This window comes from Kitasatospora sp. NPDC059146, from assembly GCF_042786665.1.
GTDB lineage: Bacteria > Actinomycetota > Actinomycetes > Streptomycetales > Streptomycetaceae > Kitasatospora.
The window spans coordinates 1-44,287 of record NZ_JBHZCY010000017.1 but is presented as its reverse complement, the minus strand read 5'-3'; the positions used below and the strand labels follow the sequence as shown (position 1 = coordinate 44,287).

At 73.4% G+C, this 44,287-nt stretch carries 25 protein-coding genes; 16 read left to right on the top strand and 9 right to left on the bottom strand.

What is annotated here, in order from left to right; genetic code table 11:
* Positions 1-278: 278 nt before the first annotated feature.
* Positions 279-647, top strand: a complete 369-nt coding sequence (locus ACFXPX_RS10400; RefSeq protein ID WP_380525383.1) for a hypothetical protein — start codon at positions 279-281, stop codon at positions 645-647.
* A 377-nt stretch (positions 648-1,024) separates the two neighbouring features.
* A complete protein-coding gene (locus ACFXPX_RS10395) occupies positions 1,025-2,008 on the top strand; it encodes a serine/threonine dehydratase (protein WP_380589074.1) in 984 nt (327 codons plus the stop codon).
* On the opposite strand, the gene ACFXPX_RS10390 is transcribed toward ACFXPX_RS10395, so the two are convergent.
* Both ACFXPX_RS10390 and ACFXPX_RS10385 read right to left on the bottom strand, forming a co-directional pair.
* The gene (locus ACFXPX_RS10390; RefSeq protein ID WP_380526387.1) at positions 1,897-2,643 is read right to left on the bottom strand and encodes a LuxR C-terminal-related transcriptional regulator; all 747 of its coding nucleotides are present in this window, start codon (positions 2,641-2,643) and stop codon (positions 1,897-1,899) included. The two genes, ACFXPX_RS10395 and ACFXPX_RS10390, sit on opposite strands and share 112 nt — an antisense overlap.
* Positions 2,631-3,953: a sensor histidine kinase gene (locus ACFXPX_RS10385; RefSeq protein ID WP_380640514.1), complete on the bottom strand. Its 1,323-nt coding sequence runs from the start codon at positions 3,951-3,953 to the stop codon at positions 2,631-2,633. Before ACFXPX_RS10385 ends, ACFXPX_RS10390 begins: the two co-directional genes overlap by 13 nt.
* 111 nt (positions 3,954-4,064) lie before the next feature.
* Between ACFXPX_RS10385 and ACFXPX_RS10380 the strand changes: the two genes are divergently transcribed.
* Both ACFXPX_RS10380 and ACFXPX_RS10375 read left to right on the top strand, forming a co-directional pair.
* A complete protein-coding gene (locus tag ACFXPX_RS10380; RefSeq protein ID WP_380640512.1) occupies positions 4,065-4,946 on the top strand; it encodes a CPBP family intramembrane glutamic endopeptidase in 882 nt (293 codons plus the stop codon).
* A 155-nt stretch (positions 4,947-5,101) separates the two neighbouring features.
* Positions 5,102-5,884 (top strand): alpha/beta fold hydrolase, encoded by a 783-nt coding sequence (locus tag ACFXPX_RS10375; protein WP_380640510.1) that lies wholly within the window; start codon positions 5,102-5,104, stop codon positions 5,882-5,884.
* On the opposite strand, the gene ACFXPX_RS10370 is transcribed toward ACFXPX_RS10375, so the two are convergent.
* On the bottom strand, positions 5,874-6,986 hold the full coding sequence (locus ACFXPX_RS10370) for a GlxA family transcriptional regulator (RefSeq protein ID WP_380640508.1): 1,113 nt from the start codon (positions 6,984-6,986) through the stop codon (positions 5,874-5,876). The two genes, ACFXPX_RS10375 and ACFXPX_RS10370, sit on opposite strands and share 11 nt — an antisense overlap.
* Positions 6,987-7,038: 52 nt before the next feature.
* On the opposite strand from ACFXPX_RS10370, the gene ACFXPX_RS10365 reads away from it, so the two are divergent.
* The 5 genes from ACFXPX_RS10365 to ACFXPX_RS10345 all read left to right on the top strand — a co-directional run bounded on the left by ACFXPX_RS10365 (position 7,039) and on the right by ACFXPX_RS10345 (position 16,607).
* Positions 7,039-7,434 (top strand): cupin domain-containing protein, encoded by a 396-nt coding sequence (locus tag ACFXPX_RS10365; protein ID WP_380526381.1) that lies wholly within the window; start codon positions 7,039-7,041, stop codon positions 7,432-7,434.
* A gap of 45 nt (positions 7,435-7,479) precedes the next feature.
* A complete protein-coding gene (locus ACFXPX_RS10360; RefSeq protein ID WP_380640506.1) occupies positions 7,480-8,094 on the top strand; it encodes a hypothetical protein in 615 nt (204 codons plus the stop codon).
* A 157-nt stretch (positions 8,095-8,251) separates the two neighbouring features.
* Positions 8,252-8,686 carry an SSI family serine proteinase inhibitor gene (locus ACFXPX_RS10355; RefSeq protein ID WP_380529269.1) on the top strand — a complete coding sequence of 145 codons (435 nt, stop codon included), beginning with the start codon at positions 8,252-8,254 and terminating at the stop codon, positions 8,684-8,686.
* 480 nt (positions 8,687-9,166) lie between these two features.
* Positions 9,167-16,156 carry an RHS repeat-associated core domain-containing protein gene (locus ACFXPX_RS10350; RefSeq protein WP_380640504.1) on the top strand — a complete coding sequence of 2,330 codons (6,990 nt, stop codon included), beginning with the start codon at positions 9,167-9,169 and terminating at the stop codon, positions 16,154-16,156.
* A gap of 112 nt (positions 16,157-16,268) precedes the next feature.
* Positions 16,269-16,607, top strand: coding sequence for a hypothetical protein (locus tag ACFXPX_RS10345; protein ID WP_380640502.1), 339 nt, complete (start codon positions 16,269-16,271; stop codon positions 16,605-16,607).
* A 91-nt stretch (positions 16,608-16,698) separates the two neighbouring features.
* Here ACFXPX_RS10345 and ACFXPX_RS10340 read toward each other — a convergent pair whose 3' ends face one another.
* The 4 genes from ACFXPX_RS10340 to ACFXPX_RS10325 form a co-directional block, all read right to left on the bottom strand.
* Positions 16,699-18,186: an alpha/beta fold hydrolase gene (locus ACFXPX_RS10340; protein ID WP_380640500.1), complete on the bottom strand. Its 1,488-nt coding sequence runs from the start codon at positions 18,184-18,186 to the stop codon at positions 16,699-16,701.
* 126 nt (positions 18,187-18,312) lie between these two features.
* Positions 18,313-19,557, bottom strand: a complete 1,245-nt coding sequence (locus tag ACFXPX_RS10335) for a cytochrome P450 (protein WP_380640576.1) — start codon at positions 19,555-19,557, stop codon at positions 18,313-18,315.
* Between the two features lie 111 nt (positions 19,558-19,668).
* Positions 19,669-20,634, bottom strand: a complete 966-nt coding sequence (locus tag ACFXPX_RS10330; protein WP_380529273.1) for an ankyrin repeat domain-containing protein — start codon at positions 20,632-20,634, stop codon at positions 19,669-19,671.
* 256 nt (positions 20,635-20,890) lie between these two features.
* Complete coding sequence (locus ACFXPX_RS10325; RefSeq protein WP_380640498.1) at positions 20,891-24,097, bottom strand: M28 family peptidase; 3,207 nt, start codon at positions 24,095-24,097, stop codon at positions 20,891-20,893.
* 330 nt (positions 24,098-24,427) lie between these two features.
* Between ACFXPX_RS10325 and ACFXPX_RS10320 the strand changes: the two genes are divergently transcribed.
* The 6 genes from ACFXPX_RS10320 to ACFXPX_RS10295 all read left to right on the top strand — a co-directional run bounded on the left by ACFXPX_RS10320 (position 24,428) and on the right by ACFXPX_RS10295 (position 41,005).
* A complete protein-coding gene (locus ACFXPX_RS10320; protein ID WP_380529277.1) occupies positions 24,428-25,870 on the top strand; it encodes a helix-turn-helix domain-containing protein in 1,443 nt (480 codons plus the stop codon).
* A 337-nt stretch (positions 25,871-26,207) separates the two neighbouring features.
* Positions 26,208-27,065 carry a sterol desaturase family protein gene (locus ACFXPX_RS10315; RefSeq protein WP_380640496.1) on the top strand — a complete coding sequence of 286 codons (858 nt, stop codon included), beginning with the start codon at positions 26,208-26,210 and terminating at the stop codon, positions 27,063-27,065.
* Positions 27,066-27,224: 159 nt separating this feature from the next.
* Positions 27,225-36,533, top strand: a complete 9,309-nt coding sequence (locus ACFXPX_RS10310; protein WP_380640495.1) for an amino acid adenylation domain-containing protein — start codon at positions 27,225-27,227, stop codon at positions 36,531-36,533.
* A complete protein-coding gene (locus ACFXPX_RS10305; RefSeq protein WP_380640493.1) occupies positions 36,520-38,214 on the top strand; it encodes a phytoene desaturase family protein in 1,695 nt (564 codons plus the stop codon). The genes ACFXPX_RS10310 and ACFXPX_RS10305 overlap by 14 nt, the downstream gene beginning before the upstream one ends.
* Positions 38,211-39,893: a phytoene desaturase family protein gene (locus ACFXPX_RS10300; RefSeq protein WP_380640491.1), complete on the top strand. Its 1,683-nt coding sequence runs from the start codon at positions 38,211-38,213 to the stop codon at positions 39,891-39,893. Before ACFXPX_RS10305 ends, ACFXPX_RS10300 begins: the two co-directional genes overlap by 4 nt.
* Positions 39,894-39,949: 56 nt before the next feature.
* A complete protein-coding gene (locus ACFXPX_RS10295; RefSeq protein ID WP_375894453.1) occupies positions 39,950-41,005 on the top strand; it encodes a zinc-binding dehydrogenase in 1,056 nt (351 codons plus the stop codon).
* 90 nt (positions 41,006-41,095) lie between these two features.
* On the opposite strand, the gene ACFXPX_RS10290 is transcribed toward ACFXPX_RS10295, so the two are convergent.
* Both ACFXPX_RS10290 and ACFXPX_RS10285 read right to left on the bottom strand, forming a co-directional pair.
* On the bottom strand, positions 41,096-42,481 hold the full coding sequence (locus ACFXPX_RS10290) for a hypothetical protein (RefSeq protein ID WP_380640489.1): 1,386 nt from the start codon (positions 42,479-42,481) through the stop codon (positions 41,096-41,098).
* A gap of 151 nt (positions 42,482-42,632) precedes the next feature.
* On the bottom strand, positions 42,633-43,850 hold the full coding sequence (locus tag ACFXPX_RS10285) for a pyridoxal-phosphate dependent enzyme (RefSeq protein ID WP_380640487.1): 1,218 nt from the start codon (positions 43,848-43,850) through the stop codon (positions 42,633-42,635).
* A 125-nt stretch (positions 43,851-43,975) separates the two neighbouring features.
* Between ACFXPX_RS10285 and ACFXPX_RS10280 the strand changes: the two genes are divergently transcribed.
* Positions 43,976-44,278: a hypothetical protein gene (locus tag ACFXPX_RS10280; RefSeq protein WP_380529286.1), complete on the top strand. Its 303-nt coding sequence runs from the start codon at positions 43,976-43,978 to the stop codon at positions 44,276-44,278.
* Positions 44,279-44,287: the final 9 nt, after the last annotated feature.

The window sequence follows — 44,287 nt, the reverse complement described above, 5'->3', positions numbered from 1 at the left end:
CCTACTCTGGCCACCCCCCCGGCCCCCCCCCCCACCCCCCAACCCCCCCCCCCCCCGGCGCGCCCCCGGGGGCCCCCCCCCCCGCCCCCCGCCCCGGGCGGCCACGACGGCGTCGAGGAGTTGTCGGAGAGGCTCAAAGGCGGGTGAGTCAGGCTTTCGGCGGAGGTCTGCGCGGTGGATCTTTAGGCCGGAAAGTCGCTATCCGAAACCGATGATCAAACCATAGGAATAGCTCCACGGCCTGACCGGCCACCCCCGATCAGAAGGAGCCACCGCCCATGATTCGCCTCCGTACCACCTGTATGGCCATCGCCGGCACCGCGGCGATGTTGGCCCTGGCCGCGGCGCCCGCCCAGGCCGCCCCCGGTGACGTCACGACCATGTGCGGAAGCACTCTCACCCCGGCCGGCTCCGTCGATGTGAGTTGGGGTTACAGCAGCAGTTGCGGTACGCAGAGCTTCAGCCCGAACATCAAGCAGGTGAAGCAGCTCACCGGACTGCCCGTCGGCACCGTGGTCCAGGCCTGCAGCACCACCTACCCGCCGGCGGGCTGGGTCCAGACCGGCTCGTACTACACCAGCAGCTGTGTCGCCTGGTCGAACCCGAGCTTCAACAACAACGCCTGGCAGCTGAAGCGCGTCTCCTGACCCGGCGACTCCGGCTGCGCGATGCGGAGGGCCCCGGCCGATCGCCGGGGCCCTCCGTCGTTCACGATCCACCTCGACGGGGGACGGGCCGGCCCGGGGGTTGTTGATCTAGGGTGTGTCTGACCATTCGCGTCGGATCAGCGCGCGGCGTTGGGGTGCGTGCATCGCAAGGCGGAGGAGGGAGCCCAATGCAGCGCATTGGCGACCGACGACAACGCGGCGAGGTGCGTGCCCCGGCGTCGCGCGCCCGGCGGGAATGGTCAGACACACCCTAGGGTGGGCCGGTGCCGGGTGCTAGTCGTGCGTCGCGACGCAGGGCGTCGAGGGCGGTCGACGTGGCGGTCGGTGTGGCGGTCGAACGACAAGGGAGCAGGGACATGCGCGAACTCACCTATGGCGACATCGAAGCCGCCGGGGAGCGGATCGCCGGGCACGTTCGCCCGGTCGCCCTGGCGGCGGTCGAGGAGCGTACGGAGCCCGGTGAGCTGTGGCTGGCGCTGGAGTTCATGCAGCACACCGGGTCGTTCAAGGCCCGTGGTGCGCAGAACTTCCTCCGGGCCCACGGGGAGGCCGGCACCCTGCCCGACGCGGGGGTGACCATCGCCTCCGGCGGGAACGCCGGGCTGGCGTGTGCCTGGGCGGCCCGGCAGCTGGGCGTGCGGGCGACGGTGTTCGTGCCGGCCACGGCGCCGGCGGTGAAGGTGTCCAAGCTGCGCGGCTACGGCGCCGACGTGCGGCTGGTGGGTTCGGAGTACGCGGAGGCCCAGGCCGCCTGCGCGGAGTTCGCGGCGGTCGGCGGTGCGCTCGCGGCGCACGCCTACGACCACCCGCTGATCGCGGCCGGGGCGGGCACGCTGCTGGAGGAGATCCGGGACCGGATCCCGGGCCTGGACACCGTGGTGGTCGCGGTCGGCGGCGGCGGGCTGTTCGCGGGGGTCGCCACCGCCGCACGGGAGCACGGCGTGCGGACGGTCGCGGTGGAGCCGGGGAACTCCCGGGCGCTGAACGCCGCGCTGGCGGCGGGCCGTCCGGTCGACGTGCCGGTGGACTCGGTCGCCGCGGACTCGCTCGGGGCCCGGCGGGTCTCGGCCACGGCGTTGGGTGTCGCCCAACTGGGCGGCGTCCGGAGTGTGTTGGTGCCGGACGAGGAGATCGTCGGCGCGCGCCGTGCCCTGTGGGACGACCGCCGGGTGGCCGTCGAGCACGGCGCCGCCACCGCCCTCGCGGCGCTGGGCGGCCAGGCGGGCGGCTACCGGCCCGAGCCCGGCGAGAAGGTCTGCGTGGTGCTGTGCGGGGCCAACACCGATCCGTCGGACCTGGTCACGACCCCGGACGCCGGGCCCGGTGCTGAGGGTCGCTGAGGGGCTCCGAGGTGGGTGAGGACGGCGAGGACGCGCCGGTCGCCGCTGTCCTCGGGCGGGAGGTCGAGTTTCAGGAAGATGTTCCCGACGTGCTTGTGCACGGCCCGCTCGGTGACCACGAGGCGAGCGGCGATCTCGGAGTTGCCGTACCCCTGGGCCATCAGCGCGAGGACCTCGCGTTCGCGCTCGGTGAGCCGGGACAGCGGGTCGGTGGGTGTCGCGAGCAGCTGCCGGACCACGTCCGGGTCCAGCGCCGTGCCGCCGGCCGCGACCCGGTGGAGCGCGTCGAGGAAGTCGTCGACGCGGGCGACCCGGTCCTTGAGCAGGTAGCCGACGCCGGTGCCGTCGGCGAGTAGCTCCCGGGCGTAGGTGTCCTCGACGTACTGGGAGAGCACGAGGATCGGCAGCCCGGGGACGCGCTCCCGGGCGTGCAGCGCGGCCCTGATGCCCTCGTCGGTGAAGGAGGGCGGGAGCCGGACGTCCACCACGGCCACGTCCGGCCGGTGGGTGACGGCGGCCGTCAGGAAGGACGCGGCGTCCCCGGTGGTGGCGAGCACCTGGTTCCCCAGGGCCTCCAGCAGCGCGGTGAGTCCCTGCGCGAGCAGCGCGTTGTCCTCGGCGATCACGATGCGCACGGGCACTCCACGGTGATCACGGTGGGGCCGCCGGCCGGGCTCCGGACCAGCAGGACGCCGTCGACGGCCTCGACGCGCTGCCGGATGCCGCGCAGTCCGGTTCCGCGTGGTCCGGCGGTGCGTGGTCCGGTGCCGTGCGGTCCTGCTCCGCGCGGCCCGGTGCCGTCGTCGGGCCCGTCCTCGGCCGCGCCGCCCCGGCCGTCGTCGGTGATCTCCGCCCGCAGGGTGACGCCCGTCCTGGCCAGGGTGACGGTCACGGCGCCGGCGTCGGCGTGCTTGGCCGCGTTGGTGAGCGCCTCGGTGACGGCGAAGTACACGGCGACCTCGATCTGGGCCGGTACGGCGCCGAGTTCACCGACCTCCACGGTGGCGGGCACCGGGCAGCGGGCGACGACCGCCGAGACCGCGCCGGCCAGGCCCCGGTCGGCGAGGACCGGCGGGTAGACGGACCGCAGCACGTCGCGCAGTTCGGCCATCGCCTCCTCGGCGCCCTCCCGGGCCCGGGTCAGCAGCGGGCCCACCGCGGCGGGGTCGGAGCCGAGCGTCCGTTCGGCGAGCCCGAGTTGCATGGCGAGGGTGACCAGCCGGGCCTGGGTGCCGTCGTGCAGGTCCCGCTCGATGCGGCGCAGCTCGTCGCCGTGCGCGGCGATCGCGCCGGTACGGGTCCGGTCCAGCGTGGACACGCGCTCGGCGAGGACCGCGGCGGCCGAGGGGGCGAGCAGCCACCGGCTCAGCGCGGCCGCCGTCCTGGCGAGCAGGGGCGGGCCGAACAGGGCGAGCAGCGCGCTCAGCAGGAACTGGGGGACCCCGGCGTAGAGCGCGGACCCCCAGCTGTCGACCGGGACGTTCAGGAGCGGCCTGATCGGATCGTCGGCCGGGAACAGCCACCACAGGCCGACGAGCGCGAGCACGGCGGCCGGGAACAGGAACAGCGCCGTGCCGAGCAGCCCGAGCGCGGTGCCGACGACCGCCATGACGGCCGCCCAGCGCAGGTCGCGGCCGGTCGCCGGATCGGAGAGGACCGCCCCCAGGCGCCTGCGCGGGTGCGGTCCGGCCGGTGCCGGAGGGTTCGCCGTCCACCGCCCCAGGAGGGCGCGTTCGCCGTCGGCGAGCCACCGCAGCAGCCGGAGTTCGGGCGGCAGGACGAGCAGGCCCACGCCGACCAGGCAGAGCGCCGCCGAGTACAGGAGGACGGGCATTAGTACGAGCAGGGCCAGCCCCCGGGCGAACACGGCAGCGCAGTACCCGGCGGCACGGGCCGAGCGCGCCGCGCCCGCCCGCGACGCCCGCGTCATCGAAGTGTCGTTCACGGCGGCCAGTCTCCCCTCCTCGGGCTCCCGGCGCAGTGGAGCGTGCTACACCATCGGTCGACGCGCCTGCACGATCGTCCCGGCCCCCTGGCGGTTCGTAGCGTCACGGCCATGAAACGAACGAACACCTCGGACGGCTCGCGCTCCGAGCTGGTGCTGTTCCTGACGATCAGTTTCGTCGGTGCCTGGATCACCATGGTCCCGCTCTGGCTGGACGGCCTTCGCCGGACGAGCGCCGCGCAGGGGACGCCACGGCTGGCGGCGGTGTGCATGGTCCTGATGATGCTGGTGCCGGCCCTGACCGCCTTCGGCCTCACCGTGCGCGGCCGGGGCCCGCGCCAGGCCCTGCGGCTGCTCGGGCTCGCCCGGTCCACTCCCTGGCGGCACGAACTCCGTTCCGTGGCCGTCGCGTTGACGATCCCGCTCGGCCTCACCGCGGCCGGGCTGACCGTCGCCACGCTCACCGGCTGGTACGCCCCCGCGCACCTGCCCGGGCCCGGCACGGTCGTGCCGCTGGTGCTGAGCGCGCTGGTGTCCGTACCGCTGTACTTCGGCGAGGAACTCGGCTGGCAGGGCTACCTGTTGCCCCGGTTGCTGCCGTACGGCCGGGCCCGCGGCCTGCTGGTCGGCGGCGCGATCTGGGGAGCCTGGCACGTCCCGATGACGGCGCTCGGCGGGAGCTACCCCGGCCATTCGGTGCTGCTGGGCATACCCGTCGCCGTGGTGACGGCCATGCTGCTGGGTACGGTCATCGCCGCCATCCGCTTGTCCACCGGGTCGGTGTGGGCGGCCGTCGCGGCGCACCTGTCGCTCAACGAGTTCACGCTGCCGCTGACCCGCGAGGTCTCGGGCCGCATCGTCGACCCGCTGCTGGCCGGCCCGTTGAGCATTTCGACCTGGCCGGTGACCGGCCTCGTGGTGCTGGTCGGCTGGCTGGTCCACCGGCGGAGTGCCGGCCGGGGCCCGGTGCTGCGGAACGGGCAACTCCGTTGATCGGCACGGTGCGTTGCGACATGATCGGGGTCCGCCCGATTCCCCGGAGGTACGACGACGTGACACCGACCGACGAGGCAGGGACCGGCGTGGCACGGACCGGCGAGGCAGGGACGGGCGTGGCGCGGCCCGACGTGGGATGGTCCGAGCGGCTGGTGTCGCATGACGGTGTCCGGCTCGTCTGCCGGGACTGGGCCGGGCCGGGCCGGCCCGTCGTGCTGCTGCACGGGCTGGCCGGGCACGCGGGTGAATGGGACGCGGTGGCAGCGGAGTTGAGCACCCGCCACCGGGTCGTCGCGGTCGACCAGCGCGGACACGGCGCGAGCGAGCGCCGCCCGCCGGAGGTCTCCCGTGCCGCCTACGTCGCCGATGTGGTGGCCGTCGTCGAGCAGTTGGGGCTGCGACGGCCGGTCCTGGCCGGGCAGTCGCTCGGCGGGCACACGGCCATGCTGACCGCCGCCGCGCACCCCGGACTCGTCGGCGGGCTGGTACTCGTCGAGGCCGGCCCGGGCGGGCCCGACCCGGACGTGGCCGGGGAGGTCGGCGACTGGCTCGACTCCTGGCCGACGCCCTTCCCCGCCCGCGAGGCGGCCGTCGAGTTCCTCGGCGGCGGGCCGGTCGGCGCGGGCTGGGCGGCCGGGCTGGAGGAACGCGACGGCGGCTGGTGGCCGCGCTTCGACCGGGACGTGATGGTGGACTCGCTGACGGAGCTCACCCAGCGGTCCTTCCTGGCGGAGTGGGCGCGGATCGCCTGCCCCACGCTGGTCGTCCTGGGCCAGTCCGGGTTCGTCCCGGCGGCGGAGGCCGATGAGATGCTCCGGCAGGGCCCCGCCACCATGGCCGTCAGCATCCCCGGCACCGGGCACGACCTGCACCTGGAGCGGCCGGAGGCGCTGCACGCCGCACTCGCGGCCTTCCTCGCCGGGATCACCGACTGAGCGGGTCGGTGCCCGCTGGCCCGGTGCCCGCCGTCCCGGGCGGTGGCGTCCCGGGGGGTGGTGTCCGGGCCGGAGCGGGCTCCGCCCGCGGGGACGCCTCCGGCCCGAACCGGTGCCGGTAGGCCGACGGCGAGATGCCTGTCTCCCGGCGCACCAGCACCCGCAGGTTGGCGGCCGTGCCCAGTCCGCTGCGGCGCGCGACCACCTCCATCCGGGACTCGCCCCGCTCGATCAGCCGGCAGGCCAGGGCCACCCGTTCCCCGGTGAGCCAGGCCAGCGGCGTGGTGCCCAACTGGGCGCGGAACCGGCGGTGCAGCGTGGCCGGGCTGACCGCCGCGCGCACCGCCAGGTCGGCGACGGTGAGCGGTGCGTCCAGCCGTTCCTGCGCCCAGGCCAGCAGCGGCGCCAGCGACTCGTCCGTCCGCTCGGGCACCGGCCGTTCCACGAACTGCCGCTGCCCGCCGTCGCGGTGGGCCGCGAAGACCAGCCGACGGCTCACCGCGTTGGCGATCTCGGCACCGTGGTCGCGGCGCACCACGTGCAGGCCCAGGTCGAGCGCGGCCGCGCTGCCCGCGGCCGTCAGGATGTCGCCGTCGTCCACGAACAGCACGTCCGGTTCGAGCCGGACGGACGGGAAGCGGGCCCGGAAGTCGTCCGCCCACTGCCAGTGCGCGGTGGCCCGCCGCCCGTCCAGGACCCCGGCCTCGGCCATCGTGAAGGCGCCGCTGCAGAACCCGACCAGCCGCGCGCCCCGCGCGTGCGCCCGCCGGACGGCCTCCAGTACGGCGGGGCGGCGCGGCACCTCGACGTCGGGCCGGTTCGGGACGATCAGGGTGTCCGCCGTGTCGGCCGCCTCCAGGCCGGCGACCCCGGTGAGGGTGAAGAACCCGTCCCGCATCAGGGTGCTGGGCTCGGGGGAGCAGAGCCGGAAGTCGTACAGCTCGCGGCCGACCTCCGGCCTGCGCAGACCGAACACCTCGGTGGCGCAGCCGAGTTCGAAGGGGTTCGAGTTGGCGTCGACGATCACGACCACCCGGTGCGGGCCGGCCGTCGAGGGGTGCGGCTGCTGCGGTGGTTGCGGCTGCGAGGATCCTTGCGACATGTGCCATGTCTAGCACTCACGCCGGGCGGGCGGGCCGGCCCAGGATGGGCGCATGAGCAACCGACCCATCGCCCTCGGCCAGGCCCTGGCCTCCTTCGACGCCCTGTGGAGCCCCCGCATCGTCACCCGCGTCAACGACTACGACGTCCGGATCGCCAAGGTCCACGGCGAACACGTCTGGCACGCCCACGACGACACCGACGAGTTCTTCCTCGTCCTCGACGGCGAACTCCGCATCTCCCTGCGCGAACCCGCCGGCGAACGCACCGTGCTGCTCCCGAAGGGCTCCGTCTTCACCGTCCCGCGCGGCACCGAGCACAAGCCGTCCGCCCCGGACGGCGCCGCGATCCTGATGTTCGAACCCACCGGCACCCCCACGGTCGGCGACCGCCACGACCCCGTCCCGGCCCACGTCGACGCGACCACCGGCCACGCCCTGGACACCTGACGGCCGGAGCCAGGGCGCCGGGAGGGCACGGGTAGCGTCGGGAGCATGACTGAACCCAGTGACTGGACCTACGTGGTGACGGACATCGAGGTGGACGGCCCGTGGGCCGGCGCCAACTCGATGCGGTCCTTCGCCTCCGTCGCCACGACGACGGACGGGCGGACCTTCGGCGAGTTCGAGGCCGTCCTCGAACCGCTCCCCGGGGCTGCGCCGAACCCGCGGACCAAGGAGTGGTTCGACTCCGAGCCGGGCACCTGGGAGGCCGCGACCGCGGACCCGCAGCCGGTCGCCCAGGTGATGGCCGGCTACGTGGAGTGGGTCCGGTCACTGCCCGGGCCGCGGGCCTTCGCCGCTGCGCCGGTCTCCTTCGACGGGACGTGGATCGACTACTACCTGCGCCGGTTCACCCCGTACGGACTGCACCAGGGGCCGTACGAGGAGGACCGCCTCTTCCACGGCCCGGCGCTGTGCCTGCGCACCTACACGGCGGCCCTGACCGGCCGCCCGCCGGCGGACCTGGCCTCGCCGAAGCTGCCGCCGCACTGGCTGGGCGACGTCCCGCACACCCACAAGGCCATCGACGACGCCCGCGGCTTCGCCCACCTGCTGCACTTCCTCACCCGCACCACGGGCACTCCGGCGCTGCGCCTGGAGGCGTGAGCCGCACCCGCATGCGGGGTGGCCGAAATGATTGGCGTGAACCTGACACAGAAGTTCGGGTGATCTTCACTCCTCGCGCACCTCCGGCTGGTTGTGTGGTGCCCACAGCCTGCCCGGGCACGGATGGCCCGGGCAGCACGAAGGAAAGGCACTGTTCATGCGACGCATCGCAACGGCGGTCACCGGCCTGCTCGCGGCCGGCGCGGCCACGGTGATCCTCACCACCGGCACCGCCCAGGCCCTCACCACGGACGCGACGCAGCTCGGCTCGGTCCACCTGACCAGGACCGACGCCGCCGGCAACACCACCTCGGCGGACCTGTCCTGTACCGCCGTGCAGTCCGGCGCCGGCTTAACCGTCACCGGCACCGGCACGGTCGCCGACCCGACCGCCGCCTGCAGCGAACTGGCCGGCGTCAACGGTGACTTCGCCAAGCTGCTGGTCCACCCGACCTGGCTGCCCACGGCCCAGCAGGCCCCGGTCACCGCCACCGCCCAGGGCAACTGGGGCGCCACCGCCGTCACCTGGTCCCACACCTACGCCAACGGCAGCACGCTGACCAAGTACACCGGGGACGTCTTCGGCTTCTGAGCCCGGTTGTGACACCTGCCCACGGCGTGGCCGCCCCCGCTATCGGGGGGCGGCCACGCCGTTAGCCGTTCCACCGACGGGTCTGCTCTCCGCCGTGTTCATGGGATGTGCCTCTTGCACTCATGGGGGTACCGCGGCTGTCGGCTACCTCATCGCGGTTGAAAGTGCCGTAAGTCGAGAAGGGTACGGCCGGGACGCGCGACGGCGAGCCGCGACCTCTCCGCGCCCCTTCGCGCCGGCACCGCCGCGCCCCGGACAAACTACCGTGTCCGGCAAAAGGGAAGTCAACTGAGGGTTTCTGCATTCGTGTCCGCTTTGGTCCGGCGGTTTCCGATTCACGCCGGCCATGATGTGCGTCACGTGGTGGTCGAATCTTAAATTCCCTAGACCTGGCACTTCCCTTCCCTTTACTCTCCGCCGGGGTCATCCGTTCGTGCGCTTCCCGTGGATGACAGGCAGTCAGTGTGCAAGGGGGTAGGGATGTTGATCGATCATGTCCGCTTCCGGCGAGTGCCGGACCGGGAGGGGGCGCCGCCCGGGCGGGCCCGGTCCCGACTGGCGCTGGTGAGCACGGTGGTGATCCTGGCCTCCCTCGTGTCGCCGCTGGCGCCCGCCTATGCGGCGGCGTCGAGCGGGGCCAAGGACGGGATCTGGACGCCGCCGAACACGCCGCTGGCGAAGACCGCCTCGGTCCCCGGGAGGGCGGACGAGCCCAAGGCGTCGACACCGCAGACCGGTTCGCCGAACTGGGTGCCGCCCAAGGCCGCACCGCGCCTGAAGACCGGCAGTGCGGTGGTGGGCCTGGACAAGGGGGCGTCGAAGCAGGCGGGTGACCTGCCGGTCTGGCTGGCGCCGGTCGCGCCGGCCGATCCCGTTGCCTCGGTACAGGTCCAGGTGGCGGACGGGACCACCGCGCCCGGCGCCGGTGCGCCCGGTGCGCTGGTGACGCTGTCCCGTGCGGAGGCGACGGAAGCGGCCAAGGTCCGGATCGGGGTCGACCTCGATCCGGTCGGGTACGGGGCTGACTTCGCTCACCGGGCGAGGCTGGTCCTGCTGCCCGAATGCGCGCTGACCACACCGGAAGCCGAAGCCTGTCGGGTGCGCACACCCGTCGCTTCGCACTACGACGACCAGGCCGAACGGCTGATCGCGGACGTGGACCTGCCCGCCGTGGACGCCTCCAGGGCCCGTCCGCGTGCGGAGTCGCAGTCGGCCGGGTCGGCGGTTGCCGCACCCAAGCTGCTGCTGGCGCTCGATGCCGCCCCGGAGAGCGGGACCGGCACCTACAGTGCCACCCCGATGGCCCCGAGCCAGAGTTGGGCCGCCGGAAACTCGTCCGGCTCGTTCACCTACAGCTACCCGATCGCGGTTCCGCCGACCCTCGGCGGCGGCGCTCCCTCGCTGGCGCTCGGCTACGACTCGGCGTCGGTCGACGGGAAGACGGCCTCGACCAATGCGCAGGCGTCGTGGATCGGCGACGGCTGGGACTTCGGTGCCGGCTTCGTGGAGCGGCAGTACCGGGGCTGTGACAAGGCGGGCATCCCCGGCTCGGGCGACCAGTGCTGGGCCGGTGCGAACCTGACCATGTCGCTCGGCGGGCATTCCGGTGAGCTGGTGCCCGATGATCCGTCCTGCGCCGGAGGCGCCGCGGCCGACGAACAGTCCAGGTGCACCTGGCGGTTGAAGCGTGACGACGGGACGAAGGTCGAGTTCCTCACGGGCGCGAACAACGGCACCTGGAACGGCTCGTACCTGAAGGTCACGGACACGACCTCCGGCACGGTGTACTACTTCGGCCTCAATCAGCTGCCGGCGGCGAACGGTTCGCCGAGCAAGGCCGGCCCGGAGAGCAAGTCGGCGTGGACCGTGCCGGTCTATTCTCCGAACGCGGGCGACCCCTGCTACGACGCCTCCAAGGGGAAGGCCTCGTGGTGTCAGACGGCCTGGCGCTGGAACCTCGACTTCGTCGTGGACGCGCACGGGAACCTGACCACGTACTCATACGCTCCAGAGACCAACTGGTACGCCCGTGGCGGTGGGCAGAACGGCCGGAAGGGTGAGCTCACCGCTTACACCCGCGGTGGGGCGCTGTCCTCGATCGGCTACGGGCAACTGCTGTCCGACCAGCTCGGCGCGAACGGCGGGTACCAGTCCGCAGCGAAGATCGACTTCGGGCTCGGTGAGCGCTGCCTGTCCGGCGCGACCGCCTGCGACCCGTCGCAGCGAACGGCCGCGAACGCGACCAACTGGCCGGACGTGCCAGTGGACAAGCAGTGCTCCGACACCGGCGCGTGCACCAACTTCGCTCCGACGTACTGGTCGACGAAGTGGCTGAACTCCCTCACCACCTCGGTCCGTTCCTCCGGCTCCTACCGGCCGGTGGACCAGTACGACTTCGTCCACGTGTTCAAGTCGCCGCAGAACGCGACCGAGAACGCGCCGATCGCGTGGTTGCAGTCGGTGAAGCGGACGGGCAAGGACACCGCCAACGGCCAGACCGAGCAGCCGCTGCCGGAGGTGACCTTCGCCGACCTGCTGGTGCCGAACCGGGTCGACGGCCTGGTGCCGGCGCGCCCGCGCTACAACCGGCCGCGCCTGGCGGTGATCACCACGGAGACCGGCGGCACGATCACGGTGTCGTACACCAAGGAGTCCTGCTCACGGACGGCCGGGCGGATGCCGGCCTCGGCCGACAGCAATACGATGCCCTGCTTCAACGTGAAGTGGTTCGACACCCAGGTCCAGGGCACGGTGGACGACTGGTTCCTGCGCTACCCCGTGGACACGGTGACGGTCGACCCGAACGGCAAGTTGGTCGCCGGTTCGGTGCCGATGACCACCTCCTACACCTACGGCCCGGCCGCTTGGCACCGCAACGACAGCGCCGTTCTGGAAGCCGACTACCGGACCTGGGACCAGTTCCGCGGCTTCGCCAGCGTCACCGCCGTCACCGGATCGGGCAAGGACGCACCGCAGGGCAAGACGACCACCAGCTACTACCAGGGCATGAACGGCGACCTCAAGGCCGACGGCAAGCCCAGGGCCGCGTCGGTGGCCGGGGCGAAGAGTGGTGCCAAGCCCGACGAGGAGTGGCTGACCGGCCGCGTCCTGGAGTCGGACAGCTACGCCGATGCCTCCGCCGCTGCGGGTTCGCCGCTCTCGTACACCGTCTACGGCTACGAACGCAGCCAAGACCTGAAGCCGACCGCCAGGCACGCGCGGACCGGCCTCCCGGACCTGATTGCCCAGTACGCGGCCACCAGGTCCGCCGTGGCGACGACCACCACCACGACCGCCGGAACCCGCACCAACTCGACGGTGACGACCACCGATCCCACGAACAACAACCGGGTCACCACCTCGCTGAGCACCGCGGACGGCACGCCGGACGTGTGCACCCGCTACCGCTACGCGGCAGCCGCGAACCCCCTGGTCACAGGGCTGGTCTCCGAGCAGTTCGTCATCTCAGGTGCCAACGCCTGCACCGCGGACGCGAACGCGTCCAACACGGTCTCCGACACGCGCACGCTCTACGACGGCCAGGGGTTCGGCACTGCCGGCAGCAAGGGAGAGGTGACCGGGGTCCAGGCCTTGGACGGCTACGACGCCAACGGCGTGGCGCGGTACGTCACCACGGCGGCCAGTACCTTCGACGGATACGGCCGGGTCACCTCGGTGACCGATCCGACGGCGACCGACAGCGCCAACCCCAGCGGTGCCGTCACCACCACGACGTTCAGCTCGGCGAACCCGGGTGAGCTGCCGAACAAGGTGGTCACCGGCACCCCGGCCCCGGCCGGGGCCCCGGACGCAGGGTCCCGACGCGAGACCGTCGTCACGCTCGACCCGGCTCGGGCCCTGCAGCTCACCTCGACCGATCCCAACGGCCGTAGGACCACTCAGACGTACGACGGTCTCGGGCGCCTGAGGGCGGTCTGGCTGCCCGGTCGGGACACCGGGGTCGGCGCGAACCTCACCTACGACTACTCGGTGGACGGCACCAAGGCGCCGTCGACCGTCACGGCGAAGACCCTACGCCCCGGTGGTGCCGCCTACGGCACGGCGACGCGGATCGTGGACGGCCTGGGCCGGGTGGTGCAGACCCAGGGCGACCCGGCGACGCCCGCCTACCAGGGCCGATTGGTCACGGACACGTTCTACGACTCGCAGGGCCGGGTGAACCGCAGCCACGACACCTACTACGAGGACACCAACAAGCCGAACACGACCCGGTGGATCCCGGACGGCGCGATGGTGCCGAGCCAGAGCGTGGTGCAGTTCGACGGTCTGGGCCGGGTGGTGAACTCGCAGTTCGTGGCGCTGGGCAAGCCGCAGACCACGACGACGACGGCCTACCCCGGTGCGGACCGGGTGGACGTCACGCCGCCCGCCGGTGCCACCGCGACCAGCACGGTCACCGACGCGCGCGGGCGCAAGACGCAGGTGTGGCAGTACCGGACGGCCGCGGCGACCGGGAACCAGGCCGACGCGGACGTCATCGGCTACACCTACACGCCGGGCGGCCGGGCGGCGACCCGGACGGATTCGGCCGGGAACACCTGGAGTTACACGTACGACCAGCGTGGTCGTCTGGTGAAGGCCGATGATCCGGACGCCGGTGTCTCGACCCGCACCTACGACGCGGCGGGCCGCTTGGCCACGACGACGGATGCGCGGGGCCAGACGATCGCCATCGCGTACGACCTGTTGGGGCGCAAGACCGGGACGTTCAACGGTTCGGTCGCTCCGGCGAACCAGTTGACCGGTTACACGTACGACACCGTCGCGAAGGGCCAGACCGCCGGATCGACCCGCTACGTAGGCGGTGCGGGCGGTTCGGCGTACAGCAAGACCGTCACCGAGCTCGACACCGGGTACCGGCCGACCAGGACGAGCGTGTCGATCCCGGGCACCGAGATCGGGAGGACGGGGCAGGTGAGTTTCGACTACAGCTCCGCTTACAACCCGATCAGTGGGGCTGTCATCAGCGACACGCGTGCTGCGGCCGGTGATCTGGCGCAGGAGGCGGTGAACTACAACTACGACACCTATGGTCAGCTCAACGATGTGAGCGGAGCCGGGTACACGTACTTGCGGCAGGCGGACTGGGACGCGTACGGGCGCAACATCCGTGACACGATGAACCCTTGGGGGACCCAGGTCGTCTCGACGAACACCTACGACGAGTCGACCGGACGCCTGCTGACGCAGTACGTGGACAAGCAGACGGCCACCACGGGTACGGTCCAGAACACGACCTACGCCTACAATCCGGCCGGTCGGGTCACGGCGGTGCGCACGATTCCGGACAACAGTCCGGACCGGACGGACCTGCAGTGCTTCACGTACGACTACCTGGGCCGGCTGACCACGGCGTGGTCGGACACCGGGCGGCTCAACCAGCCCACCCCGTCCCTCGCCGGGCAGGGTGCCTGCGCCAACGCGACGCCCACCAGCGGGGCTTCGACGGCGGGTACCACCACCGTGGGCGGTAGTGCGCCGTACTGGCAGGACTACACCTACGACGCGGTCGGCAACCGGACCAAGCTGGTCATGCACAACCCGACCGGCGACCAGTCCAAGGATCTGACGATCGGTCAGGACGTGCCTGCCGCGGGGAGCCGCAACACGGGAACGGGTGCGGGTGGTCCGCACGCGCCGTCGGCCGTGAAGTCGACGTTCCCGAACAACGGCAGCACGCCGGGGAGTTACCAGTACGACGCGGCGGGCAACACGACGAAGATCGCCAACCCGGGTGCGAACAAGACCCTGGGCGCGGGCTTCGTGCTCAACCCGGGCGAGTCCGTGCGTTCCAGCAGCGTGCAGCTGACCATGCAGACCGACGGCAACCTGGTGCTGACCTCGCTGCGCAGCGGTGTGGTGGTGTGGTCGACCGGTACCGGTGGTCATGCGGGTGCGTGGGCGACGATGCAGGACGACGGCAACTTCGTGGTCTACGACCCGCAGCGGGTTCCGCTGTGGTCCTCGCAGTCGTGGGTCGGCCCGAACAGCAAGTACTTCGCGGTCGTCCAGGACGACGGCAAGTTCATGGTGTACGCACCCGGCTGGGCCCCGAAGTGGGACTCCCGCACCTGGAACGCGGTGGACGCGGCCAACGGCGCGGACCTGACCTGGGACGTCGAGGGCAAGCTCGCCACGATGAAGCAGGGCGGCGCCACCACCTCCTACGTCTACGACGCGGACGGCAACCAGCTGGTCCGCCGCAACCCCGGCAAGGTCACCGTCAACCTCGGCGCCGGCGACGAACTCTCCTACGACACCGGCTCCATGACCAGCACCGGCACCCGCTACTACAGCATGCCTGGCGGCGTGACCCTGGTCCGTCAAGGTGCGGCCAAGCTGACGTACCAGTTCTCCGACCACCACGGCACCGGCACTCTGTCCATCGACTCGGCCACCACCAACGTGAACCGCCGGTGGACCGACCCCTTCGGTGTCCTGCGCGGCTCCGGCAGCGGCACCTCGTGGGCCGGCGACAAGGGCTTCGTCAACGGGTTGAAGGACGACGCGACCGGCTTCACCAACCTGGGCGCCCGCCAGTACCAGCCCGGCACCGGCCGCTTCCTCAGCCCGGACCCGTTGCTGCTGCCCGACGACCCGCAGCAGTGGAACGCCTACGGGTACAGCAACAACGACCCGGTGAACAAGACGGACCCCACCGGCATGGCGCTGGAGGAGTGCGCGAGCGGAATGGCCAAGTGCTCCAACATGGGCACCAAGGTCGACACGACGCAGAACGGCCCCAACTACCAGAAGGTCGTCGACCAGGTGAACCGGGAAGCGCCGGCGCGCGAGGCCGGGTTCGTGCAGTTCATGATGCTCAAGGGGCTGCCGTTGGGGAAGAACTGGGTGGGCAGCGTGCCGTCCCAGTCGGACCTCGAACGCGACAAGCGGGCCGCGCGCCGGGCCTACGGGTTCGAGCTGGAGAAGGAGTACAAGAAGAACACCAACTTCAAGTACGAAGCGCAGCCCGGACAGACGCAGATCCCGGGGGCCGAGCCCTACGACTCGTTCGCTACCGGCAAGGCCAAGAAGTCCGAACTGATGGTCTGTGCCTACCTGGGTGCGGTCGACTGCTACGACGTGAAGCAGATCACGGGGTGGGCGGGCAATGCGCCGGCGGCGGAGTATCCGGACGACGACGGTGACACTCCCCGTAAGAACGCCCTCCGGCACTTCGTCTGGCAGGCGATGATCACGGTCAAGTACGGACGCCAGGATGCCGAGATGGTGGCGGACTCGCACGAGGCCTTCGGGGCCAGGGAGGGCCATGAGTACGCCGATCACATCTCGGACCTGGTGAACAACGAGTACGGCCGGAAGATGGGTGAGAAGATCGCGGCGGCGAACCAGGGAGCCTCGGAGTCGCAACTCAAGGGCGTCATCCTCGACGAGGCGAGGAAGTACATCGCTTCGAACGACTTCGCCCGACCGAGCGACTTCGAGTGACGGGAAAAGGCAAGGGAGGTCTTCGATGATCGGGCATGTGGGCCCGGGGCGACGTACGGGCGGTGGAGGGCGAGGAGTCCGACTCGCGCCACTGACCCTGCTCCTCCCGCTGATGGTGTCGTGTACGACTGCCGAGGAGCCGCCGCCCGTCGTCGGCTCCTGGAAGTCCAGTGTCGCCTCCATCGAGATCCTGGAAGGCGGCAAGCTCGGGGAAGTGAGTCTGCTGCCGGCCATGTGCCGGGGGGACAGCTCGTCGACGGCGGTGAAGTTCACCGGAACCTGGAAGCGGGGAAAGCTGGACGATGCCGGGCCCGGGGCGGTCGCCGAGCTGGCCTCCGTCAGCGGTGACCTGAAGTGCGAGCGGTTCTTCCAGTTCGTGAAGCGAAACGGTCAGGACCGGTTGCAGATGACCGGTGTGGACGCGGGTCAGGAGTCGTTCGTCCGGCAGTAGCCCGCGACCGACGGTGACGCACGCGGCGCCCGCTCCCAAGAGCGCCCCTCCCCCTGGACTTCGTCGGTCCGGGGGGAGGGGCGCTGCCACGTCAGCCGGGGAGGCGGTCGTGGAGGAGGAAGGTCGTGAGCGGGTCGCGGACGAGGGGGTCGGTGAAGTCGACGCCGTGGCCGGTCGCGTCGATCGTCACCATGGCGGAGCGGTGGCCGAAGGCCGCGTGGGTCCGGCGGGCTCCGGAGTACGGGGTGGAGGGGTCGTAGCGGTTCTGGAGCATCAGGATGTCGCGCGGCCCGTCGGCGTTCGGGCGGACCTGCGGCTCCTCGGGGCGGTAGTGCCAGAAGGCGCACGGCCAGACGTTGCCGGACATGCCGGCGGTCAAGGGGTAGCGCCGCCGGTCGGCGGCGGTGCGCGCGGCGTAGCCGGCGGGGTCGCGCGGCCAGGCGGAGTCGCCGCAGATCACCGCGTCCTGGGCGGCGACGAAGTTGTCCGGGATGACGGTGGGGAGCGGGTTGCCGCCGGAGCCGCCGTCCGACACCGAGGTCGACCGGGTGGCGGCCCGCTCCAGGACGGCGGCGGCCAGCGGGTAGTAGCGCGGGTTGTTCAGTGAGGAGTAGGTGACGGCGCGCAGCTTGACGCCGTCCAGCACCCGGCCGTCCGACAGGACGAGGGGGTCGCGGTCGAGTTCGGCGGCGAGCCGCAGGTAGCTCGCCCGGACGGCGCCGGGGGTGGCGCCCAGGTGGAGGGCCGCGTCGCGGTCGGCGAGATAGCGGGCCAGGGCCGGGAAGGCGTCCTCGGTGCCCTCGCTGAACAGGCCGATCGCCTGCTGCTCGCCGCCGGGGGCCACGGTGCTGTCCAGGACCACGTGGTCGGCGCCGGCGGGGAACAGGCTGGCGTAGACCTGGCCCAGGTAGGTGGCGTAGGAGGTGCCCAGGTAGGAGATCCGGCGCTGCCCGAGCGCGGCCCGGATCCGGTCCAGGTCGCGGGCCGAGTTGGCGGTGGTGATGTCGGCGAGGTACGGGCCGGCGGCGGCCGCGCAGGTGTCGGCGATCCGGCGGGCGTAGGCCAGGTTGGCGGTGATCGAGCCGTCGGGCGCCGGGAACGGGTAGTTGAGCTGGGCGGCGCGGTCGGTGGCCGGCAGGTCGCAGTGCACCGGCGTGCTGTTGCCGACGCCCCGCTCGTCGAAGCCGATCAGGTCGTAGGAGCGCAGGGCCTCGGGCGGCAGGAAGCCGACGGCCGCCCCGGGGTAGTCGAGGCCGGAGCCGCCCGGGCCGCCGGGGACCACGACGAGGTCGCCGCGCCGGTGGGCCGGGTCGGCGGTGCGGATCCGGGAGACGGTGAGCGTGATGCTGCCGGAGCCGGGGTGCCGGTAGTCGCGGGGGACGCGCAGCGTCGCGCACTGCTGGCGCGGGTCGCGCGGGAACGGCGTGCCGTTGGCGTTCGGGGTCGGCGCCGGGCAGGCGCCCCAGGAGAGGGCGGCGGGTGCGGCTTCGGCCGGCGAGGGCGCGACGGCGGTCGGCAGGAGGGCCAGGGAGAGCAACAGGCCGCCGGCGGCGGCCGTGCGGCGCGTGAACGCGGTCATGCCTTCGACGGTAGGCCGGTGGGCGGCGAGGGGCCTCGGACGTCGGGTGGAGGCGTCGGGTGGAGACGTTGAGCGGAGCCGGGTGGAGAGCCAACCGCCGCTCTCCACCCGGCGGTTGAGCGGGACCTACCGGCGGAAGGCGGCGGGGGTCGGGCCGTTCGGGCGGACGGTGATGCTGTAGGCCGCCCCGGTCGGGCGGGAGCGGAACTCCAGGGGGCCGAGGGGGAGCAGGAGGTCCAGCAGGGCGGTGGTCTCCCGGAGGGCGAACTGGGTGCCCAGGCAGGCGCGGGCGCCGAGGCCGAAGGGGAGGTAGGCGCCGAGCTGGGCGGGACGGGCGCCGTCGGGGGCGAAGCGGGCGGGGTCGAAGCGCTCCGGGTCCGGCCACAGGGCCGGGTCGCGGTGGGTGAGGTAGGGGCAGACCAGCACGTCCGTCCCGGCGGCGATGCGGTGGCCGGCGAGCACGTCGTCCTCGACGGCGTGCCGGGGGAGCAGCCAGGCGGAGGGGTAGAGCCGGAGGGTCTCGCTGGCCAGGGCGTGGGGGTCGGCCTGCCGGGCCCCGGGGTTGTCGTCGAGCAGCAGGAACAGCCAGGTGAGCGTGGTGGCGGTGGTCTCGTGGCCCGCGACCAGCAGGGTGACCAGCTCGTCGCGGATCAACCGGTCGGTGTACTCGGGGTGTTGGTCGGCGGCGTCGAGCAGGACGCGCAGCACCCCCGGCTCCGGGAGGTCGGCGGCGCCGCGGGCCGCGTCGATCGCGGCCTGGGCGACGGCGTCGATCCGGGCGAGGTCCTCGGCGACGGTGTCCCGGGCGTCGGCGGCGTTGGTCGGCAGTGTCGGCATCGCGGCCACCACCCGTTCCACCGAGCGCAGTTCGGCGTCCGTGCGGTCGTCGAGCGGCAGCCCGGTGAGCGCCCGCCAGACGGTGTCCAGGGCGAAGCCGCGCATCTCCTCGGCCACGTCGAAGGTCTCCCCGCTGCGCCGGTACCCCTCCCAGCGTGTGACGGTGCGGCGTGCGGCGGCGGCGATCCGCTGCTCGTAGCGGCGCATCCCGGTTCCCGTGAACTGCGACTGCAGCAGCCGCCGTTGCCGCTTCCAGGCCTCCCCGGTGGCGGACAGCACGCCGTCGCCGACCAGCATCCGGGCCCGGTGCGAACGCTTCACGTACCGGTCGGGGTGGCGCCCCAGCACGTGCTGCACCGCGGCCGGATCGGTCACCAGCACGGTGGGCGTCGGCCCGAGCCGGAACGCGGCGATCCCGCCGACGCCGCGCTGCGCCCGCGCGAGCAGGTCGACCAGTTCCGCCTCCTCCGCCCGCCACTCCTCGACGGCCTCGGGGGCCAGTTCCGGCACGGGCACGGTGTCCGTGGTCACCAGGTTCTCCTCGACTCGGCCGACGAAGGGCAGGGCGGTTCCGCCCCGGCGCCCGACTCTACGTCAGCCGCGTCGCCACGCGGTGACACCCGGTCACTTCGCCGACCGGTCCACTCACTGGTCGGTCGGCTCCTCCCAGTAGTCCAGAGCGGGCAGGCGTATCCAGACGTCGGCGGGCCCGGTGACGGCTCGGGCGTCAGCGGGGTGCAGGCCGGCGAAGGCACAGGCGTAGGCGATCGCCTTGTAGTGGTAGAGGTACCCGGTGAGGACCTCCTCGGGGGTGTGACCGGGGAGGGGCCCGCCGCCGGGGTGGAGGTCCCAGTCCTCCGTGACGCCGTCGCGGTGGATGCCGCCCTGGTTCCCGCTCTTGGGATTGGCGTACATGCCGTAGCCGAAGGTGCCGGCCGTCAGCCGGGCCATGACGCCCGGGGTGGACGGGGTGTAGCCCCAGGGCTGGGTGACGATGCAGCCGCCGGGCACGGTCGTGACGCCGACCAGGAGCAGGCTGTCGTCCTGGTCGTGGTCGTACGGGTCGTCGAGGAAGTCCGCCATGAACTCCTCGCCCACCGGCTCGCCGGAGAGCCGCCGGACCGCCTCGGCGGCGTCGATGCCGGCCACGCAGGCGAGGCCGGTGCCCCCGTAGTGGAAGTCGCCGAGGTTCGCGAGGAGTCGGCGGGCGTTCCGGGCGGTGGCCTGCTCGGCCGCCGTCAGCCCGGGCTCCCCGGCCGGGACGGGGAACAGGTCGGGGACCGGACCGGCCAGCGCGAGCCGACCGGGCGACCAGCCGCCGAGCTGGGGGCGCCAGGGATCGGCCCCGGCGGCGGCCAGGGCGCGGGCGTTGTCCGGCCGGCCGGCGAGGACGGCCTCCCACAGCGCCGTGGTCCCGTCCTGCGGCGCGTCCACGTCCGCCACCCGGGCGGCGAGTTCGGTGATCACCTCGGGGGACCCGTAGGACGCGGCCCGGTGCAGGGGCCGCTGGCCGAAGCCCCAGTCCTCCGGGTCGGCGCCCGTGGCGAGGCGCGCGCGGATCTCCTCGGCGTCCCGCCAGCTGTCCCAGGTCACACCCGTCCAGCCCTTCATCGTGCCTCCTGTGCTCTGTGCCCTGTGCCCTGGGCCCTGTGTCCGTGCGTCCGGTTGTCGGCGGCCACTCTGTCCGGTGGCTGCCGGTTGCTGCTCCGTACACGGAAGCACACGGGTCCGACAATGCGGCAGGCCGGGCCCCAACCCCCGGCCCGCCCCCGCCCCGCCCGCGGACGCGGCTGCGCCGCGGTCCGTCCCCCTCGACGGATCGCGGCGCAGCGGTTCTGGGGGTGTCAGGCAGGGTGGCCCGGGTGGGTCACAGCTGCTGCCAGAGGGCGGGGACGATCGGCGGTTCCCAGCCGACCTGGGCGGTGTGGCCCTGGATGCAGCGGTAGCTGACGCCGTTGTAGGTGACGACGTCGCCGGCCTGGTAGGTGGTGCCGGGGGTCCAGGCGTTGCCGGGGTCGGGGGTTCCGCTGCCGACGACCAGGGTGAAGCTGGTGGTGTGGGTGGCGGAGCCGGTTCCGGTGACGGTGATGCTGTAGGTGCCGGCCGCCGTGTTGGTGGCGGTGGCGACGGTCATGGTGGCGGAGGCGCCGGACTGGACGGAGGAGGGGTTGAAGGAGACGGTGACGCCGGCCGGGGCGCCGGAGGCGGTCAGGTTGACCGTCTGGGCGGAGCCGGAGGTGGTGGCGGTGGCGACGGTGGCCGTGGCGGAGGCGCCGGGCTTGACCGTGGCGGTGGCCGGGTTCACCGAGACGGAGAAGTCGTTGGCCGGGGTGGTGCCGCCGACCGAGGTCTTCCAGATGGTGTAGGCCACGCCGTTGGCGTTGCGCTTGAGCACGGTGGCGTCGACGTTGGAGGTGGTGTCGCAGGACTGGTGGTAGCAGGAGTCGTAGGACTGCCCGGCCGAGCCGCCCCACTTGGCGGCCTGCGCGGAGGTCTTGACGGCGCTGGCGCCGGCCGCGTAGCCGGAGGTCGGGACCCCGGCCTGCTGGAAGGAGTAGTCGTCGGAGCGGCCCACGCCCTCGACGTTCTCCTCGGGCTGGAGGTTGAGCGAGTCCCAGTAGGCCTTCATCGGCGCGGAGGCCGCGGCGGTGAGGTTGTTGATGAAGTAGCCGGCGTTGGGCGAGCCGACCATGTCGAAGTTGTAGTAGGCCTTGATCGCGGAGCGCTGGGTGGAGCCCAGCTGGCCGACGTAGTACTGGGAGCCCTGGAGGCCCTGCTCCTCACCGGTCCACCAGGCGAAGCGGACGTGCCGGGTGAGGGTGGGGTTCTGCTGGGCGAGCGCGAGGGCGTTCTCCAGCAGGACGGCGGAGCCGGAGCCGTTGTCGTTGATGCCGGGGCCGGCCGAGACGCTGTCCAGGTGGGCGCCGAGCATGGTGACCTGGTCGGACGGGCCGCCGGGCCAGTCGGCGACCAGGTTGTTGGACTGGTAGGTGCAGGACGTGCAGGTCTGCTCGCTGACCTGGAAGCCGGCCGCCTGGAGCTTGCCCTTGATGTACGCCAGGGACTGGCTGTGGCCGGCGCTGCCCGCCCGGCGGTTGCCGCCGTTCTGGTTGGCGATGGTGTTCAGCTGGGCCAGGTCGGCCTGGATCTTGGCCACGTCGATGTCCGGCGCGGGGCCGCCGGGCGTGCCGCCGCCGCCGACGGTCAGGGTGTACTGGGCGGTGTGGGTGGCCGCGCCGGCGGTGCCGGTCACGGTGATTACGTAGGTGCCGGCGGGGGCGCCGGAGGAGGCGGCCAGGGTCAGCGTCGCGGACCCGCCGGTCTGCACGGAGGACGGGCTGACCGTCGCGGTGACCCCGGTCGGGGCGCCGGTGGCCGTCAGGTTGACGGTCTGCGCGGTGCCGGAGGTGACGGCGGTGGAGACCGTCGCGGTGGTCGACGAGCCGGGTTGGACGGAGCCGGCGGCCGGGCCGAGCGCGAGCGAGAAGTCGTTGTTGCCGGACGGCGTGCAGGTCGGGTCACCGCTCTGCGCGGGCACGCTGACGGCGTCCCAGGCGGCCTTGGTGCGGTTGAAGAAGGTGCAGCTCGGGTCGAGGTTCTTGGCCGCGGTCAGGGTGGTGGTGCGGTACCGCTTGTAGGTCATGCCGCTGGTCTTGAGCAGCATGCCGCCGTACCAGACCTGGCCGGCCTGCTTGACGCCGATGCCGGTGACGCTGGAGTTGTTGCAGGTCGGGCTGGTGGGCTTGCCGCCGCCCGGGTTGGAGCCGTTGGACAGCAGGTAGAACCAGTGGTTCAGCGGTCCGGCGGCCGCGTGCACCTCGGTGCTCGGGATCGAGGAGGAGTAGCAGTTCGGGTCGTTGTTGACCAGCGAGGGCTGGTAGAGGTTGCGGATCGGGCCCTGGCCGACCAGGTTGATCACGCGGCCGACCTGGTAGTCGGGGTAGTCGTACGGCGCGGGCTCGTTGTTGTACTCCTTGGTGAGCGCGCCGAAGATGTCGCCGGTGCCCTCGCCGAGGCCGTTCTCGTTGTTGGCGCCGCCGGGGGTGTACTGGTCGATGCCGTGGCCGAACTCGTGGCCGACGACGTCCTGGGCGGCTATCCACTCGCCGGCCTGGTTGTGGCCGATCGAGACGGAGCTGCCGTCCCAGTAGGCGTTGACGTCGTTGAGGCCCATCTTGATCGGCCAGCTGCCGCCGTTGCCGTCGTGGCCGTTGCGGCCGAGCCAGTCGCGGAGCATGTCCCATTCCTTCTGGGCCGCCCACATGGCGTCGCCGCAGCCGGTCTCCCGGCTGGACGGGTTGCCGTTGCCCCAGGAGTCGGAGGACTTGGTGAACACCTGGCCGGTGTCGTTGTCGGAGCAGGACAGGCCGGGCCGGCTCGGGTCGCGCAGCGCGTACGAGCCGCCGGAGTTGGTGGTGCTGATGGTCAGCGGGCCGGGGCCGTTCCACTTGCTGTTGACGGTGCCGGCCTCGACGTCGTCGTAGCTGTCGACGACCTCGCCGGTGGCGGCGTCGACGAAGACGTGCAGGTGGCTGGGCGCGGTCTCGGTGCGGCCCTTGAGCACGGTCTCCCAGGCGAGCCGGCCGGCGCCGTCCTTGACCCGGACGACCAGGCGGCGGGACTCGACCTGGTCGACGACCGGCAGCTTGGTCCGCGCGGTCTTCTCCGCGTTCGCCGCGCTGATCTGCGGGGTGATGGAGCCGCCGACCGGCCCGGTGGCGGCCGACTGGAGGCCGCGCACGGTGCCCTTGCCGTCGGCGAGCACCACGGCGTCGCCGCCGACCACGGGCAGGCCGCGGTAACTGCGCTCGTACGAGACCGAGTAGAGGCCGTTCAGCCAGGGGGTGACGGCCTTGCGCTCGTAGGTCTCGCCCGGTCCCTTGGCCAGGGCGTCGGTGCCGGCCGCGGCGGCCGCGTCGGCGGCGTTCACGGCGGCGGCCAGGGCGCTGGGCGGCGCGGGGGAGGGGGTGGGCGCGGCGGTGGCCGCCCCGGCGGTGGCGCCGATCAGGCCGGCCAGTACGGTCAGGGTGGTCGCCGTGGTGAGCAACCGTCCTGGGGAAACTCTGCGTTGCATCGAGGCTCCTCGCGAGTGGGGGTCCTCGACCGCGGACGGGAAAGGCTGGTGGGCGCACCGCGGGCCGCTTCTGGGGGACGGCCGTGCGGGCCGTCCGCGCTCGGGTGCCCGAACACTCACATGGCGTCATGCCCGGGTCAATGGCTGGTGCAGGCTCTGCATAGGGTTGGCAAATTCCGTCAAGGTGCGGCTGCCGTTTCGCGTCAAGCTGGGCTTTCCTCTCAGTGGTTGAGACCACCTCATGTACGGGAGGGGAGCCATCGAGTACCGTCCTCCTCGTCGGACTCGTCCCAGGGCCCCGCGTCGGGGGCGTACAGGGGGAGGACAGCCGTGCACCGGAACCGTTCGGCCCCGGCCTCGCCACCGGACGTCCAGCAGGCGGGCGCCTGGAGGGAGTTCGGCGCCCGGCTGCGGCACTGGCGGCGCCGGGCCGGACTCACCCAGGCGCAGCTCGGCGCGGGGATCGGCTACGACCACACCGCGGTCAGCAAGATCGAGCACGGCTCCCGCCGGGTCGCCCCCAGGATGGCCGAGCGGATCGACGAACTCCTCAATGCGGGAGGGGAGTTGGTGGCCGCCTGCCTGCGCGCCGAGACCGCCGGACTGCCGCTGTCGGCCCCCTTCGCCCCCGGCCTGCTCCGGCCGCCGCTACCCGGCGGGGTGCCGGACGGGGTGCCGGTCGGGCCCGGGTCCGCCGCCGTGCCCACTCCCGTCGAACCGGTCCTGCTCGCCCCGGCCCGGCTGCCGGACTACGGACTGCTCTGCCCGCTGCACGACGCCGAGGGCTGCGCCGTCCCGCCGCCGGGGGAACTCGCGCTCCTGTGCGAGGAGTTCCGTGCCGCCGACCCGGCCACCGCGCCGCCGCTGGACGCCGCCACCGCGCACGCCCTGGCCGGGCTGCTCGCCGCCCAGCTGCGGGCCGGCGAGACCGGCGCCCTGGCCGGGCTGGTCGCCGCCGTCGAACGCACCCTGCACGTGGTGCTCGCCCGGCTGGCCGTCGCCCCCGCCGCCCAGCGCCGCCCGCTGGCCCGGCTGGCCGCCGAACACGCCCACGCCGCCGGGGCCCTGCGGATGCAGGGCGGCCGCAACGCCACCGCCATGGCCTGCTTCGACCGGGCGCTCACCTGGGCCGGGCTGGCCGGGGACCGGGCCACCCAGGTCGGCACGCTCAGCGACCTCAGCATCCTGGCCCGGCTGGACGGCGACCCGGTGGCCGCGCTCGGCTACGCCCGGGAGATCGACCGGGTCGCGCCCGGGCGGCCCTGGGCCGGGGCGATGGGCCGGATCAGCCGGGCCCGGGCCCGGGCCCTGACCGGGGACGTGCGCGGCACCGTCCGCGACATCGCGCTGGCCCGGGCGCACCTGGAGCACATCGACGCCCGGGACGAGGCGGACGTGCCGTGGCTGTCCATCGCCTCGATGCGGCTGCGGGTGGAGTCCGCCGCGGCCGCCGCGCTGCGCGACCTCGCCGCCGCGGTGGACGATCCCCGGCTGGCCCGGCGGGCGCTGGCGGCCACCGAGACCGCGCTCGGCCTGCTCGGGCCGACCCAGCTGCCGTCCAGTCGGCTGCTGTTCACCGTTCGGGCGGCCGACTGCCACGCCTGCGCGCACGATCCGCGCACGGCCGTGGACCTGCTGGCGCCCGCCCTGGAGTCGGTGCCGGTGGCCGCGCTGCCCGCGCTGGTCGGCCACGAGTTGCGCGGCCTGCGTGAGCGCCTCGCGCGGTACGGGCCGCGGACCGCCGACCGGTTGGCGGAGCTGGCCGGCTCCTGAGCCCCCGCCGGCCCGCTCTCGGACGCTCCTGTCGGCCCCTGATCGCCCGCTCCCGCCGGACCCCGGCCCCCGGCCCGTCGGCCCCCGACGTGCGGTGGGCGTCGGAGGGGGCGTGGGCGCCGGACCGTACGGGAATCGCGCGCGCCGCGCTCCGGCCTGACCCGACCCACCCTCGAATGCGCCCTCTTCACGCCGCCGATTTGTCAACTTCGTGTGCGGATCTTCCTCCGATCGGGTTATTCATGGCGTTAACACGTCGAATGACTGACCCCGCCTGCGCCTCCCGCTAGAGTCTCTGACGTTTCCATTCGTTAGTCCGCGAAGAACTAGGGGGAGCGTGCTGTCAGCCATCGCACGCCGGCTCGCCCATCCGCTGCTGCTCCTGGGGGTGCTGTGCACTGCCGTCGCGACACTGTGCTTCCACTGGGCGCCCGACCAGGTCTCCCCGCTCGTGCTGATCGCCGTCATCTGCTACCTGGCGGTGCTGGAGCGGGTGATCCCGTACCGGACCGACTGGCACCCGAGCGGGCGTGAACTGCGTTGGTACGGCGTGTACTTCGTGCTGAGCATGGTGGGCGGCGGGCTGGCCCAGGGGCTGGTGACCACCTTGGTGGTGGCGCTCGGTCCGGCCCGTCCGGCGCTGCCGTTCGCGCTGGAGATCCCGCTCGCCCTGCTGATCGGCTCGCTCGGGGACTACCTGGTGCACCGCTGGTCGCACCGCAACCGCTGGCTCTGGCGACTGCACGGCGTGCACCACGTGCCGGACAAGGTGAACGTCGCCAACAACGGCGTCAACCATTTCCTGGACGTGCTGTTCGCCCAGTCCGTGGTCCAACTCCTGCTGGCGATGATCGGATTCTCGGCGGATTCGGTGTTCGTGGTCGGAATATTCGTGATGGCGCAGGGGTATTTCGTTCACGCCAACATCGACGTCCGGATCGGCTGGCTCGGCCACGTCCTGGCCGGCCCGGAACTCCACCGCCTGCACCACAGCACCGACCTCGCCGAAGCCGGCCACTACGCCTCCGACCTGTCGCTGTGGGACCACGTGTTCGGGAGCTTCACCTGGCGGCCCGGGCGGATCCCGGAAGCGGTCGGCCTCACCGACCCGGCCGCGTTCCCGACCACCGGAGAGCTCGGCGCCACCCTGCTGCACCCCTGGCGCCGGATGAAGACCACCGAGCAGTCCGCCTGACCCCAACGGCCCCCCGCGTCACCGCTCGTCGACCTCCCGCCCCGTTCCCACCCGCCCCCGTTCCCGCCCCGTTCCGACCCGCCCCCGTTCCGACCGGTCCCCGGGCAGCCGCCCCGCCCGTGCCCCGTGCCGTCCCCGCCACCACCCTCGGATTGGACCATGACCACCTCGCCCTTCGCCGTGCCCTGCGAACGGATCGCGATCACCGGCATCGGCTGCCGCCTGCCGGGACACGCCAACGACCACCGGACCTACTGGCGCAACCTGATCGAGGGCCGGGACTGTCTCACCGACACCCCCGCCGACCGGTACGACACCGGCACCCTGGGCAGCCGTGACCGTGCCAAGCCGGGGCGGCTGATCGGCGGCCGGGGCGGCTACATCGACGGCTTCGACACCTTCGACCCGGCCTTCTTCGGGATCAGCCCCCGCGAGGCCGCCCACATGGACCCGCAGCAGCGCAAGCTCCTGGAGGTGAGCTGGGAGGCGCTGGAGGACGGCGGGCTGCGCCCCGGCGCGCTGGCCGGGCGGGACGTCGGCGTCTACATGGGCGCCTTCACGCTGGACTGGAAGATCCTCCAGTTCGCCGACCTGGACTTCACCACCATCGCCGCGCACACCGCCACCGGCACCATGATGACGATGGTGTCCAACCGGATCTCGCACTGCTTCGACTTCCGCGGCCCCAGCGTCTCGATCGACACCGCGTGCAGCTCCTCCCTGGTCGCGGTCCACCTGGCCTGCCAGAGCCTGCTCCGCGGCGAGACCGAACTCGCCCTGGCCGGCGGCGCCCTGCTGCACATGGCGCCGCAGTACACGATCGCCGAGACCAAGGGCGGCTTCCTCTCCGCCGACGGCCGCTCGCGCGCCTTCGACGCCGCCGCCGACGGCTACGTGCGGGCCGAGGGGGTCGGTGTGGTGGTGCTCAAGCGGCTCTCCGACGCGCTGCGCGACGGCGACCCGGTGCACGCCGTGATCCTCGGCAGCGGCGTCAACCAGGACGGCCGCACCAACGGCATCACCGTCCCCAGCGCGGACGCCCAGGCCGCCCTGATCGAACGGGTCTGCGCCGGAGCCGGGGTGCTGCCCGGCAGCCTCCAGTACGTCGAGGCGCACGGCACCTCCACCCCGGTCGGCGACCCGATCGAGGCGGCCGCGCTCGGCCGGGTGCTCGGCATCGGGCGCCGCGAGGGGGAGCGCTGCTACGTCGGCTCGGTGAAGACCAACATCGGGCACACCGAGGCCGCCGCCGGGGTCGCCGGACTGATCAAGACCGCGCTCGCCCTGCGGCACCGCCGGATCCCGCCGCACCTCAACCTGGAGCGGCCCAACCCGGCCATCGACCTGGCCGCGCTGCCCTTCGACATCCCGACCGCCCCGGTCGACTGGCCCGAGCACCAGGGGCCGGCCCGGGCCGGCGTCAACTCCTTCGGCTTCGGCGGCACCAACGCCCACGTCCTGCTGGAGGAACCGCCGCCGCCCGCCCCGGTCGCCCCTGCCCGGCGACCGGCCGTCACGGTGCTGCCGCTGAGCACCCGGGACGCCGCCGGACTGCCCGAACTCGCCGCCGCCGTACGGCAGGAGATCGCCGCCGGGACCTGCCCGGCGGACCTCGGCCACACCCTGGCGCACCGCCGCGAGCACCTGCCCGAGCGGCTCGCCGTGGTGCACACCGGGCCCGCCGACCTGGCCGAGGCGCTGGCCGCCCACGAACGCGGCGAGGACCACCCCCGGGTCGTCCGGGGCCTGGCCCGGGAGCGTCAACAGCGCCGACTGGCCTGGGTGTTCACCGGCATGGGCCCGCAGTGGTGGGGGATGGGCCGGGGCCTGTACGAGAGCGAGCCGGTCTACCGGGAGGCCGTCCGGGCCGTGGACGCCGAGATCCGCGCCCAGGCCGGCTGGTCCCTGCTGGACGAACTCGGCCGGGACGAGGCCGACTCCCGGATGGCCGCGACCTGGCTCGCCCAGCCCGCCAACTTCGCCGTCCAGCTGGGGCTCTCGGCGCTCTGGCGCAGCCACGGCGTGCACCCCGACGCGGTGGTGGGCCACAGCACCGGGGAGGTCGCCGCCTTCCACGAGGCCGGGGTCTACGACCTGGCCGACGCCGTCCGGGTGGTGCTCGCCCGCAGCTCGCTCCAGCAGCGGCTGGCCGGGACGGGCTCGATGCTCGCCGTCGGCCTGCCGGAGGCCGAGGCGGAGCGCCGGATCCGCCCGTACCGCGACCGGGTCTCGCTCGGCGCCGTCAACAGCCCCTCCGCGGTGACCCTCGCCGGGGACACCGAGGCGCTGCGCGAACTCGCCGCCGCGCTCGAAGGGCAGGGCGTCTTCGCCCGCCTCCTGGACGTCGAAGTGCCCTACCACAGCGTGCGGATGGACCCGATCCGGGCCGAACTCACCGCCGCCCTGGCCGGGATCAGGCCGCAGCGGGCCCGGCTGCCGCTCCACCTCACCGCCCGCGAGGGGCTCGCCCTGGGGCCCGAGCTGGACGCCGGGTACTGGTGGCACAACGTCCGCCACCCGGTGCGCTTCCGGGCCGCCGTCGAGCGGATGGCCGAGGACGGGCACCGGCTCTTCCTGGAGATCGGCCCGCACCCCGTGCTCGGCCACGCGATCCGCGAGTGCGCCGAGCAGGCGCACACCCTGCCGTCGATCCGCCGGCAGCAGGACGAACCCGAGCGCGTCGCCCGGACCCTGGCCGAACTCCACACCCTCGGCGTCGAGTTGGACTGGCACGCGCTGCACCCGGCCGGGCGCCCGGTGCCGCTGCCCGGCTACCCGTGGCGGCGCGAGCGCCACTGGACCGAGCCGAAGCCGGTCGAGCAGGTCCGGCTCGGGCAGCTCGACCACCCGCTGCTCGGCCGCCGCACCGCCGCCGCCCAGCCCACCTGGACCACCGCGCTCGACCCCGAGCGGCTGCCCTACCTGGACGACCACCGGATCGAGGGCCGGGCGGTCTTCCCCGCCGCCGGGTACCTGGAGATGGCCGCCCAGGCCGTCCGCGCGCTGACCGGCGGCAGCCAGGTCGTGCTGGCCGAGGTCGAACTGCACCGGGCGCTGTTCCTCTCCGACACCGAACCCGTGCCCGTCCAGCTCGGCTACGCCCCCGAGGAGGCCCGCTTCACAATCGCCGCCACCCCGGCCGGCGGCGAACCCACCGTGCACGCCGGCGGCCGGGTCCGCACCGGCCAGCGCCGCTCCTACGGCCCCGCCGCCGACCTCGACGCGCTGCGCGAACGCGGGCAGCACCTCGACGGCCCGGACTGCTACCGGCGGCTGGCCGAGCGCGGCTACGACTACGGGCCGGCCTTCCGCGCCGTCGCCGAGGTCTGGGCCGGGCCCGGCGAGGCGCTCGCCCGGATCCGCCCCACCGAGCGGCTCGGCCCCGGCGCCGCCGACCACCACCTCCACCCGGTGCTGCTCGACGCCTGCTTCCAGACCCTGCTCACCACCCGGCTGCACGCTCCCGGGGACGGCAGCGTCCGGCTGCCCGTCTCGATCGAGGAGGTCCGGCTCGACGCCATCGGCGACCGCCCGATCTGGGCGCACGCCACCGTCATCCGGGAGAGCACCGAGGAACTCGTCGGCGACCTCGCCCTGTACGCCGAGGACGGCACCCCGCTCGGGCGGATCACCGGCTTCAAGGTCGCCGACGTCGCCCGGGCGGCCGCCTCGGTCGGCCTGGCCACCATCGACGGCTGGCTCACCGAACTCGCCTGGCAGGACGCCCCGGCCGCGCCGCACGACGCCCCCACCGGCGACCTGCTGCTGTTCGCCGACGCCGGCGGCCTCGCCGAACGGCTGGCCGCCCTGGCCGCCGGGCGCGGCGCCCGCTGCCACCTCGTCCGGCCCGGCCCCTCGTACGCCACCGGGGACGGCGGGACGACCGTACGGCCCGACTCCGCCAAGGACCTCCAGCGGCTGTTCGCCGAGCTGGACCCGGCCCACCGGACCGTCGTCCACCTGTGGAACCTCGACCTGCCCGCCCTGGACGCCCTCGACCCCGGCGACCCCGGGCAGCTCGACCGGCTCGCCACCCACGGCGCCTACTCGCTGATCACCCTCGCCCGGGCGCTGGCCGCCGCCCGCCCCGACGGCCGGCTGCACATCGTCACCCGCGGCACCCAGGCCACCGGCCCGCAGGACCGGGTCGAACCGCTCGGCGCCCCCGCCTGGGGCATCGGCCGGGTGCTCTGGCAACAGGAACTCGTCGCCCAGCGCGGCAGCCTGATCGACCTGGACCCGGCCCGGCCGGCCGCCGACCAGGCCGCGGCCCTGCTCGCCGAACTCGCCGACCCGGCCGCCGCCCGCCCGGGCGACCACGCGGGCGACCACCCGGGCGACCGCCCCGCCGACGCCGAACAGGAACTCGCCCTGCGGGCCGGCCGCCGGCTCACCAGTCGGCTGCGCCCCGCCGAGGGCCTCACCCGGCCGCTGCCGCCGGTGCTGCGCCCGGACGGCTGCTACCTGGTCACCGGCGGGCTCGGCGCGCTCGGCCGGCTGCTCTGCCGCACCCTGGTGCGGCGCGGCGCCCGGCGGCTGGTCCTGGTCGGCCGCACCGCCCTGCCGCCGCGCGCCGACTGGCACGCCGTCGACCCCGCGACACCCGCCGGGGAGCGGATCGCCTTCCTGCGCGAACTGGAGGCGCTCGGCGCCGAACCGCTGCTCGCCACCGTGGACGTCACCGACGGACCGGCCCTCGCGGCCTGGCTCGCCGACCACCGCCGCCGCCAACTCCCGCCCATCCGCGGGGTGTTCCACCTCGCCGGACAGGTCAGGGACACCCTGCTGGCGCAGATGGACCGGCCCGCCTTCGACGCCGGGTACGCCCCCAAGGTGGCCGGCGCCCACCTGCTGCACCGGCTGCTCGCCGACGAACCGCTCGACCACTTCGTGCTGTTCGCCTCCGTCGCCTCGCTGCTCACCACCGCCGGACAGACCAACTACGCGGCCGGCAACGCCTTCCTGGACGCCCTCGCCCACCACCGCCGGGCCCAGGGCCGGCCCGCGCTCAGCCTGGACTGGGGCCCCTGGGCCACCGGCATGATCGAGGAACTCGGCCTGGTCGCCCACTACCGCGACGCCCGCGGCATGAGCTCGCTGCCCCCCGAGGCCGGCACCGCCGTCCTGGAACGCGTCCTCGGGCAGGACCGTGCCCAGCTGCTGGTCGCCACCGTCGTCGACTGGCCCACCTTCCTCGCCTGGTACCCCGCCCCGCCGCCGCTGGTCGCCGAGCTCGCGGCCGGCGCCGCCGCACAGGCCCCGGCCGAGACCGGCGGCTTCCTGGACGGCTACCGCGCCGCCGACCCGCAGGCCCGCCGACAGCTGGTCGCCGAACGGTTCGGCGCGGCCGCCGCCGCCGTGCTGCGCACCGCCGTCGAGCGGATCACCCCGGACACCAGACTCGGCGCCCACGGCCTGGACTCGCTGCTCGCCATGGAGCTGCGGGCCCGGGTGCACGGCGAACTCGGCGTCGCCCTCCCGGTGGTGGCGCTGCTCAGCAACGGCAGCGTGGCCGACCTGGTCGAGCTGCTCACCGCCGGCCTGGACTCGCTGCTCGCCGCCGAGGGCGGCCCGCAGCAGGCCGAGGTCGAACTCCACACCGACGAGGCCCGCTACCCGCTCACCCACAACCAGCAGGCCCTGTGGTTCCTGCGCCAGCTCCACCCGGACGGCTTCGCGTACAACATCGGCGGCGCGGTCGAGGTGCGCGCCGAACTCGACCCGGAGCTGATGTTCACCGCCTTCGCCCACCTGGTCGCCCGGCACCCCGGACTGCGCGCGGCCTTCACCGCCGAGCAGGGCCGCCCCGTCCAGCGGATCCGCGCCGAAGCCGTCGCCGACACCGCGCTGTTCGACGTCGAGGGCCGCCCCTGGAAGGAGATCCACGCGCTGATCGTCCGCGAGTACCGCCGGCCGTACGACCTGGCCGAGGACCCGCTGGTGCGGCTGCGGCTGTTCCGGCGCGGCCCGGACCGCTGGGTGCTGATGAAGGCCGTGCACCACATCGTCTCGGACGCGATCTCCACCTTCACCTTCATCGAGGAGCTGTTCGAGGTCTACCAGGCGCTGCGCCGCGGCCGCACCCCCGAACTGCCCCCGGTGGCCGCCCGCTACCTGGACTTCCTCAACCACCAGAACCGCTTCCTGGCCGGGCCGCAGGCGCAGCGGATGCTCGACTACTGGCGCGGCCACCTGCCCGCCGGGATGCCGGTGCTGGCCCTGCCCACCGACAAGCCCCGCCCGGCCGTGCAGACCCACAACGGGGCCTCCGAGTTCTTCCGGATCGACGAGGAACTGACCGCCCGGGTGCACGAGCTGGCCCGGGCGAACGGCGCCACCCCGTTCATGGTGCTGCTCGGCGCCTACTACCTGCTGCTGCACCGGTGGTCCGGCCAGCCGGACATCGTGGTCGGCAGTCCCGTCACCGGCCGCACCCAGGAGGAGTTCGCCTCCGTCTACGGCTACTTCGTCAACCCACTGCCGCTGCACGTGAGCCTGGCCGGGGAGCCGACCGTCACCGAACTGCTGGCCCGGGTGCGGGAGAGCGTCCTCGGCGGGCTGGACAACCAGGAGTACCCCTTCCCGCTGCTGGTCGAGCGGCTCGGCCTCCAGCACGACCCGAGCCGCTCCGCGGTGTTCCAGGCGATGTTCATCCTGCTCACCCACAAGGTCGCCGTGGAGCGCTTCGGCTACCGCCTGGAGTACATCGAACTTCCCGAGGAGGAGGGGCAGTTCGACCTCACCCTGTCCGCCTACGAGGACCGCGCGGACAACTGCTTCCACTGCGTGTTCAAGTACAACTCCGACCTCTTCGAACCCGGCACCGTCCAGCGCCTCGCCGCCCACTACCGCAATCTGCTGGACGCCATGACCCGGGCCCCGGCGGGCGAGCCGGTCGGCCGGCTGCGGATCCTGGACGAGGCCGAACGGCGGCTCGTGCTGGAGGAGTTCAGCGGCGCCGGACGGCGGATCGACCACGACGTGCCGCTGCCCGAGCTGATCGCCAAGGCCGCCGCCGAGCACCCGGAGGCCGTAGCGGTGGTCGTCCCCGGCCGGGACGGCGTCCGGCGGCTGAGCTACGGAGAACTGGACCGGCGCTCCCAGCGCGCCGCCGCCCGGCTGCGCGAACTCGGCGCCGGTGAGGGCTCGGTGGTCGCGGTCTGCCTGGACAAGTCACCCGAGCTGGTCACCACCCTGCTGGCGGTCTGGCGGGCCGGCGCCGCCTACCTGCCGCTCGACCCCGGGCACCCGGCCGACCGGCTGGCGCACCAGCTGGCCGACGCCTGCGCGACCCTGGTCGTGGTCGACGAACGGCACCGGGAGGCGGCCGACCTGCCCGCCCGGCCGGTCACCCCGGCCGACCTGGACCGGCCCGCGGCCGCCGCCGGGCCGCTGCCCGCCGCCGACCCGGACCGGCCCGCGTACCTGATCCACACCTCCGGCTCCACCGGGCGGCCCAAGGGCGTCCTGGTCCAGCACCGCCAGCTGGCCGCCGCCACGGCGGGCTGGCGGGCCGAGTACCGCCTGGACACCGAGGCCCGGGTGCACCTCCAGATGGCCGGCACCGCCTTCGACGTGTTCACCGGCGACCTCGCCCGGGCCCTCGGCACCGGCGGCACGCTCGTCCTGGTCGACCGCGAGCTGCTCTTCGACACCGCCCGGCTGTACCGGGTGATGCGCGAAGAGGCCGTGGACTGCGGCGAGTTCGTCCCCGCCGTGGCCCGCGCCCTGCTGGCGCACTGCGAACGCGACGGCCTGCGGCTGGACTTCCTGCGGCTGCTGGTGGTCGGCTCCGACTCCTGGAAGGCCGCCGAACACCACCGGCTGCGCGCCCTGTGCGGCCCGGCCACCCGGCTGGTCAACTCCTACGGCCTGACCGAGGCCACCGTGGACAGCAGCTACTACGAGGGTGACGCCGAGGAACTGGAACCCGGCCGGATGGTCCCGATCGGGCGGCCCTTCCCGAACAGCGCGCTGTACGTCCTGGACCGCTACGGCGAGCCCGTCCCGGCCGGGGTGCCCGGCGAACTGTGGATCGGCGGCGCGGGCGTCGCGGCCGGCTACCCGAACGACCCGGCCCAGACCGAGCAGCGGTTCCGGGTCATGGACCTGGACGGCACGCCCCGGCGGCTCTACCGCACCGGCGACCTCGGCCGCTGGGACACCGCCGGCACCGCCCACCTGCTCGGCCGGATCGACAACCAGGTCAAGGTGCGCGGCCACCGGATCGAGCCGGGCGAGATCGAGGCCCACCTCACCGCCCGGCCCGAGGTCGCCGAGGCCTGCGTGACGGTCCGCCGGGACGGCGCGGGCGAACCCGCCCTGGCCGCCTACCTGGTGCCCGCCGAGGGCGTCACGCTGGACCGCCGCGAACTGCGCCGCCACCTCGCCGAGCACCTGCCCACCGTGATGATCCCCTCCTACCTCACCGCACTGCCCGCCCTGCCGCTCACCCCGAACGGCAAGGTCGACCTCGCCGCCCTGCCCGAGCCCGCCGCCGACACCGGCGGCGCGCGCCACGAACCGCCCGTCACCCTCTACGAGCAGCGGGTCGCCGCCCACTGGCAGCAGCTGCTCGGGGTGCCCGAAGTCGGCCTCCAGCACGACTTCTTCGAGCTCGGCGGCAGCTCCATCCGACTGATCGAGCTGATCCACCACCTCCGGACCGAGTTCAACATCAGCATCCCGGTCGGCCTGCTGTTCAAGGTCACCACCCTGCACGGCATGGCCCGCACCGTCGAGCAGATCATCACCGGCGAGGTGGCCGGCGGGCAGCCCCACCTGTGGTTCAACACCGAAGCGCCCGAGGGCCGTACGGTCTTCTGCTTCCCGCCCGCGGGCGGCCACGGACTGGTCTACCGGCAGCTCGCCGCCGCCCTGCCCGGCCACCGGATCGCCGCCTTCAACTACCTGACCGGCGACGACAAGACCGAGCGCTACGCCGACCTCGTCGAGGAACTGCACCCGGCCGGACCGTACCGGCTGCTCGGCTACTCGCTCGGCGGCAATCTCGCCTTCGAGGTGGCCAAGGAGCTGGAGCGGCGCGGGCGCGCGGTCGAATCGGTACTGCTGGTGGACGCCTACCGGGTCCTGGACGCCTTCGACCTGGGGGAGGAGCACGTGGCCGTGTTCGAGCGGGAGCTCCAGGACCACCTGCACCGCCACACCGGCTCCCGGATCGTCGCCCAGGAGACCCTGCACCAGGCCAGGGACTACCTGGAGTTCTGCAGCAGGACCCCCAACACCGGCACCGTCCGGGCCCGGCTGGACGTGGTCTGCGAGCGCGACCGGCTCGCCGTCCACACCGGCGGCGAACCCGGCTCCTGGCACGGCGCCTCCACCACCGGAACCGCCGTGCACGCCGGGCACGGCAGCCACGCCGAGATGCTGGACGGCGAGTTCGCCGCCCGCAACGCCGAACTGGCCGCCACCGTCCTGGCGGGAGGCACCGCCGATGGCCGCCGCTGACCGCGGGCCGCACTGGCCCCGCCGGGGGCGGACCGCCGCAGGCCCGCCCCGGGTGATCGTGATCGGGGCCGGCCTGGCCGGCCTCGCCACCGGCTGCTACGCGCAGATGAGCGGGCTGGAGACCCGGATCCTGGAGAAGCACGTGCTGCCCGGCGGCTGCTGCACCGCGTGGTCCCGGCAGGGCTACCTCTTCGACTACTGCATCGACTGGCTGATCGGCACCGCCGAGGGCACCGGCGCCCACCAGGTCTGGAGCGAACTCGGCGCCCTGGACGGCAAGTCGGTGACCCACTTCGACACCTTCAACCGGGTCGTCGACGAACACGGCCGGGCCGTCACCTTCCACACCGACCCGGACCGGCTGGAGGCCCACCTGCTGGCCCTCGCCCCCGGCGACGCCGCGCCGATCCGCGCCTTCTGCCGCGACCTGCGCCGCTTCGTCGCCCTCGACCTGCCCTGGGACCTCACCCCGCCGCCGCTGCGCAGCACCGCCGAACGGCTGCGCACCCTGCGCACCGTGCTGCCCGCCTTCCGGCTGTTCTGGCGCACCGCGGCCACCCCGATGAGCCGCTTCGCCGAACGCTTCCAGGACCCCTTGCTGCGCCGGGCCTTCCCCACCATGTTCCTCCAGGAGCCGGCCGGCTTCCCGCTGCTGCCCTACCTCTACACCCTGGCGGCCGCCCACACCGGCAACGCGGGCTTCCCGCAGGGCGGTTCGCTCGGGCTGGCCCGCTCGGTGGAGCAGCGGTACACCCGGCTCGGCGGAGTGATCGACTACCGCTGCCGGGTGGACCGGATCCTGATCGAGGACGACCGCGCCGTCGGCGTCGAACTGCGCGACGGCACCCGGTACTTCGCCGACCACGTGGTGGCCGCCTGCGACGGGCCGACGGTGCTGGACCGGCTGCTGCGCGGCCGCTACTCCAGCCCCGTCACCGACCGGCTGTACGGCGAGCTGCTGGAGAAGCCCGGCAACCTCTACCCGGCGGTGGTCTCCGCCTTCGTCGGGCTGGACGGGCCGCTGCCGGCGGGCGAACTGCACTGCACCACCTACCTGTTGGGCCCGGCCGACGCCGCCCGGCTGCCCGGCTCGCTCCAGCAGAGCCTGGTGGTGCAGCTGCGCTCGAACTACGCGGAGGGCTTCGCCCCGCCCGGCAAGTCCGTCCTGCACTGCACCTACTTCAGCGACTACCTGTCCTGGAAGGAGCTGCGCAACCGCGACCGCCGCGCCTACCGGGCACGCAAGCAGGAAGTCGCCGCGTTCGTCCGGGAGTTCCTGGACCGCCTCCACCCCGGGATCGGCGCCCGGATCGAACTGGTCGACGTCGCCTCGCCGGTGACCACCGAGCGGTTCACCGGCAACACCCGCGGCAGCATCCTCGCCTGGCAGGCCTTCTCCGAGGCCGAGGACACCGCCAACCGCCTGGTCAACCGGGACCGGATGCGACTGCCCGGCCTCGCCGGCTTCTCCATGGCCGGCCAGTGGGCCTCGCTGGGCGGACTGATCCGGGCCGCCACCAGCGGCCGGTACGCCGCCCAGTACCTCTGCCAGGAACTCGGCCGACCGTTCCGGGCCTGGCCCAGCGAGGACCGCGAACCCTGGCACCCGGGCAAGTGGGGCCGGCTGCCGCAACTCGACCGGGCCACCGTCGGAGCACCGGACCGGGGAGCGGGCGAATGAGCGGCAGGCAGAGCGTGGTCATCATCGGCGGCGGCCTCGGCGGCCTGTCCACCGGCTGCTACGCGCAGATGAACGGCTACCGCAGCCAGGTCCTGGAGATGCACGAACTGCCCGGCGGCTGCTGCACCGCCTGGGACCGCGGCGAGTTCACCTTCGACTGCTGCGTCAGCTGGCTGCTGGGCAGCGGTCCGGGCAACGAGATGCACCGGATCTGGCTCGAACTCGGCGCCCTCCAGGGCAAGCGGATGCGCAACTTCGACGTGTTCAACGTGGTGCGCACCCGGGACGGCCGGGCGGTGCGCTTCTACTCCGACCCGGACCGGCTGGAAGCCCACCTGCTGGACCTCGCGCCCGAGGACGCCCGGCAGATCCGGCAGTTCTGCGCGGGCCTGCGCAAGTTCCGCCTGGCGCTGACCCGTTACCCCTTCCTCAAGCCGGTCGGGCTGATGGGCCGGTGGGAGCGCTGGCGGATGCTCGCCTCCTTCCTGCCGTACGTCAACGTGATCCGGCGCTCCATCTCGGTGCTGATGAGCGACTACTCGGCGCGGTTCCGCAGCCCGCTGCTGCGCGAGGCGTTCAACTTCGTGCTGTACGAGAAGCACCCCAACTTCCCGGTGCTGCCGACGTACTTCCAACTCGCCTCGCACGCCGGGCAGTCCGCCGGGGTGCCGGAGGGCGGCTCGCTGGGGCTGGCGCGCTCGGTCGAGCAGCGCTACCGGCGGCTCGGCGGGGAGATCACGTACAACGCCAAGGTCACCGAGATCCTGGTCGAGCGGGACACCGCCGTCGGGGTGCGGCTGAGCGACGGGCGGGAGGTGCGGGCGGACGTCGTGGTGGCCGCCTGCGACGGCCGCACCACCATGCTCGACCTGCTCAAGGGCCGCTACCTGAACGACACCTACCGCCGGCTGTACACGAAGACGCTGACCGAGCCGGGCATGGTCTTCCCCGGCTACCTCACCGTCTTCCTCGGCCTGCGCACGCCGTTCCCGGCGGGCGACCCGTGCAGCACCTACCTGCTGGAGGAGGAGTTCGCGGCGCGGCTCACCGGCATCCGGCACCCCAGCATCAACATCCAGTTCCGCAGCCGGCACTACCCCGAGCTGTCGCCCGCCGGGACCACCGTCGTCTACGCCAGCTACTTCTGCGACATCGCGCCCTGGCGGGCCCTGAGCACCGGCCCCGAGCAGGCCGTCCGGCAGCGGCGCGGCGAGGAGCTGCACACCCTGCCGGTCGGCCGGGGCCGGGAGTACCAGCGGGAGAAGCGCCGGGTGCGGGACGCCGTCATCGAGTTCCTGGACGGCCACCACCCCGGGCTGCGGGAGGCGGTGGCCGTCAAGGACGTCTCCACCCCGCTCACCCAGGTCCGCTACACCGGCAACTACGACGGCACGGTGCTCGGCTGGCAGCCCTTCGTGGAGGGCGGGGAGACCCTGGAGGAGGAGATCAAGCGCAACGGCCCCGGGCTGCCCGGCCTGGCCAACTTCTACCTCTCCGGCGTCTGGGCGACCACCGGCGGGCTGATCCGCGCGGCCGCCGCCGGTCGGCACGTCGTCCAGTTCATCTGCCGCGACGACGGCCGGCCGTTCACCGCGGAGGTGGACGACCACGCTCCGCCGCCCACCCTGATCACCGACCCGGTCGGCCCCGACGACCGGCAGTTTGGAGTCACCTCGTGAGCCAGTCCGTGAACGAATCCGTGAGGACCGCGGCGTCCGTGCTGACCGCCGGGAAGGTGCGGATCGAGAAGTGGGTCGTCCGCGCGCACGTGGACGGGGTGCCGGACGTCGACCGGATGTACGAGAAGGTCGTCGAGGAGGTGGACGTCCGGCTCGCCGAGGACGAGATGCTGCTGCGCACGCGCTGGGTGTCGGTCGACCCGTACCTCCAGGGCATCGCGCTGGACACCCCGGTCGGCGACCACATGGGCGCCGACTCGATCATGGAGGTGGTGCGGGCCGGACCCGCCGCGCGGTTCGCCGTCGGGGACCTGGTGCAGGGCTTCGGCGGCTGGCGCAGCCACGTGATCGGCAACGGCGCGTCCTGGCTCTGGCAGACCGGCACCTTCCCGATGGTCTTCCCGGCCTTCCGGCGGCTGGACCGCGCCGACTACGACGAGCAGCTGCCGGTCACCACCGCGCTCGGCCTGCTCGGCGGCCCCGGGATGGCCGCCTGGGGGACGGTGGAGAAGTTCCTGGACGTGCGCCCCGGGCTGACGGTGCTGGTCAGCGGGGCCAGCGGCGCGGTCGGCTCGGTGGTCGGCCAGCTCGCCCGGCACCGCGGCGCCCGGGTGATCGGCACCACCGCGACCCCGGCGAAGGCCGCCCGGCTACGGGAGCTGGGCTTCGACGCGGTGCTGGAGTACCGCGACGGGGACGACCCGGAGCGGCTGGCCAAGGAACTCGCCCAGCTCGCCCCGGACGGCATCGACCGCTACTTCGACAGCCTCGGCGGCACGCTCACCGACACCGTCTTCGGGATGCTCTCGGTGGACAGCCGGGTCGCGGTCTGCTGGCAGTGGGGCAGCCAGGTCGGCGGGGCCTGGGCGGGCCCCCGGCTGCTGCCGATGATCATGTTCCCGCGCACCGTGATCCGCGGCATCTTCGCGCTGGAGTGGTTCACCGAGGAGAACTGGGCCGCGCTGCGCCGGGACCTCGGCGCCCTGGTCCGCAGCGGGGAACTGCGCTACCAGCAGACCGTCCACCGGGGCTTCGACAGCATCCCGGCCGCCTACCGCAGCCTGTACGTCGACCGCTCGGCGAGCCGGGGGAAGGTGCTGGTCGAGCTGTGAGCGGAGCCGGAAGGGCCCCTCGGCCTGGCGGGGCCGAGGGGCCGGTCTGCGGGGTCGGGGGTGCAGGCCTGACGGCCTGCGGGCCCCGGGTCAGCCCAGGGTGAACCAGGTGCTGCGGGACTTCTTCCACTCCGGGTGGGTGAGGTCCTTGGCGTCCGTGCCGTCGCCGTAGAGGTCGGCGGAGCCGTTGTCGGTGATCAGCTGGACGCGAGCGCCCGGGGCGTCGAGGTCCGGCAGGTCCGGGGCGGCCTCCCAGGCGCCGGCGTCGCTGGTGGGCAGGTCGAGCAGCTTGACCGGCTTGGAGCCCGGCCGGCCGTCCCAGCGGTAGAGCGCGTACGGGGCGGAGTTGTCCTCGGCCGCCCAGGAGCCCGCCACGATCACGTACTGGCCGAGGGCGTTGCGGCGCAGGTCGCGGACGGACAGCCCGCCGAGGTCCAGCTCGATCGGCTCGCCGATGGTCGCGTGGGTGCCCGAACCGTCGAACAGGGACGAGAAGTTGGTGACCGGCACGAGCAGGGCCCGGCCGCCGGTGACTGCCGGGGTGAGCGGGGCGCGGAAGCCGACGTACGCGGTGGTGGAGCTGCCCGGGGCGAACTCCAGGCCCTCGACGTTGAACCCGTCGACCTGCTTGGGCGCCTGGCCCTCGGCGGCGCCGGCCGCGAAGCCGTAGCGGTCGCCGTGGGCGCTGTCCCAGGCGATCAGGTCGTCGCGCAGCCCCTGGTAGGAGCCGGTCAGGGACAGCTGGGTGTCGGCGCCGGAGCCGGTCACCCTGGTGGTGAACAGGGTGTGCCGGTCGGGCTTGACCTTGCCGTCCTTGTTGTTGCCCAGCGAGCCCGTCCAGTAGACCGTGTCGCCGACCCGTGCGGCGGCCTCGATGTCGATCTCCTTGCTGACGCCGAGCGCCGAGCTGAAGTCCCAGCTGCGCACCGGGGCACCGGAGTTGTTGCGGTCGTAGAGCCGCAGGGTGTTGGACTCGTCGTCGCCGACCAGGACGTAGCCGCCGCCCGCGTCCACGGCGGCCGAGGCGTCGCTGGAACCGGTCAGGTAGCGGCTCGCGGCGGAGTTGCGGACGGCGGCCGAGGCGGCGTAGTGCAGGGTCCGGGTGGCGGTCTTGCCGCCCAGGCCGGTCACCTTGACGGTCAGGTCGGTGTAGCCGACGCCCTGGGCGGTGACCGCCAGGGTGCGGGTGGCGCCGCCGCCGGTCACCGTCACGTCGCCGGTCCGGGCCACCGAGGCCTTGGTGCTGGCCGAGGCCGCGACCGTCAGCGCCGAGGCGGGGGCGCCGCTCTGGGCGACCGTGACGCCCACCGTCGGGTCGCCGGTGGCGCCCACCGCGCCGGACAGGTACCCGGCCGAGAAGGTGATCGTCGGAGTGCCGTACGAGGCGGCCGCGGAGAGCACCGCCGGGAGGGCGAGCACCGGGACCGCCGCGACGGCGACGGCCAGCGGCAGCAGACGGCGGGGGGAAAGGAGCACGGGACTACCCTTCGACGCGGGGGAGTTGGTGCGGGGACGGTGGGGCGGAGCAAGCCTGCTGTGCGTGGGCGAACGCCGACCCTACGTCAGCGAACGTCCCGACGAACAGCAGGCTTCCGGCCTTGCTCGTCCGGACTTCGTGCCGCGCCCGCTAGCCGGTGATCCCGGCGGTGCGCAGCCGGCGCTCGACCTCCTCCCAGGTCGGGGTGACCGGGGCGGTCGGGCGGCTGCCCATGCCCTTGTCCTTGAACCCGCTGGAGGTGGAGACGCAGACCACCGGACCGTCCGCCGGGGCCTCGGCGCCGAGGCTGCGCAGCCCCGCCAGGCCGGCCGCCGCGGACAGCTCGGCCCACAGCCCGGCCCGGGACAGCTCCCGCTGGGCATCGGCGAGTTGGCGGTCGTCGACGGTCAGCGCGGCGCCGCCGCTCCCGTTCACCGCCAGCACGCCCCGGTAGCCGCTCACCGGGGAGGCGATCGAGTACGCGTTGCTCCGGCCGACCGTCACGTGCGCGGCCGGGGCGCCCTCGGCGATCGCCCGGTGCAGCGGGCCGGAGGCCGCCGACTCGCAGGCGTGGATCCGCGGCACCCGGTCGGCCAGGCCCAGCCGGCGCAGCTCGGTGAAGCCCTTCCAGACGCCGTACAGCAGTTCGCCGTACCCGGTGGGGACGAACACCGCGCTCGGCACGCCGACGTCCTGGAAGATCTCGTACGCGACGGTCTTGTAGCCCTCGGGGCCGAAGGCGTGGCCGGTGTGGGTGGTCGTCAGGTTGCTGACCGGGTGCAGGCCGAAGCGCTTCACCACCTGGCGCAGCAGCGGCCAGCGGGACTCCCACGGGACGGGCAGCACCACGGCGCCGTAGGCGTTGAGGAAGGCGTCCACGGCGGGCGGGGTGTCCGGGCCGGTGAACACCACGCAGGGCAGCCCGGCGCGGGCGGCGTACGCGGCGGCCGAGGCGCCGTGGTTGCCCGAGGAGGCCACCGCGATGCCGGGCGCGCCGACGCCGACGGCGGCGCTGGTGGTGCAGCGGTTCAGCCGGTCCTTGTGGCTCCAGGTCGGGTTGCGGGACTCGTCCTTGACGTACACGCCCGGCCCGAGCTCCACCAGCGGGGTGGCGCCCTCGCCGAGGCCGGGGGCGAGCAGCGGGGGCAGCAGCGGGGCCCAGCGCTCCAGGCCGGCGCGGGCCCGCACGGGCGCGAACAGGGCGGCCGGGTCGGCCTTGTCGTAGGCGTAGTCGACCTCGACGGGGTAGGAGACGTCCTCCGTGCTGGTGCGCGGGCAGCCCGAGGTCAGCGGGGGCCAGAGGGGGTAGTCGAGGGTGGGGTCGCCGAGCGAGCGCTGGCCGGTTGCGAGGGAGTCGGAGGTTGCCATGTAAGTAGCCTAGGTGGGCTTCGGGTGCTACCGGGCGGGTTTTTGAATCTTGTTCGGCGGGGGACACTGACGGGGATGTCCGAGGATGTCCGAGGACGGACAACGGGCGGAGCGAGGGGAGCGGGATGGACAGCGGGATACGGGCGATGGTCGACGCGGTCGACGAGGCGCGGCGGCAGCTGCGGGAGAACGCGCTGCCGAAGGCGAAGGACCGGGGGCGGGACAAGGTCCCGGCGGTGGAGGCCGCCGTGATGCTCGGGGAGCTCGCCGACCTGGTGGAGGTCACGGGGGAGCTGGCGGCGGCCCTCTCCGACCGGATGGCCACGCACGAGAGCCCCGAGTTCTACCGGCTGGCGGGAGTCCGGCTCAGGGACGAGGCGGGCCACCTGCGGGAGGCCGAGCAGAGGGTCGCCAAGCGGGTCGGCTGAGGGGGCGAG

Coding starts and splice junctions, on each gene's coding strand:
- ACFXPX_RS10400 (WP_380525383.1), top strand. CDS start 279: ATGATTCGCCTCCGTACCACCTGTATGGCCATCGCCGGCACCGCGGCG.
- ACFXPX_RS10395 (WP_380589074.1), top strand. CDS start 1,025: ATGCGCGAACTCACCTATGGCGACATCGAAGCCGCCGGGGAGCGGATC.
- ACFXPX_RS10380 (WP_380640512.1), top strand. CDS start 4,065: ATGAAACGAACGAACACCTCGGACGGCTCGCGCTCCGAGCTGGTGCTG.
- ACFXPX_RS10370 (WP_380640508.1), bottom strand. CDS start 6,986: ATGTCGCAAGGATCCTCGCAGCCGCAACCACCGCAGCAGCCGCACCCC.
- ACFXPX_RS10365 (WP_380526381.1), top strand. CDS start 7,039: ATGAGCAACCGACCCATCGCCCTCGGCCAGGCCCTGGCCTCCTTCGAC.
- ACFXPX_RS10360 (WP_380640506.1), top strand. CDS start 7,480: ATGACTGAACCCAGTGACTGGACCTACGTGGTGACGGACATCGAGGTG.
- ACFXPX_RS10355 (WP_380529269.1), top strand. CDS start 8,252: ATGCGACGCATCGCAACGGCGGTCACCGGCCTGCTCGCGGCCGGCGCG.
- ACFXPX_RS10350 (WP_380640504.1), top strand. CDS start 9,167: ATGTTGATCGATCATGTCCGCTTCCGGCGAGTGCCGGACCGGGAGGGG.
- ACFXPX_RS10345 (WP_380640502.1), top strand. CDS start 16,269: ATGGTGTCGTGTACGACTGCCGAGGAGCCGCCGCCCGTCGTCGGCTCC.
- ACFXPX_RS10340 (WP_380640500.1), bottom strand. CDS start 18,186: ATGACCGCGTTCACGCGCCGCACGGCCGCCGCCGGCGGCCTGTTGCTC.
- ACFXPX_RS10330 (WP_380529273.1), bottom strand. CDS start 20,634: ATGAAGGGCTGGACGGGTGTGACCTGGGACAGCTGGCGGGACGCCGAG.
- ACFXPX_RS10325 (WP_380640498.1), bottom strand. CDS start 24,097: ATGCAACGCAGAGTTTCCCCAGGACGGTTGCTCACCACGGCGACCACC.
- ACFXPX_RS10310 (WP_380640495.1), top strand. CDS start 27,225: ATGACCACCTCGCCCTTCGCCGTGCCCTGCGAACGGATCGCGATCACC.
- ACFXPX_RS10305 (WP_380640493.1), top strand. CDS start 36,520: ATGGCCGCCGCTGACCGCGGGCCGCACTGGCCCCGCCGGGGGCGGACC.
- ACFXPX_RS10300 (WP_380640491.1), top strand. CDS start 38,211: ATGAGCGGCAGGCAGAGCGTGGTCATCATCGGCGGCGGCCTCGGCGGC.
- ACFXPX_RS10285 (WP_380640487.1), bottom strand. CDS start 43,850: ATGGCAACCTCCGACTCCCTCGCAACCGGCCAGCGCTCGCTCGGCGAC.
- ACFXPX_RS10280 (WP_380529286.1), top strand. CDS start 43,976: ATGGACAGCGGGATACGGGCGATGGTCGACGCGGTCGACGAGGCGCGG.